49 protein-coding genes are annotated in these 46,793 nt (G+C 66.3%); 24 read left to right on the top strand and 25 right to left on the bottom strand.

Annotated elements, in window-relative coordinates:
• Positions 1-407: 407 nt before the first annotated feature.
• The gene (locus G3O00_RS12385) at positions 408-1,346 is read right to left on the bottom strand and encodes a LysR substrate-binding domain-containing protein (protein WP_011356424.1); all 939 of its coding nucleotides are present in this window, start codon (positions 1,344-1,346) and stop codon (positions 408-410) included.
• Between the two features lie 221 nt (positions 1,347-1,567).
• Here G3O00_RS12385 and G3O00_RS12390 point away from each other — a divergent pair, with 221 nt between their 5' ends.
• Positions 1,568-2,443 (top strand): LysR family transcriptional regulator, encoded by an 876-nt coding sequence (locus tag G3O00_RS12390; protein ID WP_011356423.1) that lies wholly within the window; start codon positions 1,568-1,570, stop codon positions 2,441-2,443.
• A 139-nt stretch (positions 2,444-2,582) separates the two neighbouring features.
• Here the strand turns inward: G3O00_RS12390 and G3O00_RS12395 are convergent, their stop codons facing one another.
• The 3 genes from G3O00_RS12395 to G3O00_RS12405 all read right to left on the bottom strand — a co-directional run bounded on the left by G3O00_RS12395 (position 2,583) and on the right by G3O00_RS12405 (position 4,488).
• Positions 2,583-2,936, bottom strand: coding sequence for a hypothetical protein (locus G3O00_RS12395; RefSeq protein ID WP_206143102.1), 354 nt, complete (start codon positions 2,934-2,936; stop codon positions 2,583-2,585).
• Positions 2,933-3,610: a hypothetical protein gene (locus G3O00_RS12400; protein ID WP_241025099.1), complete on the bottom strand. Its 678-nt coding sequence runs from the start codon at positions 3,608-3,610 to the stop codon at positions 2,933-2,935. Before G3O00_RS12400 ends, G3O00_RS12395 begins: the two co-directional genes overlap by 4 nt.
• Positions 3,611-3,768: 158 nt before the next feature.
• On the bottom strand, positions 3,769-4,488 hold the full coding sequence (locus G3O00_RS12405; protein ID WP_206143104.1) for a hypothetical protein: 720 nt from the start codon (positions 4,486-4,488) through the stop codon (positions 3,769-3,771).
• Between the two features lie 228 nt (positions 4,489-4,716).
• Here G3O00_RS12405 and G3O00_RS12410 point away from each other — a divergent pair, with 228 nt between their 5' ends.
• Together G3O00_RS12410 and G3O00_RS12415 are read left to right on the top strand one after the other, a co-directional pair.
• Positions 4,717-4,974, top strand: a complete 258-nt coding sequence (locus G3O00_RS12410) for a type II toxin-antitoxin system ParD family antitoxin (protein WP_011356420.1) — start codon at positions 4,717-4,719, stop codon at positions 4,972-4,974.
• Positions 4,975-4,976: 2 nt separating this feature from the next.
• Complete coding sequence (locus tag G3O00_RS12415) at positions 4,977-5,270, top strand: type II toxin-antitoxin system RelE/ParE family toxin (protein ID WP_206143105.1); 294 nt, start codon at positions 4,977-4,979, stop codon at positions 5,268-5,270.
• Between the two features lie 161 nt (positions 5,271-5,431).
• Here G3O00_RS12415 and G3O00_RS12420 read toward each other — a convergent pair whose 3' ends face one another.
• The 4 genes from G3O00_RS12420 to fae form a co-directional block, all read right to left on the bottom strand.
• Positions 5,432-6,766 (bottom strand): MFS transporter, encoded by a 1,335-nt coding sequence (locus G3O00_RS12420; protein ID WP_241025102.1) that lies wholly within the window; start codon positions 6,764-6,766, stop codon positions 5,432-5,434.
• A 175-nt stretch (positions 6,767-6,941) separates the two neighbouring features.
• Positions 6,942-8,393 carry an NAD-dependent succinate-semialdehyde dehydrogenase gene (locus tag G3O00_RS12425; RefSeq protein ID WP_206143107.1) on the bottom strand — a complete coding sequence of 484 codons (1,452 nt, stop codon included), beginning with the start codon at positions 8,391-8,393 and terminating at the stop codon, positions 6,942-6,944.
• Between the two features lie 48 nt (positions 8,394-8,441).
• Positions 8,442-9,464 carry an aldo/keto reductase gene (locus tag G3O00_RS12430; protein ID WP_206143108.1) on the bottom strand — a complete coding sequence of 341 codons (1,023 nt, stop codon included), beginning with the start codon at positions 9,462-9,464 and terminating at the stop codon, positions 8,442-8,444.
• Between the two features lie 41 nt (positions 9,465-9,505).
• Entirely contained in the window at positions 9,506-10,030 is a 525-nt protein-coding gene (fae, locus tag G3O00_RS12435; protein ID WP_011356415.1) for a formaldehyde-activating enzyme, read from the bottom strand.
• Between the two features lie 325 nt (positions 10,031-10,355).
• Between fae and G3O00_RS12440 the strand changes: the two genes are divergently transcribed.
• The 3 genes from G3O00_RS12440 (at position 10,356) to G3O00_RS12450 (ending at position 12,804) form a co-directional block, all read left to right on the top strand.
• Entirely contained in the window at positions 10,356-11,276 is a 921-nt protein-coding gene (locus G3O00_RS12440; RefSeq protein ID WP_011356414.1) for a LysR family transcriptional regulator, read from the top strand.
• A gap of 475 nt (positions 11,277-11,751) precedes the next feature.
• Positions 11,752-12,102: a hypothetical protein gene (locus G3O00_RS12445; RefSeq protein WP_174932095.1), complete on the top strand. Its 351-nt coding sequence runs from the start codon at positions 11,752-11,754 to the stop codon at positions 12,100-12,102.
• Between the two features lie 141 nt (positions 12,103-12,243).
• Positions 12,244-12,804: a hypothetical protein gene (locus tag G3O00_RS12450; RefSeq protein ID WP_206143109.1), complete on the top strand. Its 561-nt coding sequence runs from the start codon at positions 12,244-12,246 to the stop codon at positions 12,802-12,804.
• On the opposite strand, the gene G3O00_RS12455 is transcribed toward G3O00_RS12450, so the two are convergent.
• Positions 12,805-13,680, bottom strand: a complete 876-nt coding sequence (locus G3O00_RS12455; protein ID WP_011356411.1) for a LysR family transcriptional regulator — start codon at positions 13,678-13,680, stop codon at positions 12,805-12,807.
• Between the two features lie 161 nt (positions 13,681-13,841).
• Here G3O00_RS12455 and G3O00_RS12460 point away from each other — a divergent pair, with 161 nt between their 5' ends.
• Both G3O00_RS12460 and G3O00_RS12465 read left to right on the top strand, forming a co-directional pair.
• Positions 13,842-15,161, top strand: coding sequence for a DUF3422 domain-containing protein (locus tag G3O00_RS12460; protein ID WP_206143110.1), 1,320 nt, complete (start codon positions 13,842-13,844; stop codon positions 15,159-15,161).
• A 34-nt stretch (positions 15,162-15,195) separates the two neighbouring features.
• Complete coding sequence (locus G3O00_RS12465) at positions 15,196-15,399, top strand: hypothetical protein (RefSeq protein WP_206143111.1); 204 nt, start codon at positions 15,196-15,198, stop codon at positions 15,397-15,399.
• Positions 15,400-15,459: 60 nt separating this feature from the next.
• Here the strand turns inward: G3O00_RS12465 and G3O00_RS12470 are convergent, their stop codons facing one another.
• Both G3O00_RS12470 and cynR read right to left on the bottom strand, forming a co-directional pair.
• On the bottom strand, positions 15,460-15,915 hold the full coding sequence (locus G3O00_RS12470; protein ID WP_206143112.1) for a DUF3304 domain-containing protein: 456 nt from the start codon (positions 15,913-15,915) through the stop codon (positions 15,460-15,462).
• Positions 15,916-16,000: 85 nt separating this feature from the next.
• Positions 16,001-16,897, bottom strand: a complete 897-nt coding sequence (gene cynR, locus G3O00_RS12475) for a transcriptional regulator CynR (RefSeq protein ID WP_206143113.1) — start codon at positions 16,895-16,897, stop codon at positions 16,001-16,003.
• A 113-nt stretch (positions 16,898-17,010) separates the two neighbouring features.
• Here cynR and G3O00_RS12480 point away from each other — a divergent pair, with 113 nt between their 5' ends.
• The 8 genes from G3O00_RS12480 (at position 17,011) to G3O00_RS12515 (ending at position 23,757) form a co-directional block, all read left to right on the top strand.
• The gene (locus G3O00_RS12480) at positions 17,011-17,670 is read left to right on the top strand and encodes a carbonic anhydrase (RefSeq protein WP_174932100.1); all 660 of its coding nucleotides are present in this window, start codon (positions 17,011-17,013) and stop codon (positions 17,668-17,670) included.
• 30 nt (positions 17,671-17,700) lie between these two features.
• Entirely contained in the window at positions 17,701-18,171 is a 471-nt protein-coding gene (cynS, locus tag G3O00_RS12485) for a cyanase (RefSeq protein ID WP_206143114.1), read from the top strand.
• A gap of 107 nt (positions 18,172-18,278) precedes the next feature.
• Complete coding sequence (locus G3O00_RS12490) at positions 18,279-18,746, top strand: nucleoside deaminase (protein ID WP_206143115.1); 468 nt, start codon at positions 18,279-18,281, stop codon at positions 18,744-18,746.
• 507 nt (positions 18,747-19,253) lie between these two features.
• Positions 19,254-20,375: a polyamine ABC transporter ATP-binding protein gene (potA, locus tag G3O00_RS12495; RefSeq protein WP_241025103.1), complete on the top strand. Its 1,122-nt coding sequence runs from the start codon at positions 19,254-19,256 to the stop codon at positions 20,373-20,375.
• A 10-nt stretch (positions 20,376-20,385) separates the two neighbouring features.
• Positions 20,386-21,372: an ABC transporter permease subunit gene (locus G3O00_RS12500; RefSeq protein WP_206143117.1), complete on the top strand. Its 987-nt coding sequence runs from the start codon at positions 20,386-20,388 to the stop codon at positions 21,370-21,372.
• Positions 21,369-22,208: an ABC transporter permease subunit gene (locus tag G3O00_RS12505; protein ID WP_206143118.1), complete on the top strand. Its 840-nt coding sequence runs from the start codon at positions 21,369-21,371 to the stop codon at positions 22,206-22,208. Before G3O00_RS12500 ends, G3O00_RS12505 begins: the two co-directional genes overlap by 4 nt.
• A 149-nt stretch (positions 22,209-22,357) precedes the next feature.
• Positions 22,358-23,227, top strand: coding sequence for a hypothetical protein (locus G3O00_RS12510; protein WP_206143119.1), 870 nt, complete (start codon positions 22,358-22,360; stop codon positions 23,225-23,227).
• 95 nt (positions 23,228-23,322) lie between these two features.
• A complete protein-coding gene (locus G3O00_RS12515) occupies positions 23,323-23,757 on the top strand; it encodes a GNAT family N-acetyltransferase (RefSeq protein ID WP_206143120.1) in 435 nt (144 codons plus the stop codon).
• A gap of 20 nt (positions 23,758-23,777) precedes the next feature.
• Here G3O00_RS12515 and G3O00_RS12520 read toward each other — a convergent pair whose 3' ends face one another.
• From G3O00_RS12520 to G3O00_RS12530, 3 genes are all read right to left on the bottom strand, one after another.
• Positions 23,778-24,410, bottom strand: a complete 633-nt coding sequence (locus G3O00_RS12520) for a hypothetical protein (protein WP_206143121.1) — start codon at positions 24,408-24,410, stop codon at positions 23,778-23,780.
• 47 nt (positions 24,411-24,457) lie between these two features.
• Complete coding sequence (locus G3O00_RS12525) at positions 24,458-25,741, bottom strand: cystathionine gamma-synthase family protein (RefSeq protein WP_206143122.1); 1,284 nt, start codon at positions 25,739-25,741, stop codon at positions 24,458-24,460.
• 147 nt (positions 25,742-25,888) lie between these two features.
• Positions 25,889-26,779, bottom strand: coding sequence for a LysR family transcriptional regulator (locus G3O00_RS12530; RefSeq protein WP_011356397.1), 891 nt, complete (start codon positions 26,777-26,779; stop codon positions 25,889-25,891).
• A gap of 137 nt (positions 26,780-26,916) precedes the next feature.
• On the opposite strand from G3O00_RS12530, the gene tam reads away from it, so the two are divergent.
• The gene (tam, locus tag G3O00_RS12535; protein WP_206143123.1) at positions 26,917-27,702 is read left to right on the top strand and encodes a trans-aconitate 2-methyltransferase; all 786 of its coding nucleotides are present in this window, start codon (positions 26,917-26,919) and stop codon (positions 27,700-27,702) included.
• Between the two features lie 40 nt (positions 27,703-27,742).
• On the opposite strand, the gene G3O00_RS12540 is transcribed toward tam, so the two are convergent.
• The gene (locus G3O00_RS12540) at positions 27,743-28,333 is read right to left on the bottom strand and encodes a GNAT family N-acetyltransferase (protein ID WP_041493400.1); all 591 of its coding nucleotides are present in this window, start codon (positions 28,331-28,333) and stop codon (positions 27,743-27,745) included.
• A 749-nt stretch (positions 28,334-29,082) separates the two neighbouring features.
• On the opposite strand from G3O00_RS12540, the gene G3O00_RS12545 reads away from it, so the two are divergent.
• The gene (locus tag G3O00_RS12545; RefSeq protein ID WP_206143124.1) at positions 29,083-30,246 is read left to right on the top strand and encodes a porin; all 1,164 of its coding nucleotides are present in this window, start codon (positions 29,083-29,085) and stop codon (positions 30,244-30,246) included.
• 168 nt (positions 30,247-30,414) lie between these two features.
• Complete coding sequence (locus G3O00_RS12550; protein WP_174932111.1) at positions 30,415-31,074, top strand: M24 family metallopeptidase; 660 nt, start codon at positions 30,415-30,417, stop codon at positions 31,072-31,074.
• Between the two features lie 102 nt (positions 31,075-31,176).
• Here the strand turns inward: G3O00_RS12550 and G3O00_RS12555 are convergent, their stop codons facing one another.
• The 4 genes from G3O00_RS12555 to G3O00_RS12570 form a co-directional block, all read right to left on the bottom strand.
• Positions 31,177-33,627, bottom strand: coding sequence for a phospholipase C, phosphocholine-specific (locus G3O00_RS12555; protein ID WP_206143125.1), 2,451 nt, complete (start codon positions 33,625-33,627; stop codon positions 31,177-31,179).
• 44 nt (positions 33,628-33,671) lie between these two features.
• Positions 33,672-33,809, bottom strand: a complete 138-nt coding sequence (locus G3O00_RS43310; RefSeq protein WP_241025100.1) for a hypothetical protein — start codon at positions 33,807-33,809, stop codon at positions 33,672-33,674.
• Between the two features lie 169 nt (positions 33,810-33,978).
• Positions 33,979-34,659, bottom strand: coding sequence for an HAD family hydrolase (locus tag G3O00_RS12565; protein ID WP_206143127.1), 681 nt, complete (start codon positions 34,657-34,659; stop codon positions 33,979-33,981).
• A 23-nt stretch (positions 34,660-34,682) separates the two neighbouring features.
• Positions 34,683-35,624 (bottom strand): choline ABC transporter substrate-binding protein, encoded by a 942-nt coding sequence (locus G3O00_RS12570; RefSeq protein WP_241025104.1) that lies wholly within the window; start codon positions 35,622-35,624, stop codon positions 34,683-34,685.
• 271 nt (positions 35,625-35,895) lie between these two features.
• Here G3O00_RS12570 and G3O00_RS12575 point away from each other — a divergent pair, with 271 nt between their 5' ends.
• The 4 genes from G3O00_RS12575 (at position 35,896) to G3O00_RS12590 (ending at position 38,449) form a co-directional block, all read left to right on the top strand.
• Complete coding sequence (locus G3O00_RS12575) at positions 35,896-36,576, top strand: MgtC/SapB family protein (protein WP_206143129.1); 681 nt, start codon at positions 35,896-35,898, stop codon at positions 36,574-36,576.
• Positions 36,577-36,619: 43 nt separating this feature from the next.
• Complete coding sequence (locus G3O00_RS12580) at positions 36,620-37,387, top strand: DeoR/GlpR family DNA-binding transcription regulator (protein WP_206143130.1); 768 nt, start codon at positions 36,620-36,622, stop codon at positions 37,385-37,387.
• 141 nt (positions 37,388-37,528) lie between these two features.
• Positions 37,529-38,020, top strand: coding sequence for a molybdopterin-dependent oxidoreductase (locus G3O00_RS12585; RefSeq protein ID WP_174937910.1), 492 nt, complete (start codon positions 37,529-37,531; stop codon positions 38,018-38,020).
• Between the two features lie 105 nt (positions 38,021-38,125).
• Positions 38,126-38,449, top strand: coding sequence for a LysR family transcriptional regulator (locus G3O00_RS12590; RefSeq protein ID WP_011356385.1), 324 nt, complete (start codon positions 38,126-38,128; stop codon positions 38,447-38,449).
• Between the two features lie 108 nt (positions 38,450-38,557).
• Here the strand turns inward: G3O00_RS12590 and G3O00_RS12595 are convergent, their stop codons facing one another.
• The 4 genes from G3O00_RS12595 to motA form a co-directional block, all read right to left on the bottom strand.
• The gene (locus G3O00_RS12595) at positions 38,558-39,904 is read right to left on the bottom strand and encodes a DUF2325 domain-containing protein (protein WP_206143131.1); all 1,347 of its coding nucleotides are present in this window, start codon (positions 39,902-39,904) and stop codon (positions 38,558-38,560) included.
• Between the two features lie 120 nt (positions 39,905-40,024).
• Positions 40,025-40,582: a hypothetical protein gene (locus G3O00_RS12600; protein WP_206143132.1), complete on the bottom strand. Its 558-nt coding sequence runs from the start codon at positions 40,580-40,582 to the stop codon at positions 40,025-40,027.
• A 235-nt stretch (positions 40,583-40,817) separates the two neighbouring features.
• On the bottom strand, positions 40,818-41,774 hold the full coding sequence (gene motB, locus G3O00_RS12605; RefSeq protein ID WP_206143133.1) for a flagellar motor protein MotB: 957 nt from the start codon (positions 41,772-41,774) through the stop codon (positions 40,818-40,820).
• Positions 41,775-41,784: 10 nt separating this feature from the next.
• Positions 41,785-42,654 (bottom strand): flagellar motor stator protein MotA, encoded by an 870-nt coding sequence (motA, locus tag G3O00_RS12610; RefSeq protein WP_011356381.1) that lies wholly within the window; start codon positions 42,652-42,654, stop codon positions 41,785-41,787.
• Positions 42,655-43,130: 476 nt separating this feature from the next.
• On the opposite strand from motA, the gene G3O00_RS12615 reads away from it, so the two are divergent.
• A complete protein-coding gene (locus G3O00_RS12615) occupies positions 43,131-44,015 on the top strand; it encodes a patatin-like phospholipase family protein (RefSeq protein ID WP_206143134.1) in 885 nt (294 codons plus the stop codon).
• A gap of 132 nt (positions 44,016-44,147) precedes the next feature.
• Here G3O00_RS12615 and G3O00_RS12620 read toward each other — a convergent pair whose 3' ends face one another.
• Together G3O00_RS12620 and speB are read right to left on the bottom strand one after the other, a co-directional pair.
• A complete protein-coding gene (locus G3O00_RS12620) occupies positions 44,148-45,629 on the bottom strand; it encodes an aldehyde dehydrogenase family protein (protein WP_206143135.1) in 1,482 nt (493 codons plus the stop codon).
• Positions 45,630-45,651: 22 nt separating this feature from the next.
• Positions 45,652-46,602 (bottom strand): agmatinase, encoded by a 951-nt coding sequence (speB, locus tag G3O00_RS12625; protein ID WP_206143136.1) that lies wholly within the window; start codon positions 46,600-46,602, stop codon positions 45,652-45,654.
• Positions 46,603-46,793: the final 191 nt, after the last annotated feature.

The raw sequence follows: 46,793 nt of genomic DNA on the forward strand, positions 1-46,793 counted from the left end.
GGCGCTTCGGTGGCGGGATTGTGGACGACGATGAACGTGTCGCTTTCCGGGGCGACGAAACGGCCGTTCACGTAGTTGCGTTCGGTGCGCATGAAGTGACTCCTCCGATGAATGCAGGCGGATCGCTTCGACTGGCGAACACGCGTGGCAAGGGATGGAGGCCATTCTGGTCATGCGTTTAGTGCACGACAAACGACTTATTTTCGCGCCGAGCATGAGAAAAAAGCACGTTACTCGGTAAGTCGGCCGGAGTCGCCCGTCCGGCAAGGCTGCCGTGGCGCGGGCCTTGGGCGGGGCGAGCGGAGGGCTGTCGTATTTTCCGACGGGTCCGAATGCGGACGGGCGTGGAAGCCGGTAAGGTGTCGCCCGCGGCGGGTGGTCGAGGGCGATCGGGGACGGATCGCGCGCTAGGCGAGCGGCACTTGCGGCAGCGGCGACGACGGTTCGAGATGGCGCTTCGCGAGCCACACTTCCTGCTGCAGCCAGTCGCGGAACTGGACGATGTGCGGCAGGTTCGTCTGCTCGGGCCGCGTGACGAACCAGTACGACTGGTGGCCGTCGACATGAACGTTGAGTACCTGCATCAGCTGCCCGGTCGCGAGTTCGCGCGCGACCATGTGGCGGTCGGCGATCGTGATGCCGAGACCGTCGATCGCCGCGCGGATCGCATGGTCGAGCAGGTCGAATTCGTAGCCGCCGCGCGTGTCGACGTCGGCGATGCCGGCGGCCTTCAGCCAGTGCTGCCAGGTCAGGTAGCGCTGGTCGTCGGTGGCGAGCACGTGCAGCAGCGTGAAGCGGTTCAGGTCGATCGGCGCGCCGTCCTGTCGCAGCCGCGCATACAGCGCGGGCGCGCAGACGGCGATATGCTGCTCCTGCATCAGCAGCGCGTTGTCGAAGCCGTCCCATTCGCCGTCGCCGAACCGGATCGCACAGTCGAGCACGCGCGATTCGCCGAGGCTGTCGTGGATGCGGGTCGTGAGGCTCAGCTCGAATTCGGGATGCGCGTCGCGCAGCCGGCCGAGGCGCGGCATCAGCCAGCGCGCGGCGAAGGTGGGCGGCACGTTCGCGCGCAGGCGGTTCAGGTGGGTTTTTTCCTGCAGGCTGCGCACGGTCAGCTCGATCTTGTCGAACGATTGCTGCAGTGCGCGCAGCAGCACGCGGCCGGCCGCGGTCAGTTCGAGCTGGTGATGGCGACGTTCGAGCAGGGTTTCGCCGAGCTGGCCCTCGAGCTGGCGAACCTGGCGGCTCACCGCGCTCTGCGTCACGTTGAGCAGCTCGGCCGCGCGCGTGAAGCTGCCGGTGCGGCCGGCCATCTCGAAGGCTTTCAGCGCGTTCAGCGCCGGCATCTTGCGTCTCACGGGGCGGTGTCGTGTTTGGTGCGGGATGCTTATTGTAGGCGGGTGGCCGTGGGCGCGGGGACGATGAATGGAGGCGACGGGGGCGCGGGCCCTCGGGGTTTTGACGGCGCGGCGGCTGGCGCGCCGGGTGGCGACAAGGCTGCCTGCAGGAGGGCCGGCGATGCCGGCCGGCAACAACACGAACGATACGAACGAAAGGGACACACATCATGCGACGCCTGCCATCGTTGATCGCACTGCGATTTTTCGAGGAGACCGCGCGTCACCTGAGCTTCAACCGCGCGGCGGTTTCGCTGTGCGTGACGCAGGGGGCGGTGAGCCGGCAGATCCGGCTGCTCGAGGAAGCGCTCGGCGCGCGGCTGTTCGAGCGCGATCACAAGGGCGTGCGCCTGACCGATGCCGGCGAGCGGTTGCTGCCGTTCATCGGGCAGGCGTTCGACACGATCGAGCGCGGCGTCGGCGAAATCGCCGCCGCGCGGCCAGGTGCGAAGCGGAGGCTGACGGTGTCGCTGCCGCCGACGTTCGCGACGCAGTGGTTTTCGCCGCGGCTCGGCACGCTCGCGGAGGCGCTGCCCGACGTCGAGCTGTCGATCCGCACGGAGCCGGCGGACGATTGCCATTGCCACATCCGCTTCGGGCGCGCGGCGCGCGCCGGGATGCAGTCGGAGCTGCTGATGATGGAGCGGCATGCGCTTGTCGGCGCGCCGCGTTATCGCGGCGATGCGCTCGATGTGCTGCTCGGCCGGTTGCCGTCGCTGCATGTGCTGCATGAAGGCAAGCGCCTCGCGCTGTGGGCCGACTGGTGCGAGCAGGCGGGCGTGCCGCTGGCGCGGATCGGTGACGGTATCGAGTTTTCCACGCTGGAGCAGGCGATCCGCGCGGCGCGCAAGGGCGCGGGGCTCGCGGTAGTCGATCTCAACATGATCGAGGAGGAGATCGGCGAGGGCAGCCTCGTGCGGCTGTCGCCAGTGCAGCCGATCGGGCCGTTCGGGTATTGGCTCGATGTCGAGCCGGAGAGTGTGGCGGTCGAGCCGGTGGTCGCGTTTGCTGAGTGGTTGCGGGGGCAGGCGGGGAGGCGGGGGTAGGGCGGGTGCGTCGAGGCTGAGACGCGGCTGATCTTTCGGTGGAAGCAATCGGATCAGTCCGCGTGTGTCGTGTAGCCCTTTCGGCTTTTGTCTGTGTCAACGATCGTTACCATAGGCGGATCGACACGATCGTTGCTGGCTACCGGTCGGGGTCGTGCCCGAAGTGCATGAGTGTTTCCCGGCGTCCCCAGAATTCTATGTCGGCGATCGATTCGACAGGCATCTGGCACTTCGAGAGATCGATACGCCCGACGTTGAAGACGGCGCGTCGCGGCGGGGATGCCGGCATGTCAGCCGGCCGCGTGTCATGCCCGACGGCGGACTTGTGCATGACGCGCGCCAGGCTGTGATGGAGTTCGGTTGTGACGAGCGCATCGAGGAGGTGCCTGGCTTCGGCGCTGAGGGCGAGACGATGCCGGATCGACGGCCGGCCGCGCTTCGCCGTGGGGCGCGTGATCCGGAATCCGGCGATCGGCGTGTGCTTTGTGTTCATTCGTAAATCCCCTTTTCGATCAAGTATTTTTGCAGCGCCCGCACGGACGTGCCGTGCGGTGCGACGTCGAATGTCATCCAGCGATGTGATCCCGCTACGCGCCAGAAATCTCGCCCGAATGGTGTTGCGTAGAGCGCACGCAGCGACCGAAGCGATCCGTCGGCAAGACCGACCGGGTGCCCCTGGAAATACTGGAACAGCGCCGCTTCATCGCCGCGTTTGTCGGGAATGGGCGCGTCGAAACCGAATCGTGGCCATGCGTAGTACCCGAATAGCCGCCGGCCGCCCGGTTTGGGCGCCGCCTTCCGGCCCCCCGCTGCGAATGCAATGATTCGGGTGATGCCCAACGTATCAGACGCCCTGACGATCCGCCACAGCATCGCCGCACCGAGTCCCGCGATTGCGTGATCGACGAGATCGATTGTCTTGAGTTCGAGTAGGGATGTGTCCAATTCTCGACGGACCGATATGCGGTTTTCGGATCGGATCCAGGTGGGGTTCGTGACCGAAAAGGTCAACCGGCCTCTGCTGTCGAGATAGGCTTGAATTTCCGATCCAGTGGGTGCGCCACACAACGAAACGAGCAGTTTGTCGGAGACATCGCCGTTCACGCCGAGAAACGTCGAAATATCCAGGTCGTTTCGATCGACCTCAAGCCGATCGTCGAAGTACAACGTTTCGTATGGCAGAACATGACTGAGGTCGACAGGCGGGGCGGACATGGCTGCGGGCAGAAATAGAAAGTCCCCAGCATATCGGCGCGATTTCGGCCCGCCGAGTCAGCCGAACGGCTAGACCGAACATCGCACGGTGGCTGCCCGTCCCGCCCGCGTTACGACCAGTCGAACGTCAGCAGTGCCACGCGGCTGACCGGCTCGTAAAACAGCAGAATCCAGTCCGCCCCCATCGCGCGATATTCCCACCCGGTCACACCGGCGACGAAGCGAAAGCGCGCGCCGTCGGGGCCGATCGGCCGGATGTTGTCGGGATCGCTGTCGTCGACCGGAAAGTCGGAGGTGCCCGACCAGTTGCCCCAGCCGACCGATCCACCGAGTTGGTCGATCAGGTTGCACGGCTTTTCCTGGCTGAAATCGCGCTCGTCCGGCGCGTACTGGTTGGACGAGTAGAGCACGCCGTATTCGGCGAACCGCTGGCGCGCGGTGTCGATGCTGGCCTGTTGCTCGGCGTAGTGCGCCTCCAGTTCCTCGCGATAGCCCGCGTCATGCGCGCCGGGTGGGTTTTCCAGATAGAAGTAGCGCGGGTCGCCGAGCAGCGTGTAGCGGTTGTCGTCGTCGAGCCGGAATCCGATCCAGTTCGCGCGGAGATAGTCGTTGTGATATGCGGCCGTGTCCTGCCCGACGAGCCCGTCGTACGGTTCGATGGGGCTGAGCAGGTGGATCCAGCCCTCCCAAGACGGATTGACCGCCGACAGGTCGATCGACACGAGCGGATGCAGGTGGCGCGCGAGTGCGGCGTTGGACTCGGCAAAGACGTCGGCGTCGGGCGGATAGACCTTCAGGCTAGGTTGTGGCGTGACGATGTCTTCAATCATGATCGGTGTCCGCACGGTGAGGGTCCGGTAAGGCTACACGAGTGAAGGCGAAAACCGGATGAATGCCGGCGCCGCAGCGGCCTGCCGGAAGCGCCTCCCGTTCCTTCCATCCGCCCGATCGGCACTTCGAAAACATTCGCGCCGATCCTTCGGAGATCGTCTTCTTGATAATAGTTGATAAGAACGATACGCTTGGTGGATCGAATTCAATCCGGCCGGGAGGTCGACATGATCAGTGCGGAACTGGGCCAGCAGCTGGAGACTTACGTCGCGAAGCTGGTCGAATCGGGGCGCTACGGATCCAAGAGCGAAGTGCTTCGCGAAGGCGTGCGCCTGATCCAGGATCGCGAGGCGCAACTGAATGCGCTGGACGCGGTGATCGCACGCAGCCTGTCCGATGCGGAAGCCGGACGCGGCGCCGACGCAGCGGAAGTCTTCGATCGTCTCGAGGCGAAGTATCGGGCCCAGGCGGATCGTCAGGCCTGACCGTGCGCCTGTCCGATTTTGCGATTACCGAACTCGAAGCGATCGCCGACTATATTGCACGCGACAACCCGCAACGTGCCGTGACGTTCGTGCGGGAGATTCGCGAAAAATGCCTGAGTTTTGCCGCGATGCCACTGGCGTTTCCGCTGGTGCCGCGCTTCGAGCGTCACGGCGTACGGCATCGCGTGTACGGCAACTACCAGATCTTCTATCGGGTCGTCGGCGACCCACCGACGCGCATCGACATTCTTCACGTCCTTCACGGCGCGCGAGACTACGCGTCGATCCTGTTCTGAGCGAACGTGCGCATCGCATCGCGTCCGGAATGAGCGAACCCGGCCACGGCCGGGTTCGTTCGAATCCCGCTTGGCATCGCCGCGGCGCATCTGCGTCGCGTCGATGCGAAAGCCTTGATCGAGCGCGATGAAGCAGGCGGTCACACAACCCGCCGCCCTCATCAATGCCCCGACGCCTCCTCCAGCGTCAGATGCTTCGTCTCCGGCGCCCACGCGATCGACACGATCATCCCCACCAACAGCACGCCCGCGAGCGCGAACATCGTCGCGTGGAAGCCGAGCGTCGCGATGCCGACCGGCAACAGGAACGTGCCGATCGCCGAACCGAGCCGGCTGCACGCGATCGCGAGCCCCACGCCGCTCGCGCGCACTTCGGTCGGGAAGCACTCGGGCGGGAACACGCCGACGAGATTGCTGAACGCCGACATCGTCAGCGTGAAGATCGCGAACGCGACGATCATCGCGATGGCCGCCGACGACGGCAGCACCGCCAGCGCGACGAGCGACGCGCACGTCACCGCGAACGAGCCGATCAGGAAGCCGCGCCGCGACAGCCGGATCGTCAGCCAGATACCGATCAGCGCGCCCAGCACGAGGAAGCCGTTCAGCAGCAGGTCCGCGCCGAAGCCTTCGGCGAGGCCGATCGTCTTCAGGATCGTCGGCAGGAACGTGTAGATCGCGAAATACGGAATCACCAGGCACACGAAAAACGCGCAGTTGAACACCGTGCGGCGGATCAGGTCACGCTGGAACAGCCGCGAGAAGCCGCCATGCGCATGCGGCTCGGTCGAACCGTCGAGCATCACGTGCGGCCCGAAATGCTTCGCGACGATCGCGCGCGCTTCCTTCTCCCGGCCCTTGCCAAGCAGCCAGCGCGGCGATTCTGGCGTGCCGATTCGCAGCACCAGCACGATCAGCGCAGGCAGCGCCGCCGATGCGAGCAGCCAGCGCCATGCATCGGGCGCGGCGTCGCTGTACGCGAGGCCGAGCACGTTCGCGGCGACATAGCCGATCGTCCAGATCACGCTGAACGAGCCGAGCAGCGCGCCGCGATGCTTGCGCGGCGAGAATTCGGCGAGGATCGCATGGCCGACCGTGAAGTCGCCGCCCATTCCGAAGCCGATCAGCACGCGCAGCATGCACAGTTCGAGCGGTGACGTGACGAAGAACTGCGCGAACGCGGCCGCCGTGATGATCACGAAGCTCGTCAGGAAGATCTTCTGCCGGCCCATCCGGTCGGACAACCAGCCGAACACGAGACTGCCGAAGAAGATGCCGATCAGCGCCGAGCTGCCGATCATCCCCATCCAGAACGCGTCGATCGGCATCTGCTTGCCGAGCGCGGCGAGTGCGTAGCCGATCGTGCCGAGCGTGTAGCCCTCGGTGAAATGCGCGCCGAACGTCAGGCCGGCGATCTTCACGTGGAAACGGTTGAGCGGCACGTCGTCGAGCGCGACGGGGCGGTGCGGCGCATCGGCGCCACGCGACAGCGGCAACGCGCGTGCGGTGCCGGATTGAACGTTGGCTTGAGTCAAGCTGCCTCCTGGATTGTTATCGGGCGCGCAGCGGCGCGCGCCGACGGAACGCCGCCGCGAGCGTCGTGCGAGGCGCCGCGCGGCCGCGCGGCCGGGCGGCGCGCGGTCCGGGTCGACCGCGGGGAGCGGCCGGTGGTCAGCGGCCGAGGCCGGCCATCAGCGTGTACTTGAGTTCCACGTATTCATCGAGGCCGTACTTCGAACCTTCGCGGCCGAGCCCCGATTGCTTGACGCCGCCGAACGGCGCGACTTCGGTCGAGATGATCCCGTCGTTGACGCCGACCATGCCGCTCTCCAGCGCACCCGACACGCGCCATGCACGGCCAAGGTCGCGCGTGTAGAAGTACGCGGACAGCCCGAACGGCGTGTCGTTGGCCGCGGCCACGGCTTCTTCCTCGGTCGCGAAGCGGAAGCAGCCGGCCACGGGGCCGAAGGTTTCCTCTTCGGCGATCAGCATGTCGGCCGTCATGCCGGTCAGCACGGTCGGCTCGTAGAACGTGCCGCCGAGCGCGTGACGCTTGCCGCCGGTGAGCGCGTGCGCGCCCTTCGCGGTGGCGTCGGCCACGTGCCGCTCGACCTTGCCGAGCGCCGCTTCGTTGATCAGCGGCCCCTGGTCGACTTCACCCGCGAGCGCGTTGCCGACACGCAGCTTGCGCACCGCGTCCGCGAGCTTGCGCGTGAACGCGTCGTACACGCCGTCCTGCACGAGGAAGCGGTTCACGCACACGCAGGTCTGGCCCGTATTGCGGAACTTCGACGCGATCGCACCTTCGACCGCCGCATCGAGATCGGCGTCGTCGAACACGATGAACGGCGCGTTGCCGCCGAGTTCGAGCGACAGCTTCTTCAGCGTGTCGGCCGACTGCTTCGCGAGCAGCTTGCCGACGCGCGTCGAGCCCGTGAACGACAGCTTGCGCACGACGGACGAACTCGTCAGCGTCTCGCCGATCGCGACTGCATCGCCCGACACGACGTTGAACACGCCGGCCGGCACGCCCGCGCGCTCGGCGAGCACCGCGAGCGCGAACGCGGACAGCGGCGTTTCCTCGGACGGCTTCAGCACCATCGTGCAGCCGGCCGCGAGCGCGGGGCCGGCCTTGCGCGTGATCATCGCGAGCGGGAAATTCCACGGCGTGATCGCCGCGACAACGCCGACCGGCTCGCGCGTGACGACGATCTGCGAATTGGGCTTCGGGCTCGGGATCACGTCGCCGTACATGCGCTTCGCTTCTTCCGCGAACCATTCGAGAAAGCTCGCCGCATATGCGACTTCGCCGCGCGCTTCCGCGAGCGGCTTGCCTTGCTCGCGCGTCAGCAGCTCGGCAAGCGCATCGCGATTCTCGAGCATCAGCTCGCCCCAGCGCTTTACGCGGGCGCCGCGTTCCTTCGCGGTCAGTGCGCGCCACGCGGGAAACGCGTGAGCGGCGGCATCGATTGCGCGTTGCGTGTCGTCGGCGCCGCCTTTCGCGACCTTCGCGATCGTCTCGCCGGTTGCCGGGTTCAGCACCGGATAGGTCGCGTCGCTCGCGCCGTGCGATTCGTGCCATTCACCGCCGATGTAATGGCCGGTCCTCAGAAATTCATTCATTGTGTGTCGTTCCTTCAGTGCCTCGGAGCCTCTCAGTCCTTCAGTCCTTCATTCCGTCGCGAAACTGCCCTGCGCCGGACGCGACTCGCGCGCGATGCGCTTGCCGGCCGTGTAGTCGTTGATCAGGTCGCACGGCGTGTAGTTGCGCTCCAGCTCGTGCAGTTCTTCTTCGGTGAGCTGCGTTTCGAGCGCGCCGAGCGCACTGTCGAACTGCGCGACGGAATCCGCGCCGACCAGCATGCTCGCGATGCCGGGGCGGCTCAGCACCCATGCCTGCGCGATCTGCGCGGGCGGCACGCCGCGGCGCTTCGCGACCTTCGCGACCGATTCCGCGATCGCGAGGGACGATGCGTCGCCATACATCTGTGCGGTGAAGAAGTCGGTTTGATTACGCGTCGATTGCGGCTCGCAGGTGAGCAGGCCGCGCGCGAGCGGGCTGAACACCGATACGCCGACGCCCTGGTCGATGCAGTACGGCACCATCTCGCGCTCTTCCTCGCGATACGCGAGGTTCAGCTGCAGTTGCATGTTGATCGGTTTGTCCCAGCCGTTTCGTTCGCAGGCCTGCATGATCTTCGCGAACTGCCACGTGTACATCGTCGACACGCCGATATAGCGCGCCTTGCCTGCACGCACGATGTCGTGCAGCGTGCTCATCGTTTCTTCGACGGGCGTGTTCACGTCGAAGAAGTGCAGCATGAAGATGTCGATGTAATCCATCCCGAGGCGCTTCAGCGACCCGTCGATGCCGTCGAGCACGTGCTTGCGCGAATGGCCGCCCGCGTTCGGATAGCTGCCCATGTCGTAGCCGACCTTGGTCGTCACGACGAGCTCCTCGCGGCGCGCGTTGCGCTTCAGGATGCGGCCGACCACTTCCTCGCCGACGCCCGTCGAATAGAAATCCGCGAGATCGATGAAGTTGACGCCGGCGTCGAGCGCGCGGCGCACGATCGGCTCGCTCTGCGCTTCGTCGAAGATCCAGGGCTTCCATTCGGGCGTGCCCATGTTCATCGTGCCGAGACACAGGCGGGACACCTTCAGGCCGGACTGGCCGAGGCGGACGTATTCCATGTTTCCTCCAGGTGCGGCCTTGTGTCGGCCGCTTGTCGTCGTCAGTTTTTCTTCGGGGTGTAGAACGGGTTCGACACGTCGCGTGCGGCGGCGAACACCGCGTCGCGATGCGGCAGCCCTTCCATCGCGGCGACGATCGCGTTGCGGCACGCGCGGTAGTTGTTCTCGAACACGGCGTCGAGATCGTCGGTCTGCGGGTTCACCCAGTTCGCCGACACGACGACCCAGTCGTTCTCCGCTTCGGGCGGCAGCGTGCCGTTCTCGAGCGCTTCGGCCACGGCCTTCGCGATGCCGGCCTGCGACGCGCCCCACGTGGCGTTGCCGTGGAAATCGCTGGCGATCTGCGCCTTGTTCACGTACAGCGTGAGCGGCTTGGTCGGCACGCCCGGCTGCGCGATCACGACGAACGGCGCGTGGCCGGCCGACGGCGTCGCGAGTGCGGTGGCGAACGCCTGGCCCGCCGGGCCGTTGCGCGGGCCGACCAGCACGTTGATGTGCGCGAGGTTGACGCCGGGGCCTTCGAAGCCTTCGCCGATGTAAAGCTGCCTGGGTTGGGATGCGGTCATTGCGGTGTCTCGTCGATGAGGTTGGTGTGAGGCGATTGTGGTGGGCCGTGGCGCGGCCAGTGAATCGATGTTTTCTGATCGGGCTATGAGTTTTCGTCGTCTCCGGGAAAGCCCTGAATCCGACACGCGAATGCCCGCCGGGCGGGCCTCGGCCGTTGTCGTGACGGCAGGAGGGGCGGGATCGGCGGGTGGGCATGCGCGTACCGGCTCCGGGTTTGTCATACCCGGGCAGGGGTTGGAGGGCCGAGCGCATCTGGACAACAATCGGCGTACTCCGAGCCCTATCTTTCGTCTTCCCTTCTTTTTTCGAAAGCGAGTAATTTCGATGGCTGCCATTCAAAAGCCCGATTGGTCGAAGCTCAGTTCGCTCGATCCGGAGCTGATCCGGGCATTCGTCGCCGTGGTCGAGAGCGGCGGCTTCACCGCGGCGGCCCGGCAACTGCATCGCACGCAATCGACGATCAGCCTGCGCATCCGCACGCTCGAGGAGCGGCTCGACACGCACCTGTTCATGCGCAACAGCCGGCGCCTCGAGCTGTCCCGCGACGGCGAGAATTTCCTGATCCATGCGCGGCGGATCATCCAGGTGCAGAACGACGCGATCCTCGCGCTGAAGCAGGCGAGCAGCGACCGCGGCGTCGTGCGCTTCGGGCTGCCCGAGGACTATGCGGAGCTGTGGCTGCCCGACCTGCTGAAGTCGTTCTATGCGATGCGGCCGGGCGCGCGCCTGCACGTGCATTGCCGGATGTCGCTCGAACTGCTCGAACGGCTGCAGGCCGGCGAACTCGATGTCGCGCTCGTCGTCCGGCACGGGCCCGGCGCGGGCGGGCGGGTGCTCGGCCGGCACGACGTCGTGTGGGCCGCGCACCGCGATTTCGCGCTGGACAGCCATGCGTCGGTGCCGCTCGCGCTGTTCCCGGAAACGTGCTGTTACCGGCAGCGCGGGCTGCAGGCGCTCGCGACGGCCGACCGGTCGTTTCATGTCGTCTACACGAGCCAGAGCCCGACCGGCATCAAGATCGCGGTGAACCACGGCGCTGCCGTGACGATGATCGACCGCTGCACGCTGCCCGAGAACTGGCGCGTGCTCGACGAGGCGGACGGCTTTCCGTCGCTGCCGGCGGCCGATCTTGAGCTGCATCGCTCGCCGGGCATCTGCGATCCGCTGACCGACGATCTGGTGTCGATGATCGAATCGATGGTCGACGAGCGGCGGCGCGCATCGCTAGAGGCGTTCGCCGCTTAGCGGGATGAACGCGGGGGCGAACGCAGCGTAGACGAGGTTGATGCGAACCGTGGCGCGCGACCGCCGTGCGCGCATGGCGACTGCACGACCGCATGACTGCACGACTGCATGACTGCATGACTGCATGACTGCATGACTGCATGACTGCATGACTGCATGACTGCATGACTGCATGACTGCATGACTGCATGACTGCATGACTGCATGACTGCATGACTGCACGACTGCACGACTGCACGACTGCACGACCGCACGACCGCACGACCGCACGACCGCACGACCGAACGACCGAACGACCGAACGACCTTACGATCAGCCGCCAGCCGCCAGCCGCCAGCCGCCAGCCGGTGCCGGTGACGTGTTATGTCCCCCATGCCGTTTTTTGCACCGCCACCGCGTTTTTTTGCACGACGTTTATGCCGTCTCTTCTAAGCTGAGGACGTGTCGAACAGCCGAGACGGCTTCCGTCCGCTCCATGACCTTCATTCATCCCGTTCCCGCCTTCAATGTCGCCGGCCGCCAGTTGCGCGCCGGCGCACGCAACAACGTCATTCCTTTCCCGCCGCCGCGCCCGCGCCTGCAGTTGCCCGTCACGCTGACGGCCGATTCCGGCGAACACGCGCACGCCCGGCTCGCGGCGCTGCTGCATTCCCCGCTCGGTGTGTATGTCGTCAGCGCGCGCGCCGTGCGCGACGTGGTTCACGTGCACTTCGACATTGCGCCGGAAGACCTGGATTTCACGCTGCACATGCTGATCGCGCAGCAGGCCGATGCGGTGATCGGGCCGGTCGCGCGTCGTTTGCGCATCGGGCCGAAGGCGCGGTGAAGCGGGGAACGGTTGTTGCTCGTTCCTCGATGGCTTGTTCGATCCGCCGCCCGATTCCCGGTCGCCATGCCGTCCGCCCGCACGCGGCGGACCGGCGTGCGACACCGCGTGCGCGGCGTCGATCCTGAATACGGAGGGGTCATGGACCTCATGGAAGCAGTGCATGTCGCGCGGCCGGAAAGCCGCCGCGTACGGACGGTGTCGCTGCCGTCGGGCCAGCAGCTCGCGCGTCAGCTCGTGACGACGGTGCGGGTGGCCGAAGTGCTGCTGCATCAGGCGATCGTCGTGCCCGACCGGCATCAGTGGTCGGTCGACACCGAACGGGTCGACGCGGCCGGCGGGCCGCTCGCGGCGTGGGAAACCTGCGTGACCTGGCGGATCGGCAAGGTGTTCGCCGCGACGGTCAGCCCGGCCGCGCGCGTCAACGATCGCGATCAGGTCGCCGTCGAGATCCGGCTCTGTCTGCCCGAACAGGACTATGTGGCCGGGCGGCGCGTGAGCACCTTCGGCCTCCGCCACGGCAATCGCTTCGGCGCGACGCTGTCGGTTGCGTCGGGTGCGCAGTGGGGCTGGCAACGCAAGGAGCTCCTCGCACCGGAACACGCGCAGGTGCGCGGCGATACGCTCGAGGCACTCGTCGATGGGGTGGCCGCGAACGTCAACGCGGCGCTGGGCGCGGCCGGATTCGGCGCGACGCGCTGATCACGCGTCGCCGGTCTGCCCGGTCTGCCGCTGCAGGTCTTCCATCAACTGTTCCGCGAGAAAGTCGCACGGCGGCCGTTTCGATTTCGTGCTGCGCGCGAGGATCAGCTCGAGCGGCGGCAGGTCGGGCAGCCCGTGCGAGCGGCCGAGCATCGACAGTTGCGCGGGAATCGCGCAGCGCGCGAGCGGCGCGACCGCGAGGCCGGCCTCGACCATGCTGAGCAACCCGAGCAGGCTCGGGCTTTCATAGGAGGTGCGGTACGGCACCTTCGCGCGCTCCAGGCTGCGGATCGCGTTCTCGCGCGCGACGCTGCCCGGCATGAACACCGCGATCGGCAGCGGCCGCTCTTCCCACACGCGCGGCCCGTTCGTCATCGCGGCCCACGCCATCGGCTCATGGCGGATGAAGTCGCCCGACAGCCCCTTGATGCGCGTGCCGCACACGAGATCGACGGTGCCGTCCTTGATCAGCGGCGCGAGCGCGCTGCTCGGCAGCCCCATCACCTGGATCTCGACCTTCGGGTAGGTCGCCGAGAATTTCTTCAGGACGGACGGCAGCAGCGACGACGCATAGTCGTCCGGCACGCCGATCACGACCTTGCCGGTCACTTCCGGCCGCACCACGGCCGCCCAGGCCTCGTCGCGCAGCGCCAGCATTCGTCTGGCGAATCCCAGCAGCACTTCACCTTCGCGCGTCAGCACGATGCTGCGCGGCTTGCGCACGAACAGCGGCCGCCCGATCGCGTCTTCCAGGCTCTTGATCTGCATGCTCACGGCCGACTGCGAGCGGTTCACGGCCTCCGCGGCGCGGGTCATGTTGCCGGTCTCCGCGACGGCGACGACGGTGGCCAGCACGTCGTGATCGAGCATCTTCATAGGTATCAGGAAAACTGAACGTAACGATCAGCATTATGCGTTTTTATTGTTGCTGTGTGTCTGCCATAGTGCGATCACGCTGACGTTTCACCCGAGGGTGGCGCGGCGTTCGGGCCGGTCGAACCGGCGTGCAGCACTGAACAGGAAAGCGTGGTGACTCGATGATGGACCATCCGTTGCGCGCCGCACTGGCCGCGGAATTGCATGCGCGGCCGTTCCTGCGGCTCGCCGAAGCCGTGTCGCTCACGCATTACGCGATCTACGCGGACGGCCAGCCCGACATCCACGAAACGCTGCTGCACGCGCTGTGCCGCGATACCGGCATCGCCGCACCGCACGAAGGCGCGACGCACTACGCGGTGCAGTCGCCGAGCGGCTGGCACCTGAAGTGGGAGCGCCACACCGAATTCTCGACCTTCACGTTCGTCGCGCCGCGTCGCGACACCGGCTATTTCGACGATCTCGCGATCGAAGGCATTCCGGCCGCGTGGTTCGCGCGGCTCGCCGGCATCCGCTTCGTTGCGGTGCGGATGGAACTGCTGTCGGGCGACGCCGCGCGGCTCGTGTGCGGCGACCTGCGCCGCTGGATCGACGGCCCCGCGCTCGTCGGCAGCAACGTGCTCGGTGGCGGCAAGGTGTTCTGCGACTGGCATGTGCGAGACGACGGCTTCATGCGCTTTCTCGTGATCGACGAGGATTTCCGCGAGGAGCAGGGCGGCCGGCTGCTGCAGCGCCTGTATGAAATCGAAACCTACCGGATGATGGCGCTGCTCGCGCTGCCCGTCGCGCGCCGGATGAGCCGCGAGCTCGACGAGATCCACGCGGCGCTGCATGCGCTGATGCAGCGGATGGATGCAAGCGGAGCCGACGGCGACGACACCGCGCTGCTCGTCAAGCTCACGCATCTCGCGGTGCGGGTCGAAGCGCTGTCGGGATCGGGCGCGCGTTTCAGCGCGTCGCGTGCGTACGAAAAGCTCGTGCTGGCACGCATCCACGAGCTGCGCGAGGAGCGCATCGAAGGGATGCCGACGATCGCCGAATTCATGGAGCGCCGCTTTGCACCGGCGATGGAAACCTGCCGCAGCGTATGGGCGCGCCACGAGCAGATCGCCGCGCGGATCGCGCGGGCGGTCGACCTGCTGCGCACACGCGTGAACCTCGCGCAGGAAAAGGACGTGACGCGCCTGCTGGCGGGCATGGAGCGCACCGCGCGTAATCAGCTTCACTTGCAGCACGCGGTCGAAGGGCTGTCGGTAGCGGCCATTTCGTACTACGTGCTGTCGCTCGCGACGGCGGCGTTCAAGGCGTTGCACGTGATGAACCTGCCGGTCGATCCCGAGCTGGCGGAAGGCCTGCTGATCGCGCCGGTCGTGTTCGCGGTGATTCACATCACGCGGCGCACGCGCGCGCAGCTGGCGCGATCGGAGGCCGTGCATGACGGCTCACCGGTGCCTGCGGCGGCGTTGAAGCAGGTCGGTTAGAACATCGAAAACACAATCAATGAAAGGAATGGAGATGACTTTTTCGCAGACACAAGCGGGTTTTCACAGCGAGTTCGATGCCGCGTTCGACGAACCGGCAATGGCTGAGGCCGGTGCGCCGGAAGAGTCGCGCGTGACCTCGTATCAGGCCGTGCTGCAGGAGCCGATGACGTCGCTCGTCGGGAATACGATCGACCGGCCGGACGTCGCGTCGGTGGCGATTCTCGGGTACAACTGACGCAACACCGCACACGTATCCTGCCCGGCCGCGTGGCGTCCGCACGCTGCCGCTGCCCGATCAACCGTCGGCGCGCATGCGCGGCATCGTCGGGTATGCGACCCATCGAGCCTCGATCTTGCGGCCGGCCAGGAAATGAAACTCGATATAGCCGTCGTGCCGGTTCGGCAATGCCGGCACGGCGACATCGGTTTCGACGACTTCAGGCGCCTGGTTCCGGGCGTCTTCTTCGGGCGTCAGATCGTATGTGATCTTCACGTGCCAGGCTTTCTTGCCGCGCGGCACGCTCATGCAGCACACGGTGCCGCCCCCGCCGCCAAACTGGCGCGCGTGCACGCTGCCGGCGCCGAAGCCATCGACCACGAAGCTGTAGACGCCACGATCGGTGTAGTTGAATCCCACGACCCGATATGGGCCGTCGGCGCGCGTCTGTGCGTGGACCCACCAGGCTGCGCCCACCAGCAGCGCTGCGATGGCAAGCGGGTTGAGCATCATGCGGCGTATCAGGTTCGACATGGTGTTGTTCCCGTGAGTCGGTTCGCTTGCGACGAGCGGTGGCTGGCGGTGCCCGGGCGCGTGACGCGCGCCCCGGTGGCGCGGGTCATCGCGCGTGCCTGACAGGCCCCGCCTGCTGCGCCAGCGCCAGTTCGACGAATGCGCGCGCGGCTGCGCTCCGGTACGCGCCCTTGCGCTGCAGCAGCACGGCCGTGCGCCGCAGGACGGCCGGATCGAGCGCGATGGCGACGAGATCGTCGTGCCCGGTTGCGATCGTCGCGGGCAGCAGCGTCGCGAGGTTCGTGCGGCGCACGATCTCGATCACCGCCCCCAGCGAATTCGCTTCCATCAATACGCGCGGCCGCACGTCGTGCTCGCGGAAATAGCGGTCGATCTGCACGCGTGTCGCGAACTCGGCCGTGAGCAGCACGAGCGGCGCATCGTGCAGCGCGCGCAGGCCGGCCTTGCGCTTGCCGGCGAACGCATGCTCGCGATTCACGACAAGCGCGAGCGTTTCGACCAGCAGCGTTTGCGCTTCGATATCCGCTGTCTGCACGTCCTCGAACGCGATGCCGACGTCGAGCTCGTCGTCGACGAGCAGCGCCTCGATGCGTTCCTGCGACATCTCGCGCACCGACAGCGTCACATCCGGATAGCGACCGTGAAACGCCTCGACGAGCGGCCCGACGAGATAGCTCGTGAAGGTCGGCGTGACCGCGATCCGCAGCGAGCCGCGGCTCAAATCCTGCACGTCGTGAATCGCGCGCCGGCCTTCCGCGAGATCGTGAAGCGCCTGCCGCGCATAGCGGAAATACACGTCGCCGGCGTCGGTCAGCCGCGTCACGCGCCCGGTGCGGTCGAACAGTTGCGCGCCGAGCGTCTCCTCGAGCTGGCGGATCTGCTGGGACAGCGCGGGCTGCGACACATGCAGCGCGGCGGCCGCGCGCGTGAAGCTGCGGTGCTCGGCGACGGCGAGGAAGTAGTGGATATGGCGCAGCAGCATGGCGGTTCCTATAAGTCCTGCTTATCGGGCAGATCATAAATCAGTCTTTTACGTTATTGGAAGTCCGGCGTAACCTGCCCTTCATCGATTTCACCCACATCGGAGAACACGCGATGAAGGACATCATCGAAGGCTTCCTGAAGTTCCAGCGCGACGCCTATCCGGAACGCGCCGCGCTGTTCCGCGACCTCGCGCGCAGCCAGAACCCGCGGGCGCTGTTCATCTCGTGCTCGGACAGCCGGCTCGTGCCGGAACTCGTCACGCAGCGCGAACCAGGCGACCTGTTCGTGATCCGCAACGCCGGCAACATCGTGCCGTCGTACGGCCCCGAGCCGGGCGGCGTGTCGGCGTCGGTCGAATACGCGGTGGCTGCACTGCGCGTGACCGACGTCGTGATCTGCGGCCATTCCGATTGCGGCGCGATGACCGCGATCGCCACGTGCCAGTGCATGGACCACATGCCGGCCGTCGGCCACTGGCTGCGCTACGCCGATTCGGCGCGCGTCGTGAACGAGGCACGCCCGCATCGCAGCGAACGCGAGCGGATCGACTCGATGGTGCGCGAGAACGTCGTCGCGCAACTGGCGAACCTGAAGACGCATCCTGCCGTGCGCCTCGCGCTCGAAGAAGGGCGGCTCGCGCTGCACGGCTGGGTTTACGACATCGAATCGGGTTGCATCGACGCCTACGACGGCGCGACCGGCCGGTTCGTGTCCCTGGCGGACCATCCCGCGGTCCGCGCCACGCCCGCGACGCTCCCCGTCGCGGCCTGAATCGCTCCTACCCCACCACGAGGAATTGCCATGATCCAGTCCCAGCACAGTCAGACCGCCCGTCACGCGCTTGCCGAGACCGTCGTGCTCGCAAAGGCGCGCAAGAACCTGTCGTTCGCGCAGCTCACCGAAGGCACGGGCCTGAGCGAAGCGTTCGTGACGGCCGCACTGCTTGGCCAGCATGCGCTGCCGGCGGACGCTGCGCGCAACGTCGCCGACAAGCTCGGCCTCGACGACGACGCAGTGCTGCTGCTGCAGTCGATCCCGCTGCGCGGCAGCATCGACGATCGCGTACCGACCGATCCGACCATTTACCGCTTCTACGAAATGCTGCAGGTGTACGGCACGACGCTGAAGGCGCTCGTTCACGAGAAGTTCGGCGACGGCATCATCAGCGCGATCAATTTCCGGCTCGACGTGAAGAAGGTCGACGATCCCGAAGGCGGTTCGCGCGCGGTGATCACGCTCGACGGCAAGTACCTGCCGACCAAGCCGTTCTGACGCCGGTGCGGCGCCGCGACAGCGGTGCCGCGCAGGTTTCCGCCCGACGTGCGTCGGCCGCCGGCCGGCGCACGTTCCCGCCATTCCGTTTCAACGAGGACGCAGCCATGGATTTTGTGAAGCGCACGATCGATCTTGCGATGAAGAACGTGGAAGAGGGCGGCCGCCCGTTCGCGACGGTGATCGTCCGCGACGGCGAGATCGTCGCGGAAAGCCCGAACCTCGTCGCGCAGACGAGCGACCCGACCGCGCATGCCGAGATTCTTGCGGTGCGCGATGCGTGCCGCAAGCTCGGCACCGAGCACCTGACCGACTGCGAGATCTACATTCTCGCGAGCCCGTGCCCGATGTGTCTCGGCTCGCTGTACTACTGCAGCCCGAAGCGCGTGATCTACATCACGACGCGCGAGGACTACGCGCCGTTCTACCGCGACGACCGCAAGTATTTCGAGCTCGACACGTTCTATGCCGAATATGCGAAGCCGATCGACGAACGCCGGTTGCCGATGGTGCAGCAGAAACACGACGATGCGATCAACGTTTACCGGCGCTGGAAGGAATTGAACGCGAAGTGACGTGATCCGCGCGGCGCACCGGCCGCGCGTGGCAGCCGCCCGGCTGCTCGTTTTCCCCACCCTCCGTTTCACCCGGCGGCGCCCGTGCCGCCGGGCGCCCGCGCTGCTGCACGGGCCGGCTCGTGCCCCCGTTTTCCCGTCTCTCCAAACATCGATCCCGTTCAATGTCCGGAACGGAAATCCGCGATCCAAAAGGTTTTTGACGGGTTTAAAAATTCGCACTGGAGACGACAGAAACGTGCGGAAAGCCCGATGAAAACCGATGAAATCTTCATGACAGCCAGCGCGACGCCCCCGGTCGGTCGCCACTGATGGCCACCGATCGCCGTGCGTTCAACCCGACCTGTTTCATTGCGCCATTCGTTCCGGACGAGGAATCGCTCGATCCCTCTCCGCCAGCACCGCGCGACCGCCCACTGCCCGACCGGTCGCGCCTGACGCCTGAGATTCGCTTACTGCTTAAAACGGACCATCATGAAACGGGATTCATTCAGTACACCTGATGCGATGCATCGACCGGCGACGGACATGCTCAAGCCGAACGACACGTTCGTGCGCATCGAAAACGTCGTGAAGAAATTCGGTGACAGCACCGCCGTCGACAACGTGAACCTGACGATCGCGAAGAACGAACTCTTCGCGCTGCTCGGCAGCTCCGGCTGCGGCAAGTCGACGTTGCTGCGCATGCTCGCCGGGCTCGAGACGGCCACCTCCGGCAAGATCTTCGTCGATGGCGAAGATCTCGCGTCGCTGCCGCCGTACCGCCGCCCGGTGAACATGATGTTCCAGTCTTACGCGCTGTTCCCGCACATGTCGGTCGAATCGAACGTCGCATTCGGCCTGAAGCAGGAAGGCACGCCGAAGAACGAGATCAAGGAGCGCGTGGCCGATGCGCTCGCGCTCGTGCAGATGAGCAAGTACGCGCAGCGCAAGCCGCACCAGCTCTCCGGCGGCCAGCAGCAGCGCGTCGCGCTGGCCCGCTCGCTGGTCAAGCGGCCGAAGCTCCTGCTGCTCGACGAGCCGATGTCCGCGCTCGACAAGAAGATCCGCCAGAAAACCCAGCTCGAACTCGTGAACATCATCGAGAAGGTCGACGTGACCTGCGTGATGGTCACGCACGATCAGGAAGAGGCGATGACGATGGCGAGCCGCCTCGCGGTGATGAGCGAAGGCAAGATCGTGCAGATCGGCGCACCGGGCGAAGTCTACGAATTCCCGAACAGCCGCTTCTCGGCCGAATTCATTGGCTCGACGAACCTGTTCGAAGGCCGCGTCGTCGAGGATGAACCCGATCACATCTTCGTCGAAAGCGACGACCTCGAAGCACGCATGTACGTGAGCCACGGCATCACGGGCCCGCTCGGGATGCCGGTCGGCATCTCGGTGCGCCCGGAACGCATTCACGTGTCGCGCGAGAAACCGGGCTCGAAACACAACTGGGCACGCGGCGTCGTGACCGACATCGCGTACATGGGCAGCTACTCGCTGTATCACGTGCGCCTGCCGAGCGGCAAGACGGTGGTGTCGAACCTGTCGAGCTCGCACCTGATGACCGACAACGCACCGGCGTGGAACGACGACGTGTTCGTGTCGTGGTCGCCGGCCAGCGGCGTCGTGCTGACGCAGTGAGGACGCCACGATGAGAACCTCCGCCTCCAATCCGTCCGCGCCGGTGCCGACCGGCGCCGCGAGCGCCGGCGCCGGTCGCACCCGCCCGGGCCGCTTCTCGATGCTGCAGCGCTTCCTGCCGTCGGGCCGCAGCGTCGCGATCGGCGTGCCGTTCGTGTGGCTCGCCGTGTTCTTCGCGCTGCCGTTCGTGCTGGTGCTGAAGATCAGCTTCGCCGACCAGGTGATGGGCATCCCGCCGTACACGTCGCTCGTCGAGTTCAAGGACGGTGTCGTGCACTTCGCGCTGCAGCTGTCGCACTACGCGTTCCTGCTGCAGGACGACCTGTACATCGCGACCTACCTCAGCTCGCTGAAGATGGCCGCCGTATCGACGGTGCTGTGTCTGCTGATCGGGTACCCGATGGCGTACTACATCGCACGCTCGGAACCGAACCGCCGCAACGTGCTGATGATGGCCGTGATGCTGCCGTTCTGGACGTCGTTCCTGATTCGCGTGTACGCATGGATCGGCATCCTGAAGGACGACGGCCTGCTGAACCACACGCTGATCGCGCTCGGCATCATCCACACGCCGCTGCGGCTCTACCACAGCGACGCGGGCGTCTACATCGGGATGGTCTATTCGTACCTGCCGTTCATGGTGATGCCGCTGTACGCGCACCTCGTGAAGATGGACCTCACGCTGCTCGAAGCCGCGTACGACCTCGGTGCGAAGCCGTGGGTCGCGTTCACGCGGATCACGCTGCCGCTGTCGAAGAACGGGATCATCGCCGGCAGCCTGCTGGTGTTCATCCCGGCGGTCGGCGAGTACGTGATTCCGGAACTGCTCGGCGGCGCCGACACGCTGATGATCGGCCGCGTGATGTGGGATGAATTCTTCAACAACATGGACTGGCCGATGGCGTCCGCGGTGACGGTCGCGATGGTGATGCTGCTGCTGGTGCCGATGGCGCTGTTCCAGTACTACCAGGTCAAGGAACTGGAGGACGCGAAATGATCAAGCCGAGCAAACCGCTGTCGACGGGCGTCCTCGCCTTCGGCTTCCTGTTCCTGTACATCCCGATCATCAGCCTGGTCGTGTACTCGTTCAACGAGTCGAAGCTGGTGACGGTGTGGTCGGGCTTCTCGCTGAAGTGGTACTCGGCGCTGCTGGACGACGATGAGCTGCTCACTGCCGCATGGCTGTCGCTGAAGATCGGCCTCCTGACCGCGACCGCGTCGGTCGTGATCGGCACGTGGGCCGGTTTCGTGCTCGCACGCTTCGGCCGCTTCAAGGGCTTCACGCTGTACACCGGGATGATCAACGCGCCGCTGGTGATTCCGGAAGTGATCCAGGGCATCTCGCTGCTGTTGCTGTTCGTTGCGCTGGAGCAGATGTTCGGCTGGCCGAAGGGGCGCGGGATGGTGACGATCTGGATCGGTCACGTGATGCTGTGCGTGTCGTACGTGGCGATCATCGTGCAGTCGCGCGTGAAGGAGATGAACAAGTCGCTGGAAGAGGCCGCGCTGGATCTCGGTGCAACGCCGCTGAAGGTGTTCTTCGTGGTGACGCTGCCGCTGATCTCGCAGGCGCTGCTGTCGGGGTGGCTGCTGTCGTTCACGCTGTCGATCGACGACCTGGTGCTGTCGGCGTTCCTGTCCGGGCCGGGCTCGACGACGCTGCCGCTGGTGGTGTTCTCGCGCGTGCGGCTGGGGCTGAACCCGGAGATGAACGCACTGGCGACGCTGTTCATCACGGCCGTGACGATCGGCGTGATCGTCGTGAACCGGATGATGATCGCGCGTGAACGACGCCGCATCGCCGACATGAAGGCGGCGTTCGCGATGGCGTGAGTGCGGGTGTGATGGCGTGACGAAAGAGACGGCGGGCGCGTGACGGACCCGCCGTTTGCGTTGGTCTGCGGGGCGGGATAACCGGGCAGTCGTGAACCGCGCGCTTTGCTGGCATCATGTCGGACAATTCAACGACATGCGTTCCTGACATGCTCTGCCATCTGTCAAGAAGAATGGTGCCGGCGATCGGCTTCGCCGCCGCCGTCGTCGCGATGAGTCACGGGCAATGGGCCGCCGCCGCGCCGGCCGCCGATTCCCGCACACTGCCGGCCGTCGGCACGACGTGGTGCTACAGCGTCGGCGAGGGCCGTGTGACGCCGATGACGCTCAAGGCCGTGCATGACGGCGTCGCGAGCTACGACGTCGGGCCGGCCACCGCGCCGATGAAGATTGACGAAGATATCGCGACCTATACGACGCCGAATCCGGCGCGGCACGGTGAGCGCAGGCTGCTCGTGTTTCCGCTGAAGCAGGGCAAGCAGTGGGAGGACCGCTTCGACGAAACGGTGACCGCCAACATCGGCCGGGGATGGGCATGGCATTACCGCTACAAGGCGGTTGCGTCGAGCGAGGTGATCGGTACGGAGAAGCGGCAGGTTGGCGCGGGCACGTACGACACGTTCGTGATTGTGCGCACCACGTCGTGGACCAAGAGCGATCCCGGTACGACCGACGCGACGCTGCGCGACATGAACATGCATTGCGACCAGCCGGAATGCACGGTGTCCGGCTACAGCAAGGAAGTGTCGTGGTATGCGCCGTCGATCGGACGGGTCGTGCTGCGCGCGAACCTGCAGAGCGGGTTCGAGCCGTCGATGGCTGACGGAGCAGCCGACGAATCGCTGAAGAATGCGGGCTCGCTCGTGACCGAGCTGGTCGGCTACGGCGACGATGCCACCTGCAAGGCGGCGCAGCCGTCGCGATTCGCGACGGTGCCGTCGGCACCGGGATTCGGGTTCCCGATGCGGATGACTGACACGTGGGAATTCCACATGGCACGCGATATCGCGCGTGAGTAGCGCGTTCGCCATGCGGCGGGCGACACGCTATAGTCGTGCGATGCCCGCTGCGGTTGCGAACCACCCGGCGGCCCTTTCACGCACGCGTGCTCCCGATGACAGCCCTTCCCGACGTTACGCTCCGGCTCACCGACACCGAGCAGCCGGCCGCCCACGACTTCATCAGCCGCAAGCTCGGCGAATTCAATCACGCGATGACGGGGCGCGCCGACGCGGCCGCGCTCGACGTGTACGTCACCGATCCCGCGACCGGCGAGATCCTGGGCGGCCTGACCGGGCGCACGTCGCTCGGCCTCTTCTTCATTGATCTGTTCTACCTGCCCGAATCGCTGCGCGGCGGCGGCTTCGGCAGCCGGCTGCTGCGCGAGGCCGAAACGGAAGCGAAACGGCGCGGGTGCGCGCGTGCCGTGCTCTACACGATCTCGTTCCAGGCGCCGGATTTCTACCGGAAGCAGGGCTACGAAGCGTTCGGCGAGGTGCCGTGCGAGCCGGAGGGCGCGTCACGCGTGTTCATGGTGAAGGTGCTGTGAACCGGTTCGGCCGGCTCGCCTTACGCGGTCGGAATTTTTGTCGCGATCGCCTTCGGCACGTAGCTGGGGTGAGCGACCGGATCGACGAACAGGCCTCTGAATGACCCCTCGCCGTTCTGGTCGGACATGAACGGCGGTGAGGCCGGATCGAGCATGCGGCGCCAGAATGCGTCGCGGCGGGCGATGTTGTCGATCGTCCGCTTCGTTCCGAGGATCTTGCCGGTGATCGTTGCATCCTTGTCGCTGAGGCCGCCGCTGAGAAAGAACGGGCAGCTCGATGGAAGGGGAAGCGTTCGACGGATCTCCGACCAGCACAGCGTGCCGATGCCCTGACAGCACAGTTCCGGCGGCAGGATGAAGTCGCCGACGTGCATCTCGAACGACCGCTGATCCAGCGGAAACCATTTTCCGTCGAACGGGAATTTCCTGACCTGGGTGGTCGATCCGCCCGACGTTTCCGGGTAGTCGAGCTCGACGGTCACGCGTCCGGTGCAGTACCGGTAGGACGCGGGGTCGGGCTTGTCGAGCGTGTGCGCGATCGTCATGGTCACGTCCGGCGCGTGTTGCAGATTGCCGATCAGGTATCGATGCCGCGTGGTGTTCATGGTGCGAATCCTTGGGTAAGCACGATTACGCGGCTCGAACGCCGGCATCCCGGCGCCGCCCCGTGCGAACCGCCACGGGGCGCATGCCACGCGGGTCAGCAATGCTCCAGCGCGTACGACAGGTCGGCGATCAGGTCGTCCGGATGTTCGAGCCCGACCGACACGCGAATCAACCCTTCCGACACGCCCGCCGCCGCACGCGCGTCGGCCGGCACGCCCGAATGCGTGGTCGATGCCGGATGGCAGATCAGCGATTCCGTGCCGCCGAGACTGACCGCCGACTTGAAGAGCGTCAGGTGGTTGATGAACCTGAACGCCTGCTCGCGGCCGCCGTCGAGGATGAACGCGAACGTCGAGCCGGGCCCGGTGCACTGGCGCTGATAGACGGCCTGGTAGGCCGGATCGTCGATGAGCTCGGGGTGCAGCACGCGCACCGGCCGATGCGGATTGTCGGCGAGCCAGCGAGCGACGGCGCTGCCGCTGCGAGCGGCCTGCTGCATGCGCAGCACGAGCGTTTCCATCGAGCGCGTGATCATCCAGCACGAATGCGGGTCGAGCTGCGAGCCGAGCGTGCTGCGGATCGAGCGGATCTTCGTGATCAGCTCGCGGGTGCCTGTGACACCGCCGGCGACGAGGTCGCTATGCCCGCCGATGTATTTCGTCAGCGAGTACACGCTCAGGTCGATGCCTTGCCGCGACGGCTTCTGGTACAGCGGCCCGAGCAGCGTGTTGTCGCAGACCGACAGCGGACGATAGCCGTGGCGAGCCTCGAACGCGTCGATCTCGCTGCGCAGCCCTTCGAGGTCGAACAGCGCGTTGGTCGGGTTGGCGGGCGTCTCGATGTAGCACATCCGCACGTTGCCCTTTTGCGCGGCCGCTTCGAGCGCGGCGCGGATCGCGTGGGTGGACAGCCCGTCGGCAATCACTTCGGAGCGGATGCCCCACTCGGGCAGGAACTTCGAGATCAGCGTTTCGGTGCCGCCATACAGCGGCACGGACTGGACGACGCAGTCGCCCGGCCGCAGAAAGGTCAGCAGGATCGCGGCGATGGCCGACATGCCGCTCGACGTCACGGCGGCCGCTTCGGAATCGTCAAGCAGTGCGAGGCGATCCTCGACGATCTCCAGGTTCGGGTGATTGAAACGGCTGTAGACGAGGCCCGCGCCTTCGCCTTCGGGCGACGGCTTGCGTCCGGCCACGACGTCGAAGAATTCGGCGCCGTCTTCGGCCGTGCGGAACGCGAACGTCGACGTGAGGAACACGGGCGGCTTTACCGATCCTTCCGACAGGAACGGATCGTAGCCGTACGACATCATCTGGGTTTCGGGATGGAGTTCCCGGTCTGCAATCTTGCGCTTGTGATAGTTGCGATAGGCCATGCAGTGCTCCGTGCAGGGGTGGTGAGGAACGGCCGTTGCAGCGACGGCATGACGCGCGCGGCGCCGGGTAGGCACCGGCCGTTGCGACCGCGTGTGGCGATACTACCCCGAAGGCGCTGCTGCGTGACCCACCCCCTGACACTATCGTCAGGGTGTCGCCTGCTCGACGATCATGTCGTACAACGCACGGGCGGCCGGCGACAGTTGCGCGCTCTTGCGCGTGACGAGCACGAGCGTGCGCGACACGGCCGGCTCGACGAGCTCGATCGTGCGGATCATCGGATACGCGTTTTTCTGGATCGCGAGCTTCGGCACCACGGCCGCGCCGAGCCCTTCGGCGACGAGCCCGAGCGCCGTCGAGCTGCGCTGCACCTCGTAGAACGAATGCAGCGACACGCCGCTCGTCTTCAGCGCACCGTCGAGCAGCCCGCGATTGCCGCTCACTTCGCCGGCGAAGATCAGCGGGTGCGGCTGCAGCGCGGCCCAGCGAATGCGCCGCCGCTTCGCGAGCGGATGATCGTCGCGGCACACCAGCACGTACGGGTCGCTCGTCAGCGGCACGTTGACCAGTTCGGGATGCTGGTCGCCGGCGATGCCGATGCCGAACTCGGCCTCGCGATGCAGCACGGCCTGCAGGACCGACGCCGACGCGTGATCGAGGATCTTCACGCGATCGTGCGGCCGGTGCGCGGAGAAGGCGCGCAGGATGCGGGGCAGGTATTGCACGCCGACCGTCGGCACGCACGCGATCGTGACGTCGCCGCGCTGGCTCAGGCCGGTTTCGCGAATTTCGGTGAGCGCGTCGGACAGTTCGTTCAGCAGCCGGCGCGCTTGCGGCAGGAAACGCCGACCGATTTCGGTGAGTGTGGTGCGGCGCGTGGTGCGCTCGACGAGTGCGACGCCGAGAAAGGTTTCGAGCTTGCGCAGCCGCTGCGTGATGGCTGTCTGCGTGACGTGCAGCGTTTCGGCTGCCTGCCGGAAGCTGCCGCCGTCGGCGATTGCGACGAAGGCCTGGACACCGAGCGTATCGATTTTCATCAGAGATATGAATCAATCACGATATTAAATTCATTTTACTGAACTCCGTGACGATCGCAGAATGCGTGGCATCGACGGCCGTCGGCATCCCCTCCGCGTAGAAGCCAAGGCCGTCCAAGCCGACCAGGAGAAACGACATGACGACCCCACTCGACCGATACGCCGCCCAGTACGTGCAATTCGAAGACGAGCGCACGCGGCCGATCCGCGATCTGCTGGCCGCCGTGCCGAACACGCCGATCCATACCGCGATCGACATCGGCTGCGGGCCCGGCAATTCGACGGAGACGCTGATCGCACGTGCGCCGCACGCAACGGTCCACGGGATCGATGCATCGGCGGACATGATCGACGCCGCGCGCAAGCGCCTGCCGGACCTGCGTTTCGATGTCGTGGACATTTCCACCTGGGACGATCCGGGCGGCTACGACCTGATTCTCGCGAATGCGGTGCTGCAATGGGTGCCCGCGCACGACACGCTGTTTCCGGCACTCGTCGGCCGGCTCGCGCCGGGCGGCCATCTCGCGGTGCAGATGCCCGACAACCTCGACGAACCCGCGCACCGGCTGATGCGCGAAGTCGCCGCGGCCGGGCCGTGGGCGGACAAGCTGAAGGGGGCGGCGCGCACCGAGCGGTTCGATGCGCGTTACTACCACGCGCTGCTGTCGCCGTTGTGCTCGCGCGTGGACGTATGGCGCACGACTTACTACCACCCGCTGCGCGGCGGCGCCGACGCGGTCGTCGAATGGTTCAAGGGCAGTGCGCTGCGGCCGTTCCTCGCGGCGCTCGACGATGGCGAGCGCGCGGCGTTTCTCTCGCGGTATCGCGAGGCGATTGCGGGGCCGGGTGGTTATCCGGCACTCGCCGACGGCACCGTGCTGCTGCCGTTCCCGCGCCTGTTCATCGTCGCGACGCGGACGTAAAGCGGCAGTGATTCGGTCATGAAGCGCGGGCGGCCGTGCATCAGCCCACCGGCCGCATCGATTCCGGGTCGACCGTGCGGATCCGCGCGGTCTGCCCGTCGCGCAGGTCCTTGTACCAGAACAGCGCCACTTCACCGTCGTTCTCGTCGTCCGCATACAGCAGGCGATCGTGCCCGCCCAGCACGAAGCCCCCGCGCGCATAGGTGCTGCACGCGGCGACATTGTTCGACTGCGTTTCCAGCCGCATGAAACCGAACCCGTGGCCGCGCGCCCAGGATTCGGCGGCCGCCAGCAGCAACTGCCCGATGCCTTGCCGCCGGCAGTGGCGGTCGACGGCCAGCTCCGCGATCTCGGCCATGCCGTTCCAGCTCTGGCCGATGGCCACGAACCCGGCGAGCCGGCCGCCGGCCGTCGCGCGAAAGAGCGCCGTCTTGCCGGACGCCTCGTCCGCCCAGCCGGCCGGATCGAAGCCGTAGTGCTTGCGCCGCGTCGGCAGCGCGCGGAGATCGAGCAAGTCCTGATACGGCGCGTTCAATTCCCAGGCGATGTCGAACGAGAAGTCGCATCGGTCCAGTTCGTCGGCGGGCAGTCCGCTCGTCTGTTCGATGCTGATGTGCTCGGTTCGGTCCATGTGTCGGTGTCCTGTTTTCTGCGGGATGGCGTGGTGGTGTCCGCGATGCGACGGTCAGGCGCCCTGATGTGCGCTGCATCGCGATTGTCCTTGCTTCGATTTTCTGCACCTGCACAATTCGCCGCGCCCGCGACCGGCACAGACTCGCTGCGTCCGTGCCGGTGAAACGCGGTCAAGCGATGGACCGGACGGCGACGCAAACGTGTGCGGGGCGCGCGCGCCGGTTGAGGCGCTCGTTCAACCGCCTGATTATGCTGGATTTCGGCGTTGGCCCCGTGTTTGCTTCGGCGCGGTGACGGCCGCGATGTGTCGTGCATTCGGTCCGCGAGGCCGTCGGCCGGATGTGGATGAAAGACGACAGGAACCCGAATAATTGTTTACCGTTTGGTGACAACTCGATATATTCCGAAAAATATATCGAAGGTCGTGGCGTCGTCAGGCGCCACGTCGTCCATCGCTCCACGAAAGCCGGAAGAGATTCTGACCTGCATCGCCGGAGCAACGCGTCGTCGCGGCATGCGCAACCGGAGCGCACGCTAGCCGGCGCTGCAACACGAGCGGCCGCCCCGCGGCATGCCGCTTCAGCAAGCCCACACTGGCATCGAAACGGAACATCGTGCACGCGCATGAGGTGTTGGTGCGTGTGGCGATCCTGTGGCTTGCGCTCGTTCATCAGTCGGTTCTTCGTCAATACGCCGCGCGTCACGCTGCGATGCAGGCGCGCGCGTCAACAACAAAAGGAAGTGAGCATGAAAAAGACCATCGTGGCCGCGGCCGCACTCGGGATGTTCGGCACCGCCGCGCACGCGCAAAGCAGCGTCACGCTCTACGGGTTGATCGATGCGGGTATCACGTATTCGAACAAGGTCGCGACGACGGGCGGGCACGACAAGCTCGTCAAGTACGGTGACGGCGTCGCGTCGGGCAGCCGCTGGGGCATCCGCGGCACCGAGGATCTCGGCGGCGGGCTGAAGGCGCTGTTCGTGCTGGAGAACGGCTTCAGCAGCGGCGACGGCTCGATCGGCCAGGGTGGCGCGATCTTCGGCCGCCAGGCGTTCGTCGGCCTGTCGAAGAACGGCATCGGCTCGCTGACGTTCGGCCGCCAGTACTCGTTCTCGACCGACTACATCGGCGCGAACTATTCGATGGGTAGCCAGACGCCGGCCGGCAACTACGCGTATCACATCAACGACCTCGACCAGCTGACGTCGAGCCGCATCAACAACGCGGTGAAGTTCCAGAGCGCGAACTTCGCGGGCCTCACGTTCGGCGCGATGTACGGCTTCTCGAACTCGACGCAGTTCGCGGGCACGCCGACCACGACCGGCGCGAACGGTTCGCAGGGTTCGTCGAGCGCGTACAGCTTCGGCGCGAACTATGCGCAAGGGCCGTTCGGCATCGGCGCCGCATACACGAACATCCGCTTCCCGAACGGCGCACAGCCCGCATTCGGCGTGAGCATCGCGAACGTCAACACGCAAGGACTGCGCGACCTCGAGACGGTCGGCGTCGGCGCACGCTATGCGATCGCCGCGGCGCTCGTGTGGGCGAACTGGACGCACACGAAGTTCGTGCCGCTGTCGGGCGAAACGTCGAAGCTGAACAACTACGAAATCGGCGGCCGCTATGCGTTCACGCCGGCCCTGAGCGGCGGTCTCGGCTATACGTTCTCGAAGCTCGACGGCCGTTTCGACGGCAAGTGGCACCAGGTCAACGCCGCAGTTGACTATGCACTGTCGAAGCGTACGGACGTGTACGTGAGCGCGGCCTACCAGAAGGCGTCGGGCAGCAACACGATCAACGGTCGCGTGACGCCGGTGCAGGCCGAGATCGGCTCGTCGGGATCGTTCATCGGCAACGCGGGCGCGAACACGCAGTTCGTCACGCGGATCGGCCTGCGTCACAAGTTCTGATCTAGCGCACACACACGCGAACGGGCGCTCCATCGGGGCGCCCGTTTTGCTGTGGCGTACGACGAAGCGCGAGTCGGCACCGATTTGCGAATCGATATATTCTCCTGTGCATATCGACACGACGAAAGACCGACCCCACCCCCCTTTCACCCGCACGGGAGCACCATCTTGAATTCGACGCACCGCGAAGCCGTCGGCGAAGCCTTTTCGCTCGACGCGATGCAGCACGCAAGAACCATGACATGGCAGGCGGTCGACGCGATTGCCGAGGGCATCCGGCCCGGCATGCTGGAATCGGAGGCCAACGAGCTGGGGTTGAGCGTGCTGAAAGCGCTCGGGATGGACAGGATCTGGCATCCGGTGCTCGTGCGTTTCGGGGAAAACACGCTGCGCACGTTCAAGGAGCGCTCGGTGGCGGACCCCGTCCTCGCCGACGACGACATCTTCTTCATCGACCTGGGCGCGGTATGGGCGAAGCATGAGGGCGACGCGGGCGCGACGTTCGTGCGCGGCGACGATCCCGACATGCACGCGTGCGCGCACGCGGCGCGCGTGATCTACGACGAAGTCGAGCATCACTGGCGCACCACCGGCTGTGCAGGCATCGCGCTGTACGAATTTGCCGCTCAACGCGCGGACGCGCACGGCTTCCGGCTGAACGTCGACATCAAGGGGCATCGCGTCAGCGACTTTCCGCATGCGATCTACAAGGCCGGCAATCTCGGCGACTTCGATGCCGCGCCGGCGGCCGGGCTGTGGATTCTCGAAATCCAGATCGCGCACCCGACGCGGCCGTTCGGCGCGTTCTACGAGGATCTGCTCGTCTAGCGCGTACCTCACGGCTGGAAAGGCATTCGGGCGCAACGGGGTACGTTGCGCCCGAGTGCGTGTCGACCCCATGCGGGCAGCCGACACGGTCCGGCCCTGCCGTCAGATGGTGATCGTGACGGGGCCCGCGAGCGGCGTGTAGCCGTCGTCGAACAGGTACCACGCATCGTATTGCCCCGACGCCAGCGTGCTGTTGGCCGTGGACGAGAACAGCAGCGAGCCGCTGCTCTTCGGCAGGTACGCCCACGACTTGTAGCTGCCCTTGGTCGGCTGTGCACCATGTGCAAAGATGCCCACCCAGTTCTTCGGGCTGTGGCTCCACGGCGGTGCGACGTAGTCGAACCGCAGCGTGCCGAACGTCGAGCCTTGTGACGCGAGCGACGCGACGAACTTCTTGCTGGTATTGCCGATCGCCGAATCCGTGAGCAGTGCGCCGGATTGCACCTGCACGCAACCGGCCACCCGGCGCAGGAAGTTCGGATCGTTCGCGTCGCGGATGCTGGCGTCGTACCAGCCGGCGTCGCCGTACCATGTGACCGCTTGCGTCGCGCCGGCGGCGACGGTGAACGACTGCCGCGTATTCATCCCGTACGCATTGTCGGTGAGCTGGAACGTCGTCGCGCTCGCCCCGGCCGAGTTGTCGAGCGTGATTTGCACGTTGCCGTTCGCCACGTCGTAGCACAGGCTGATTTCGGCGGTCGATCCCGTGTTGCCGGACGAGCCGATGCTGCCGCGGAACGTCTGCAGGAAACCGTTCGGCCCGTAGACCGAATAGTCGTAGCCGCCGCCGCCATTCAGCGCGAGCGAATCCGACAGGTTCGTGCACTGGTTCGCGCCGGCCGCGATCGTGTAATGCCGGGGGATCGTGCTCGTGCCGTCGACCCACGCCTGCAGGTGCACGCCGGCGGTGCCGGTGTTGGTCATCGTCAGCGCCAGCGCGTGGCCGGCGCGGTTGACCTTGCCTTGCACGAAGAACTCGTAGGGCAGGCGGCAGGCGGTGCTGCGGCCGGTGGCCTGCGCCGGCACCGCGGTGGTGGTCGGATAGGGGATCAGGACGGTCGAGCCGTTCGGGTTCATGTTGCTCGCCGGCGGCTGGATCGCGGGCACGGTCTGGTCCGCGTTCGAGAAATCGAAGGCCGACGTCAGGTCGCCGCACACCGTGCGGCGCCACGGCGTGATGTTGGTTTCCTGCAGACCGAAGCGCGCTTCCAGGAAGCGGATCACCGACGTGTGATCGAAGACCTGCGAGTTGACCTTGCCGCCCTTCGACCACGGCGAGATCACGAACATCGGCACGCGCGGCCCGAGCCCGATCGGCACGTCGCCGCTGGCCGAGCCGTCCGATGCGGCGCCGCTGCTGGCGACGAATTCGGCGGCCGTCGAGACCGTCGACTGGCCGGTGCCGGCGGCGGAGCTGGCAGGGACGGCCGGCGGCATGTGATCGAACAGCCCGTCGTTCTCGTCGTACATGACGAGCAGCACCGTGCTGGCCCACACCGCCGGATTCGACGTCAGCGCATTGAGGACGTTGCTCACGTACCATTCGCCGCCGCTCGCGGCCCACGACGGATGTTCGCAGTAGGCGTAGGGCGCGGCGATCCACGATACCTGCGGCAGCGTGCCGTTGGCGACGTCGGCCCGCAGCTGGCTGAAGAGGTTCGTGTCGTATTCCTTGCCGCCGCCTGACGGATCGATCTGCGTGCCGTTGAGCGCCGGCGCGAGCGGATCGCTTGCGCCGAGGTTCTGGTATTGCTTGAAGTTCAGGATGACGTTGTCGCCGTAATTGCCGTTCCACCAGAGATCGCTTTTGGAGCCGTTGTATTCGCCGTAGCCATGGCCGGCATCCAGGCCGTTGCCCTTGTCCTGGTAGAACTTCCAAGTGACGCCGGCCGAGTTCAGGCGCTCCGGCATCGTGGTCCAGCCGGTGCCCGTCATCGTGTTGGTCGTGTACGGCGAATAGCCGGTGACGTTGCCGCAGCACCCGGTCCACAGATACAGCCGGTTCGGGTCCGTCGGGCCGAGCATCGAGCAATGGTATGCGTCACACACCGTGAACGCGCTCGCCAGCGCGTAGTAGAACGGAATGTCGTTCTGCGTGAAGTAGTACATCGTGCCGCTGCCCTTCGCGTCGGCCCAGTTGTCGTAGCAGCCGTTGTTCCACGCACTGTGCGTGCCGCTCCAGCTGTGGTCGAGGTCGCCGTAGTAGGTGTCGCCGTTCGCGGTGCCGGAAGGCGGGGACGGGTTGAACGGGAACACGTAGGACGTCAGCCAGGGCTGGCGCCACACCGGATACCCGCTCGAAATCACGACCGGCCGCGGATCGCCGAAGCCGCGTGCGCCGCCCAGCGTGCCGAGGTAGTGGTCGAACGAGCGGTTTTCCTGCATCAGGATCACGACGTGCTTCACGTCCTGGATCGTGCCGGTCACGGTGGCGGCCGGAATGGCCTGCGCGCGTGCGATGCTGTCGGGCAGCATGCCCGTGATCGCGGTGGCGCCGGCGAGCTTCAACGCATCGGCGAGGAATTGACGTCGTGTTGTGGGTTTGTTTTGCATGATCGCTCTCTGTCGTGGGTGGCTGGCCTCGCGGCCGGCGTCGGTCAGTGGCACGCGCTCGCGCAGTGCAGGACAGGCGTGGACGCCGCGCCGGGTGCGGCGGCGCGTGCGGCCGCCACGCTGGCTGCCGTGCCCGAGTCGCCATCGCCGCAAGCGGCCAGCGTGCACAGGAGTGCGATCATGAAAACGCCGCGCCAGTGCGGAAAGCGGCTTTCCGACCGGCTCGACTTGACGATTGGCTTTCGATCCGATTCGAATCGGATTCCTGAATGATCGAGACTGTTGCTGCGTGCTCCGTATTTCATTACCCCTCCAGACATGAAAAATGGACAGCAGAGAATATCGCCCGAATCAGAACAACTTCATGACAGGCCACCCGCGCGTGCCGGCCACTTGCAACAGCTTCGAGTCGGGATTGGTGGCGACCGGATGCGTGACGTAATCGAGCAGCGGCACGTCGTTGATCGAATCGCTGTAGAAGTAAGTGCGTTCGAAATCGGACGGCGCGTAGCCGAGTGACTTCAGCCACTCCGTGGTACGCACGATTTTTCCTTCGCGGAAGCTCGGCACGCCCGTACTGCGCCCGGTGAATGCACCGCCCGGCGTGCCGTCGTCGGTATCGAGCTCGATGCCGAGCAGGTGCTCTATGCCGAATTCCGCCGCGATCGGCTGCGTGACGAAGACGTTGGTCGCCGTCACGATGCAGCAGAGATCACCGTTCTCGCGATGCCGGTCGACCAGTTCGCGCGCCTGCGGCGTGATCGCCGGACGGATCACTTCATCCATGAATCGCGCATGCCAGCGTTCGAGCACCTTGCGCGGATAGCGGGAGAGCGGCGCGAGCGTCACCGCGAGATACGCGTCCATGTCGAGCGTGCCGGCCGCATAGTGCCCGTAGTGCTCGTCGATCAGCGCCACGTGCGCGTCGTCTTCCCGCCAGCCCACTCGCGTGATGAAGCGGCTCCAGGCCTGGTCGCTGTCGAGCGGCAACAGCGTGTGGTCGAGATCGAACAGCGCGAGATTCTTGTACATGGGTGGTTCCTTGTGTTGCGTGCTTAAGCGCCGATGAGTTTCTCGATCGCGTCTTTCGCGTTCTTACCGTCGATGGTCGTGACGCCGTCGAGCCACTTCGACAGCACGCCGGGGTTCTTCTTCGCCCATTCCTTCGCGACGGCGACCGGATCGGCGTGATTCATGATCGGCACCATCAACTGGTTCTCTTCATCGGTCGTGAACTTCAGGTTGGTCAGCAGCCGGCCGACGTTCGGGCAGCGGTCGAGGTAGCCGGGCGTGACGAGCGTGTAGACCTTCGCCGAGCCGTAGTTCGGGCCGAACACGGTATCGCCGCCGTCGAGATAGGTGATCTTGTAGTTGATGTTCATCGGATGCGGCTCCCACGCGAGGAACACGATCATCCGGTGCTCCTGCGCGGCGCGGGTCACTTGCACGAGCATCCCGGCCTCGCTCGATTCGACCAGCTTGAAGCCGCCGAGCCCGAACTCGTTCTTGTCGATCATCCGCTGGATCAGCGCATTGCCGTTGTTGCCGGCGCCGATCCCGTAGATCTTGCCGTCGAGCTGGTCGCGGAACTTCGCGATATCGGCAAAACTCTTGAGGCCCTTGTCCGACGCATATTGCGGTACGGCCAGCGTGTAGCGCGCGCCGATCAGGTTGGGCTGCGGCAGCTGGTGGACGGCGCCGGCATCGACGAACGGCTTCACCGTTGGCGTCATGCTCGGATCCCAGTAGCCGAGGAACGCGTCGATCTGCGCCTTCTTCACGCCGGCCAGCACGATCGGCGGCGACGCGATCGTCTTGGTCGCCTCGTAGCCGAGCCCGTCGAGCAGCATCATCGCGACGCCGGTGGTGGCCGCGATGTCGCTCCAGCCGACATCGCCGAGCGTCACCTTTTTGCAGACGTCGCCTTCCGACGCGTGAGCGGGGGCCGTTGCCAGCGCCGCCAGCAGCGTTGCTGCAAGCATCCATGCCTTCTTCATCATGTGGGTCTCCTAAGCAAGTGTTCCGGATCGTGTTGCCTGAATGGTCTGACGATTGATCGTGCTGATCGGATGAAACAAACGAACTTGGGTCTGGCTTTGTAGTTTTGCGTACCGTATATTAGAACGCACAAAATCGCAAGATCGCACAAAAATACAACTTGCCGGTTGCCGGGCCTGGCGACCGGCGGGCGAGGGCAGGAAGAATCGGGCGGCGGCCCGGGCGGGCCGTGCTTCATCAGGTAGACCAGGCAAAGCAAGGAGACCTCGCATGATCAGTCAGATCGAAATCATTTCCCGCCTGTTGCTGGCGGCATTGCTCGGCAGCATCGTCGGCATCGAGCGCGAGCGCCTGTCGTGGGCGGCCGGATTGCGCACGCACATGCTGGTGGCCGTGGGCGCCGCGCTCGTGATGGTCGTGTCGGCGTTCGGCTTCGCGGATATCCAGAACGCGAAGAACGTGTCGCTGGACCCGTCGCGCGTCGCCGCACAGGTGGTGTCGGGCATCGGCTTCCTCGGCGCCGGTTCGATCATGCTGCGCGGCGAGATCATCCGCGGCCTGACGACTGCGGCGAGCCTGTGGGTCGTGGCGGCGGTCGGGCTCGCCGTGGGCGGCGGCATGTACGTGGCCGCGATTGCCGCGACGGCGATCGTGCTCGCGATCCTGGCCGGCCTGAAGCCGATCGAGAAGCGTTTCTTCGCCGCGCGGCAGCGCTGGGGCGTGCGCATCCTCGCGAGCCGCGGAACCGTGAAGCTGACGTCGCTGCAAGCAATGCCCGGCATCGACCAGACGCGCATCGTCCAGTTCATCATCGAGCAGGACGACGCTGCGCCGGACGACGACCGCATCCACGTGGTGTTTTCGAAGATGACGAGCAGCGAGTTCCAGATGGTCCGTCAATCCCTGCAGACCCTCGTCGGCATCAAAAAGATGGAGGAGAGCGCAGCCTAGTTCGCCGTTCGAATAATATTGCCGTTCACTCCGAGGACATTCCATGTGGCAAGAAGAGCGATACCAGAGGATCCGGCTTCTGTTATCGAAGATGCAGCGCGTTTCCACCGACCGGATCATGGCCGACCTGAACGTGTCGCGGGAAACCGTGCGGCGCGATCTCGTCGACCTCGAGGCGCTCGGTGAACTGAAGCGCGTACACGGCGGTGCGGTACAGGTGGGCGACGAAGCGCCGATCGCCGAACGCGCGCAGACGCACGTGAAGGCGAAGCTGGCCATCGCCCGCGCGGCGGCCCGGCTGGTCACGGGTTCGCAGACGCTGTTCATCGACGCGGGCACGACCACGACGCTGCTGGCCGAGGAACTGGCGAAGCTGTCGGGCCTCACGATCGTCACGAACTCGATCGACGTCGCACTGAAGCTGCGCTCGAGCGATCCGATGCAGGCGAACAACGAAACGATCCTGCTCGGCGGGATGATCGGCAGCCGCGCGGCCGCGACCGTCGGCGACGGCACGGTCGCCGAAATCTTCCGCTACCGTGCCGACCTCGCGCTGCTGTCGCCGGTGGGCGTCGATGCCGTGCGTGGCGCGACCAACTACGACCGGATGGAAACCGAAGTGGCGCGCGCGATGGTCAGCAACGCGGCGGACGTCGCGATCCTGGCCGATTTCAGCAAGCTCGGCACGAACAGCCGGATCAGCTTCTGCGACCCGGCGCGGATCGGCGCGCTGGTGACGGACTCGAAGGCGGAATCGGTCGACAGCTACAAGAGCCTCAAGAAAGCCATCAAGCACATCGTGCTGGCGTAGTGCCACGCGGTGCGGGGCACGATCGGCTGCCGTTATGCCGCCCATGCGGCGCGCATTCTGTCGGCCGGCTTTTTAGCGGCGTAATATACCCGTCGATACAACGCAGGCACGCCCACCGGCGGGCCGTCATGGAGGCGGGCGATGGAGATGGCAGGGACGGCGGCGCCTTCGGCGCATCAGGCGGCGGCAGGCTCAATCGCGCTGACGGGCGCATTCGAGCGGCCGATGACGGTGACGCTCGACGACCTGCGCCGGCATGCGAGCGCGACGGCCGAGCCGTTCGACCTGCGCTGCTTCACGACGAACCGCTTCATTCGCTCGGTCGCGCCGTATCGCGGCGCGCGGTTGAAAGACCTGCTCGACGCGGCCGGCTTGCGCAACGACGCGCCGGGCGACTTCAAGCGCATGGTGTTCATCGCGCATGCGCACGACGGCTATGCGGTCACGTTTTCGTGGCACGAGCTGTTCAACACGCCCGTCGGCGAACACGTGATCGTCGCGTTCGAATGCGGCGATGCGCCGCTGTCGATCGACGACGGCGCACCGCTGCTGTTCTCGGGCGCCGACCTCCTGCCCGCGCCGCGTCACGTGAAGCGGCTGGCCGGCATCGTCGCGCGCGTGCTCGAGCTCTGAACGGGCACGCGCCGCGCCGGCCATCGTGTATGCTTGCCCGCATCGTTCAAAGGGCAGGACAACATGAAGACACCGGCACACCCCAAGCCTGAGGTGCGGTTCAGGATGCGGATCCAGCAAGCCGACACGATCGCGCTCGGGCCGGGCAAGGTCGCGCTGCTCGAAGCCGTGCGCGAGCACGGTTCGATTTCGGCGGCGGCGCGCAGCCTGAAGATGTCGTACCGGCGTGCGTGGTTGCTGATGGACGAGCTGAACCGCTCGCTGAAATCGCCGGCGACGGTGTCCGAACATGGCGGGCAGAGCGGCGGTGGCAGCGTGCTCACGCCGGTCGGCGAGGAGATCATTCGCCTTTATCGCGGAATCGAGGAACGGGCTTACGCGGCCTGCGCCGACGACATCGCCGCGCTCACGAAAATGGTGCGGCGTTAAGGGCGCGCCGAGTGTGTGCTTTCCCGCGGGGCCGCTTCAGGCTGACGACGGGCTTTCACCGGCCCATGACGGGCAGTGCGCAAGGGAAGCGACGACGAGAACCAGGCCCTAGCCGTGCCGCAGGCAGAAGCGCGATGCGTCGCCCGTGGCGGCATCCGGCGCGATGACATCGCGTGCCTGCGCATCGAGCCGCCCGATCAGTTCGACGAAACTGGCGACGCTCGCCGTCCGCAGCGGGTAGTACGCGATGTGATGGCGTTCGCAGATGCGCTTGAGCAGGTTCATCGAATCGTGGTCGATACAGTCGACCGGGAACACGACCATGTTCGCGCCCGGTAGCGCCGCCGCCAGCAGGCCCTTGCGATCCTCGATGCCGCCGTCGTGCAGCGTCACCTCGCCGCCCGCCGTTTCGACGATCCGCTTGATCGCGCGATTCGAACCCGGCCGCCCGCCGACATACACCAAACGCGTACCCTGAAGGATCGACAGCGGATCGGCTGCGCGTTCGGCCGGATCGTCCGCCGATGCCTGCACCGCCTGTTCGATCGCGCTCGCTTCGGCGCGCAGCGTTTTCACCATCGCCATCAGGTCGTCGAGTCGCGCGCGCATCGCGCGGGCGCTCGCCTGTTCCGCGGCGATCCGCTGCTCGGCTGCCTCGCGGCGGCTCGTATGCAACGCGAGCCGTTCGTCGCGTGCGGCCAGCGCTTCGCGCAGTTCGTGCACTTCCTCACGCAATACGTTTTCAGCCGCCAGCGGCTGCGCGTTCTGGCGCGCGGCGAAGGCATCCCGTTCCTGCAGCGCTGCGTCGCGCTGCGCGCTCATTTCCTGCAGGCGCGCCTGCTGCCGTTCGATCTTCGCGTGCAGCGCCGCATTCTCTTCCTCCAGCGCGACCAGCCGCCGGATATCGGCGCGATTGGCCGAGCCGACCAGGTGCGACAGCATGTGCAGGTCGCCGAACGCGGCCTGGCGTACGCCCATCGTCGTGCGCGGATGCGTCATCAGCGCCCAGTACGCGGGCGGAATGTCGCCGCTCTTCAGCGCTTCCTTCCAGCGCGCGAGGAGTTCGTCCGCATCCTTCGCACTGTCGAACGCGCGGATCGCGCCGGCGTAGCGCTCGTCGAGCGCCTTGTGCAGCGCCTTGGCGCCGGCCGTGCCGTCGATCGCGAGCTCGACGGCCGCGTGATGGATCTCGAGGTCGGTCGCGTGCTGGCGGTCGAGGTCGGTGAATTTCGGCACGAGCCTGCGCAGTTCGTGCGTGGTCAGGCAGGTGCCGATGATCGAGCAGTGCAGGTTCGCATCGAGCTCGGACAGGCGCGTGCGACGCTTCAGCTCGGTCAGTTGCGCGCGCGACGGCGCGCAGCATGCGTCGACCCGCACGCCGGTTGCCGCGGGCAAATTACCGCCGGGTGACGAGAGATCCGCCGTGCGGGCAAGGCGAAAGGGCGGAGCGTGCATGTTGACCTCAATCCGGCGTGGTCGAGCCGGAGACGGATGCGCGAAAGATTTGCGAAATATACCACGGAATATAACGCATGAAATTCCGGGGAAATCACGGAGCAAGGCTGCGTGGCGCGGTCAGCAGAGCACGGTTGAATGGTCGGCGAGCGGCAGTGCGGCAGGGGCCGGGGTCGGGGCTGCGGCCTCGGGCGAAACGGGGGGCGATACCGGCGCGTGACGCGCCATCACGTACTCGACGCACAGCCCGACGAACAGCACGTCGACGCGCTCCAGCGCGGCGACCGCGTCGCGCATCGCCGCCGGGTCGTTGCTGAACGAGTCGGAGAACACGTCGTCGCGCGTGCGTTCGAGGCGGCGCGCGTGACCGATCACCCGTTCGAGCTCGGGCAGGCGCGTGAAGCGGGCGGCGCGGGCTTCGTCTTCTAGCGTCGACAGCAGTTCACGAAAACCCAGGGCGGACAGCGCATCGTCCGGCATGTCGTCGGCGTGCGCGGCCGAGAACATCCGGATGAAGCGCACGACGCTGCCGCGCAGGCGCCGGAACGCGTCCACGACATCCGTGACCTGCTGCGCGCGTGCGTCGCTCGACAGCGGCCTGAGCGCGCTGATCTTGCGCGCGAGCGGCTGTTCCCGTGCGGCGCGCTGCGGGGCGCGATCCGTCGGCGTGCGGGGCATGACGAGTCTCCGGAAGTGCAGGTGTCGATATATTCTACGGAATATATCGAGTGCGCAGAAAAAGACGGCACCGCGGGTGAGACACGGTGCCGTCAACGGCCTGAGCGGCCGACTGGTCAGTCGATGGGGCTCACGGCTATTCCGACCGTGGCCGTGAAGCGGACGGACATGCTGCCGGGCAGGAGGACCTTGCGCGTGGCCGGACATCTCCGGCCCAAGGCCGTCGCGAACGCGCCTAATGCTGCCGCGTCACCGCCGCCGGCAGCGCGGCGGCCCGGGCGCCCGCCGTTTCGTCCACGGTCGTCCGGCCGCCGTCGTGAAAGAACGCCTGCTCGGCCGCATTGTTCATCACGAGGATGCTGATGCGGCGATTGGTCGGCTCGTCCGCCACGTTCTTGTCGAGCGGCAGGACATCCGCGAGCCCGCGCACCTGGAGCAGCTTGTCTTCCCGCAACCCGCCCGCGACCAGCGCACGCCGCGCCGCGTTCGCGCGATCGCTGGAGAGCTCCCAGTTCGAATAGCCGGTGGACCCGTCGGGATACGGCGTCGAATCGGTATGCCCCGCAATCGATACGCGGTTTTCGACATCGTCGAGCGCCGTACCGATCTGGCTGAGGATCGCGGTGGCATAGCTTTCGGGTTGCGAACTGCCCGACGCGAACATCGGGCGCTTGAGCGAATCGACGATCTCGATGCGCAAGCCCTCGTTGGTGATCGCGATCCGGATCTGGTTCTGGTACGCGCGCAATGACGGGCTTTGGGCAATCGCCGCGGTCAGCTTCGCCTTCAGCCGTTCGAGCTTTTGCGTATCGACGATGCCGGCGAGTGCGGCGGGCGAGCTGGCCGGCACCGGTTGCGCTTTCGTGTCGATCGCCGGCGTCGGGTCGGACATGTCGCGGCCGCCGCCTTGCACGACGCTCGGGCGCGGCGCCTGCGCGTCCTGCCCGCCGGACAGGAGCGTCGACAGCGGCGTGTTGAAGTAGTCCTCGATCCCCTGCTTGTCGTACTTGGAGACCGAGCCGAGCAACCACATCAGCAGGAAGAACGCCATCATCGCCGTGACGAAATCGGCGTACGCGATTTTCCATGCGCCACCGTGATGGGCGTCGTGGTCCTCGCCTTTCTTGCGGCGCACGACGACGAGCGATGCCGCGACGGACTGTTTCGACGGGTTGGAGCGACTGTCGGCCATGGCGCCTCCGTTACGCGGCCTTGGGCGACTTCGTCGCGCGGACGGCCTCGTCGAGCTCCTTGAAGCTCGGGCGATCGGCCGTGAACAGCACCTTGCGGCCGAATTCCACCGCCACCGGTGGCGCGTAGCCGCTCATCGACGCGAGCAGCACGGCCTTCACGCACTGGAACGGCTTGGCCGCCGCGCGGCCCTTCGCGTTGAGCAGATCCGCGAGCGGACCGACGAAGCCATACGCGAGCAGGATGCCGAGGAAGGTGCCGACGAGCGCGCCGGCGATCATCTTGCCGAGCACGGCGGGCGGCGCGCCGACCGAGCCCATCGTATGCACGACCCCCATCACCGCGGCGACGATGCCGAACGCCGGCAGGCCGTCCGCCATCTTCTGGATCGCATTGGCCGCGACGGACGCCTCCGCGTGATGCGTATGCAGTTCCTCGTCCATCAGGTCCTGCATCTCCAGCACGTTCACGTTGCCGCCCGACATCATCCGCAAGTAATCGACGATGAAGTCGAGCAGGTGATGGTCTTCGAGCACGTGCGAATACTTCTGGAACAGCGGGCTTTGCTCGGGCGCATCGACGTCGGCCTCGAGCGCCATCATGCCGTCCCGGCGCGCCTTCTGCAGCAGCTCGTACAGCAGCGCGATCAGTTCGACGTATTGCTGCTTCGTGTAGCCGCCGCCCTTGAAGCAGGTCGGCAGGGTCTTGATCGTCTTCTTCAGCGTCGTGACCGGATTGCTGACGACGAACGCACCCAGCGCGGCGCCGAAAATGCACAGCAACTCGAAGGGCTGCAGCAACGCCGGCAAATGGCCGCCCACGCCGACAAAACTGCCGATCACCGACCCGATGACGACGATCCACCCGATGGCTACAAACATGATTACCTCGTCCGCGACTTGCGCTGCTGCTATCCGTTGTTCAAAAGCGAGCGGGGCGGCTGGCTGCCCCGCTCCATGCCCGCGATGGCGCCGATTCGCTGCAAGGCGACGTCGATCGGCGGGTGTTGATGCAATAACGGCGATCGTCTGGACAACTGAACCCGTGATTCCACGGATCACGCGGGATGCATGCGTGGCACACGTTTGCACCTGCCGTTCTGCGCGATTTTCTTGATCGAAGTCAAAAAATGCGCGGCCATCGCGCGAATGCCTGGACGGATGCGAGCGGAAAACGGGGCGGGAGCGATGCAATCCTCTCCGGAAAGATCCGCCGCGGGAGGCCGGGGAACGCGACGCGCATCGCCGGTTGAATGGCGGGGGCCGCATGCCGGCAGGGTTTTCATCAGGGCATCCGGGCAGCCGCACGATCCATCATGGTGAAAGTACCGCCGCCGCCAACCGCAGGAGGGCACACCGTGGTTTCCGATTCCATTCCCTCGACCGCCTTCGTGTTCGCCGGCGGCGGCAGTCTTGGCGCGATCGAGGTCGGCATGCTCCGCGAACTCGTCGCGAGCGGCGAACGGCCCGGTTGTGTCATCGGCGCGTCGGCGGGCGCGATCAATGCCGCCTATTTCGCCGGCCGCCCGGACGCGGACGGTGTCGCGATGCTTGAGGCGCTGTGGTGCGGGATCCGCCGCCAGGACGTGATGCCGTTCTCGATGCGCAGCCTCATCGCGATGCTGCTGCGCAACCGGCCGCATCTGGTCGAGGCCGATGCGCTGCGCCTGCTGCTGGAAAAGAACCTGCCGTACCGGCGGATCGAGCAGGCCGCGTTGCCGCTCCATATCGTCGCGACCGAGGTGCTGAGCGGCCGCGAAGTCGTGCTGTCCGCCGGCTCCGTGGTGGATGCCGTGCAGGCCAGCGCGGCGATTCCCGGCGTGTTTCCGTCGGTCAGCATCGACGGCGTGGAACTCGTCGACGGCGGCGTCGCGAACAATACGCCGATCTCGGTGGCGGTCGCGCTCGGCGTCAAGCGGATCGTCGTGCTGCCGGCCGGATTCGCCTGCGCGTTGCGCGTCCCGCCGCGCAGCGCGATCGCGCATGCGACGCATGCGCTGACGCTCGTGATCGCGCGGCAACTGGTGCGCGATCTGGAACTGTATGCGGCGCGCGCGCAAATCCATGTCGTGCCGCCGCTCTGTCCGCTGGAAGTGTCGTCATACGATTACTCGCAGTGCGCGCAGCTGATCGACAAGGCCGCGGAACGCACGCGCGCGTGGATCGATGAGGGCGGGCTCGCGGCGTGTGCGATTCCTGGCCCGCTGCGCGAGCACGATCATGCGGCGGTGCTGTCGCATTGAAGGGCGCTCGCGCGCCGCGCAAACGCATGACCGACGAACGTCGATTGCCGGGCCGCTTCCCGTAAATCTGCAAAAAAAGCGGCACCGTGCCACGAGACACGGTGCCGCCAACGGCCTGAACGGCCGCACTGGTCAGTCGATCGCGTGCATCGCGTGGCGCAGTTCCTGATAGCTGCGCAGCCCTGCCACGCCGAGTTCGCGGCCGATTCCGCTGAGCCCGAAGCCACCCCAGCACACGTGCGGGTAGATGAGCTGCGGCGCGTTGATCCACACGAGCCCCGCGCGCACGCGTTGCTGGAACTGCTTCGCGACAGCCGCATCGCGCGTCACGACGGTCGCGACGAGCCCGTAGCGCGTGTCGTTCGCGAGCGCGATCGCTTCGTCGTCGGTGCGGAACGACTTCACGCAGGCGACGGGGCCGAACACTTCGTCAGTCCACAGCGGGTTGTCGGCCGCCGGCTCGGCGATCACGACAGGCGCCATGAAGAAGCCGTCGCCGCCGGCATCCGTCACGCGGCCGCTGAAGGCGATGCGTGCGCCCGCATCGATGCCTTGCTGGAGCATCGCTTCGACGCGCGTACGCTGCGCGGCGGAGATCAGCGGCCCCATCGCGACCTGTTCCGCGGCGGGCGGCGCGACGACGAGCGCGCGCACGGCCGTCTCGAACGCGGCCATGAAGCTGCGGTACACGCTGTCGTGCACGAGGATGCGCGCGGTGGCCGAGCACATCTGGCCTGCGTTCGTGAATGCGCCTGCAACCGCGAGCGACACCGCGACGTCGAGATCGGCGTCGTCGCGCACGATCAGCGACGACTTGCCGCCGAGTTCGAGCGTCACGCGCTTCATGTCGACGGCGGCGGCCTGCATGACCTTGCGGCCGGCCGCGGTGCTGCCGGTAAACGAGATCTTGTCGATCAGCGGATGCGCGGTCAGCGCCGCGCCGACCTCGGCGCCGCCGTTCACGACGTTGACGACGCCGGCCGGCACGCCGGCTTCGGCGACGATGTCGAGCAGCGCGTGTTCGGTCGGCGACGTGAGTTCGGACGGCTTCAGCACGACCGCGCAGCCGGCCGCGAGCGCGGGTGCGAGCTTCCACGCGGTCGTGACCATCGGGAAGTTCCACGGCATGACGAGCGCCGCGACGCCGACGGAATCGTGGAAGCGCTCGGCCGTGACGGCGTCGCTCGGCAGCGCGACCGGTTCGGCCGCGAACAGCGCCGGGTCCTCGCACAGCTTCGCGTAATACGCGAACGTGGCGGCGACGTCGCCGACATCGGCTTCGGCCTCGAACGGCGGCTTGCCGCTCACCTGCATCTGCAGCGCCGCGAGGCGATCGCGCGACGCTTCGACGCGCTCGGCGATTTTCGCGAGAATGCGGCCGCGTTCGGCGGGCGGCGTATCGCGCCAGCCGGCGAACGCATCGCGCGCGGCGCGCACCGCGGCGTCGACGTGCGCAGTCGTCGCGAATTCCTGCCAGCCGATCGCGGCACCCGTCGATGCGTCGAAGATCGGCGCGCCGGGCGCGTCGGCATGCGTGCGTACGGGCTGGCCGGCGATGTGCGCCGCGGGCAGCACAAACGTGGCGGTGGAACGGGAAAGCTCGGCAGTGGACATGAGGGTCATCCTGTCGGTCGGGTTAGCGGTAGGCGACGCCCGGCATCACGCAGAGCATCTCGAACGCGAGGTTCGCGCCGGTGAGCGCGGTGGTGCCGGTCGGGTCGTACGGCGGCGCGACTTCGACGAGGTCCGCACCGACGATGTTCAGGCCCTTCATCCCGCGCACGATTTCGAGACCCTGCTGCACGGTGAGGCCGCCGATTTCCGGCGTGCCGGTGCCGGGCGCGAACGACGGATCGAGGCCGTCGATGTCGAAGCTCAGGTAGACCGGCGTGTCGCCGACGCGTTCGCGCACCTGCGCCATCAGCGGCACGAGGGACTTGTTCCAGCATTCTTCCGCCTGCACGACGGTGAAGCCCTGCTGGCGGCACCAGTCGAAATCGTCCGCGTGGTAGCCGGTGCCGCGCAGGCCGATCTGCGTGACCTTGTCGCATTGCAGCAGGCCGTCTTCCACCGCACGGCGGAACGGCGTGCCGTGCGCGATCTTCTCGCCGAACATCGTGTCGTTGACGTCCGCGTGCGCGTCGACGTGTACGACGGCGACCTTGCCGTATTTTTTATGCAGTGAGCGCAGGATCGGCCACGCGATCGTGTGGTCGCCGCCGAGCGTGATCGGCCGGCAGCCGTTCGCGACGATCTCGTCGTACGCCTCTTCGATGCGGCGCACCGAGTCCTTCAGGTCGTACGGGTTGGTCGCGACGTCGCCGATGTCGGCCACCTGCAGCGAATCGAACGGTGCCGCGCGCGTGGCCATGTTGTACGGGCGCAGCAGCACGGATTCGGTGCGGATCTGGCGCGGGCCGAAGCGCGAGCCCGAGCGGTTCGACGTGCCGAGGTCGAGCGGCACGCCGACGAAGCACACGTCGAGGCCGTCGGTCGTGTCGGCTTGCGGCAGCCGCATCATCGTGGCGATGCCGCCAAAGCGCGGCATCTCGTTGCCGCCCATCGGTTGATTCAGTTCGCGGGGCATGGGCCGTCTCCTTTTTTGTGAGGTCAAGCGATCGGCCGATGGTAGAGGAGAACGCCCGCGCGAAGATTTTGAAGTCGCAACGTTTACATCGACGGGTCTCGATGCAAGTGGCGCTGCCGCATCGACGCGGCGCAACCGAATGCGGCCGCGCGGCGCGGCCGGACGCGTCAGCGCGTGATGGCCGGCGGCGC

The organism is Burkholderia sp. Ac-20384 (assembly GCF_017104605.1).
In the GTDB taxonomy this organism is placed as follows: Bacteria; Pseudomonadota; Gammaproteobacteria; order Burkholderiales; family Burkholderiaceae; genus Burkholderia; species Burkholderia lata.

Excerpts from the sequence above, each read along its gene's own strand:
- G3O00_RS43310 (WP_241025100.1), bottom strand. The coding sequence starts at position 33,809 with ATGATCGCACTCCTGTGCACGCTGGCCGCTTGCGGCGATGGCGACTCG.
- G3O00_RS12585 (WP_174937910.1), top strand. The coding sequence starts at position 37,529 with ATGGAGATGGCAGGGACGGCGGCGCCTTCGGCGCATCAGGCGGCGGCA.
- G3O00_RS12480 (WP_174932100.1), top strand. The coding sequence starts at position 17,011 with ATGAAGGACATCATCGAAGGCTTCCTGAAGTTCCAGCGCGACGCCTAT.
- G3O00_RS12520 (WP_206143121.1), bottom strand. The coding sequence starts at position 24,410 with ATGCCGGCGTTCGAGCCGCGTAATCGTGCTTACCCAAGGATTCGCACC.
- G3O00_RS12505 (WP_206143118.1), top strand. The coding sequence starts at position 21,369 with ATGATCAAGCCGAGCAAACCGCTGTCGACGGGCGTCCTCGCCTTCGGC.
- G3O00_RS12490 (WP_206143115.1), top strand. The coding sequence starts at position 18,279 with ATGGATTTTGTGAAGCGCACGATCGATCTTGCGATGAAGAACGTGGAA.
- G3O00_RS12450 (WP_206143109.1), top strand. The coding sequence starts at position 12,244 with ATGGACCTCATGGAAGCAGTGCATGTCGCGCGGCCGGAAAGCCGCCGC.
- G3O00_RS12510 (WP_206143119.1), top strand. The coding sequence starts at position 22,358 with ATGCTCTGCCATCTGTCAAGAAGAATGGTGCCGGCGATCGGCTTCGCC.
- G3O00_RS12565 (WP_206143127.1), bottom strand. The coding sequence starts at position 34,659 with ATGTACAAGAATCTCGCGCTGTTCGATCTCGACCACACGCTGTTGCCG.
- G3O00_RS12410 (WP_011356420.1), top strand. The coding sequence starts at position 4,717 with ATGATCAGTGCGGAACTGGGCCAGCAGCTGGAGACTTACGTCGCGAAG.
- G3O00_RS12545 (WP_206143124.1), top strand. The coding sequence starts at position 29,083 with ATGAAAAAGACCATCGTGGCCGCGGCCGCACTCGGGATGTTCGGCACC.
- G3O00_RS12425 (WP_206143107.1), bottom strand. The coding sequence starts at position 8,393 with ATGAATGAATTTCTGAGGACCGGCCATTACATCGGCGGTGAATGGCAC.
- G3O00_RS12515 (WP_206143120.1), top strand. The coding sequence starts at position 23,323 with ATGACAGCCCTTCCCGACGTTACGCTCCGGCTCACCGACACCGAGCAG.
- G3O00_RS12570 (WP_241025104.1), bottom strand. The coding sequence starts at position 35,624 with ATGAAGAAGGCATGGATGCTTGCAGCAACGCTGCTGGCGGCGCTGGCA.
- motB (WP_206143133.1), bottom strand. The coding sequence starts at position 41,774 with ATGGCCGACAGTCGCTCCAACCCGTCGAAACAGTCCGTCGCGGCATCG.
- G3O00_RS12460 (WP_206143110.1), top strand. The coding sequence starts at position 13,842 with ATGATGGACCATCCGTTGCGCGCCGCACTGGCCGCGGAATTGCATGCG.
- speB (WP_206143136.1), bottom strand. The coding sequence starts at position 46,602 with ATGCCCCGCGAACTGAATCAACCGATGGGCGGCAACGAGATGCCGCGC.
- G3O00_RS12385 (WP_011356424.1), bottom strand. The coding sequence starts at position 1,346 with ATGCCGGCGCTGAACGCGCTGAAAGCCTTCGAGATGGCCGGCCGCACC.
- G3O00_RS12500 (WP_206143117.1), top strand. The coding sequence starts at position 20,386 with ATGAGAACCTCCGCCTCCAATCCGTCCGCGCCGGTGCCGACCGGCGCC.
- fae (WP_011356415.1), bottom strand. The coding sequence starts at position 10,030 with ATGACCGCATCCCAACCCAGGCAGCTTTACATCGGCGAAGGCTTCGAA.
- cynS (WP_206143114.1), top strand. The coding sequence starts at position 17,701 with ATGATCCAGTCCCAGCACAGTCAGACCGCCCGTCACGCGCTTGCCGAG.
- tam (WP_206143123.1), top strand. The coding sequence starts at position 26,917 with ATGACGACCCCACTCGACCGATACGCCGCCCAGTACGTGCAATTCGAA.
- G3O00_RS12390 (WP_011356423.1), top strand. The coding sequence starts at position 1,568 with ATGCGACGCCTGCCATCGTTGATCGCACTGCGATTTTTCGAGGAGACC.
- G3O00_RS12405 (WP_206143104.1), bottom strand. The coding sequence starts at position 4,488 with ATGATTGAAGACATCGTCACGCCACAACCTAGCCTGAAGGTCTATCCG.
- G3O00_RS12595 (WP_206143131.1), bottom strand. The coding sequence starts at position 39,904 with ATGCACGCTCCGCCCTTTCGCCTTGCCCGCACGGCGGATCTCTCGTCA.
- G3O00_RS12580 (WP_206143130.1), top strand. The coding sequence starts at position 36,620 with ATGTGGCAAGAAGAGCGATACCAGAGGATCCGGCTTCTGTTATCGAAG.
- G3O00_RS12525 (WP_206143122.1), bottom strand. The coding sequence starts at position 25,741 with ATGGCCTATCGCAACTATCACAAGCGCAAGATTGCAGACCGGGAACTC.
- G3O00_RS12455 (WP_011356411.1), bottom strand. The coding sequence starts at position 13,680 with ATGAAGATGCTCGATCACGACGTGCTGGCCACCGTCGTCGCCGTCGCG.
- G3O00_RS12540 (WP_041493400.1), bottom strand. The coding sequence starts at position 28,333 with ATGGACCGAACCGAGCACATCAGCATCGAACAGACGAGCGGACTGCCC.
- G3O00_RS12395 (WP_206143102.1), bottom strand. The coding sequence starts at position 2,936 with ATGAACACAAAGCACACGCCGATCGCCGGATTCCGGATCACGCGCCCC.
- G3O00_RS12440 (WP_011356414.1), top strand. The coding sequence starts at position 10,356 with ATGGCTGCCATTCAAAAGCCCGATTGGTCGAAGCTCAGTTCGCTCGAT.
- G3O00_RS12465 (WP_206143111.1), top strand. The coding sequence starts at position 15,196 with ATGACTTTTTCGCAGACACAAGCGGGTTTTCACAGCGAGTTCGATGCC.
- G3O00_RS12445 (WP_174932095.1), top strand. The coding sequence starts at position 11,752 with ATGACCTTCATTCATCCCGTTCCCGCCTTCAATGTCGCCGGCCGCCAG.
- motA (WP_011356381.1), bottom strand. The coding sequence starts at position 42,654 with ATGTTTGTAGCCATCGGGTGGATCGTCGTCATCGGGTCGGTGATCGGC.
- potA (WP_241025103.1), top strand. The coding sequence starts at position 19,254 with ATGCATCGACCGGCGACGGACATGCTCAAGCCGAACGACACGTTCGTG.
- G3O00_RS12430 (WP_206143108.1), bottom strand. The coding sequence starts at position 9,464 with ATGGAATACGTCCGCCTCGGCCAGTCCGGCCTGAAGGTGTCCCGCCTG.
- G3O00_RS12600 (WP_206143132.1), bottom strand. The coding sequence starts at position 40,582 with ATGCCCCGCACGCCGACGGATCGCGCCCCGCAGCGCGCCGCACGGGAA.
- G3O00_RS12530 (WP_011356397.1), bottom strand. The coding sequence starts at position 26,779 with ATGAAAATCGATACGCTCGGTGTCCAGGCCTTCGTCGCAATCGCCGAC.
- cynR (WP_206143113.1), bottom strand. The coding sequence starts at position 16,897 with ATGCTGCTGCGCCATATCCACTACTTCCTCGCCGTCGCCGAGCACCGC.
- G3O00_RS12575 (WP_206143129.1), top strand. The coding sequence starts at position 35,896 with ATGATCAGTCAGATCGAAATCATTTCCCGCCTGTTGCTGGCGGCATTG.
- G3O00_RS12620 (WP_206143135.1), bottom strand. The coding sequence starts at position 45,629 with ATGTCCACTGCCGAGCTTTCCCGTTCCACCGCCACGTTTGTGCTGCCC.
- G3O00_RS12470 (WP_206143112.1), bottom strand. The coding sequence starts at position 15,915 with ATGTCGAACCTGATACGCCGCATGATGCTCAACCCGCTTGCCATCGCA.
- G3O00_RS12590 (WP_011356385.1), top strand. The coding sequence starts at position 38,126 with ATGCGGATCCAGCAAGCCGACACGATCGCGCTCGGGCCGGGCAAGGTC.
- G3O00_RS12555 (WP_206143125.1), bottom strand. The coding sequence starts at position 33,627 with ATGCAAAACAAACCCACAACACGACGTCAATTCCTCGCCGATGCGTTG.